Source organism: Yinghuangia sp. YIM S09857 (assembly GCF_051388915.1).
In the GTDB taxonomy this organism is placed as follows: Bacteria; Actinomycetota; Actinomycetes; order Streptomycetales; family Streptomycetaceae; genus Yinghuangia.
The window spans coordinates 59,084-114,941 of the sequence record NZ_JBPKBH010000021.1 but is presented as its reverse complement, the minus strand read 5'-3'; the positions used below and the strand labels follow the sequence as shown (position 1 = coordinate 114,941).

Genomic DNA, 55,858 nt, shown 5'->3' with positions numbered 1-55,858 from the left:
CGCAGGTACGCGCCCGGGGTCCCGTACGCGACCACGACGACCTCGGCGTCCTCGGTGAACTCCGCCTCGTGGCGCGGTGGTTCCTCGGCGACCATGCGCTCCATCACGGCGACGTGCCGGTGGTAGAACTCGGCGAGGTCGTAGCCCGCGTCGGCGCGTCCGGCGGCGTGGCGCTGCTTGGCGTCGCTGAGCGGTGAGATGAGCTTCGCGGCGCCGGTACCGCCGGAGCTGCCGTCCAACGCCCATTCTCTGGCGGGGAGTGCGGGGAACTTCGGGCGTCCGATGGCGACGGACTGGTGGGTGTGGGCGAGGTAGTAGTCGCCCATGACGAGCACCGGGCTGCGCCACTTCTCCGCCAAGTGGAAGGCGAGCTGCGTCAGTTCGACCGCCTCCGGGACGTCGCAGGGGGCCAGGACCAGGTGCCGGTAGTCCCCGTGCCCGCCGCCGCGTGTCGCCTGGAAGTAGTCGCCTTGCGCCCGAGCCATGTTGAGGACGACGAGCGGGAGCCGGGCGTACACGATCTCGGCCAGCGACTCCTGCATGAGCGAAAGCCCTTGACCCGTGGAGCCGGTGGCTGCCGGCGTGCCGGTGGCGGCGGCGCCCCACGCCATGCCGACGGCCTCCAGTTCGCTCTCCGCGTTGACGCAGACTCCGCCCGCTTCGGGCAGGCGGGCCGCCATCGTCTCCAGGACCTCGGTGAACGGGGTCATGGGGTATCCGGCGAAGAAGCGGCAGCCCGCGGCGATCATCGCCTCGGCGATGGCCGTCGAACCGGGCATGATGCGGGCGGCGTTCGGAATCGCGGCGGGCATGTTCTGTTCGCGTGTGCCCGCCGTCATGTGCCGCTCCCGTCGTCCGAGTCCTGCGGTTCGTCGTAGCGGTACACCTGGAACACGAAGTCGGGGCAGATGGCGGTGCACGCCTTGCAGGCGATGCAGCCGGGCAGCAACTGCGGGTAGCGGTAACCGCGTTCGTTGACGGTCTCGTCGGTCATGCGCAGCACGCGCGGCGGACATGCGTCGATGCAGAGTTCGCACCCTTTGCAGGCCTCGGTGTCGATGACGAGCGTGCCCAGACTGACGGTCACGGCGCGACCTCCTGCGGGACGGGAGGCGCAGCCCACGCGTCGAGCAGCGGCGCGGCGGCCGCATACCCGGCGCGCAGGGCGGCCTCGTTGGTGGCCAAGTGCCGGTGCCGGTACGGGGGGAGCACGTGCGGCAGGCGCGCGATCAGGGAATCGAGGGCCGCGATGCGGGTCGCGGCGGCGTACGCCCCGAGCGCCACCATCGTGACGGCGTTGGCGCTGCCGGACGCCGTGGCGAGCTCGGTTGCGGGGACGCCGACGACCGGGCCGGGGTGCCCGGCGCCGAGGCCGCCGTTGCCCGCGCCGTCGGCACCGGCACCGGCACTGCGGCTGCCGCTGCCGCACAGTGTCGTGTTGAGCACGAGTACGCCGTCCGGCCGCAACTTGCCGAGGGTGGCGGCCGCGTGGGCCGGGTGCAGCACCAGCGCGGACCAGGTGGAGCCGATCGTCGGCGGGGACCGGACCGGTTCGTCGCCGAGCACGAGCGTGGTGTCGGAGTTGCCGCCGCGCATCATGCCGCCATATGAGCCGAAGAACATCGCGTGGCGCCCTTCGGCGACGGCCGCCTCGGCGAGCAGTTCGGTGGCGAGCTGGATGCCCTGGCCGCCGATCCCGGTCCACAGGATTTCGCGTTGCACGGGCCGCGCCTCCCTTTCGGGAAGAGGGTGGGAACGACAGATGTACCTATGAGAACGTTGTTCTGGACAGTAGCGTGAGACGTTCCGGACCATCAAGAGCCCGACGACAAGTGGAGTGTCTTCAAAGTCCCGCCGGCCAGCCCGCGGGCCGTGGGTGCGTGCGCTCGCAAGGCGCGGCCCGCGGCTCGGCCTCCGTTTGGCCTGGGAGGGCTGTCAGGGCCCGGCGGCAAGGGTCGTAACGCGGCGACTCGGGAGGCCGTCAAGGCCCGGAGAGTGCCACTTGGGACGGCCGTCAAGGCCCGGCGTCGCGGGCCCGTCGGGCATTTGCAGACACGACTTAGGGGAGTGGGACGCATGACCGAGGACCAGACACCTCCCGCACCCGTGGGCCTCGTCCGCGAAGCAGTGCGGCGTCCGCTCGCGGCGCGCTGGGCGGTCTACACCGAGGAGGTCCAGCGCCTCGTCGACGCGACGTACCGCGTGGTCGAGCGCACCGGCAGCCTCGACCCCACCGTCCGCGAGATCCTGCGCGAGTCCGGGCTGTCCAACCAGGCGTTCTACCGGCACTTCCGGTCCAAGGACGAGTTGCTGGTCGCGCTGCTGGACGACGGCCGCCGCCGCATGGCCGAGTACCTGCGGCGCCGCATGGAGTCGGCCGAGGACACCTCCGGCCGGGTGCGTGGCTGGATCGAAGGGGTGCTGGCCCAGGCCGGCGACCCCGTCGCGGCCGCCCGCACCCGGCCGTTCCTCGCCCACCAGGACCGCCTGGCCGAGCTGTTCCCCGCCGAGCAGCGCAGTTCGGCCGAGGCGATGCTCGCTCCGCTGGAAGAGGTCCTTCGCTCGGAGTACGCGGAGCGCCGTCCGGATGAAGCGCGCGATTCCGCCGCCGACGCCCTCGTCGTCTACCGGCTCACCCTCGCCGCGCTGCACGACCACCTGCGCGCACGTACCGCACCGACACCGGACGAGACCGCGCATCTGGTGCGCTTCGTGTGCAACGGTCTGGGCATTTCGGTTGTCTGACGAACAGTCAGACTGTTGAATGAGGCCGCCCCCCGCCCCCGGCGGCGGAACGTTTTGTGAGGGGTATCCGTTGCCGGCGCGTGAGGTAGCTCACAGAACGGGCTCTATCGATGACAGTACGTCGCCGTTTCTGAGCCCACTGTGATTCAGTTTCCCTGGCAATCGGACGATATCTGTTCAGAAGACGCTCGCGATTGAGAGCAACCGACGAACGAGAACCACCCCAGAAGCACTGTCGCCGACGCTCGGGGAGACCGATGACCGCCGAGACGGAAACACACGTCCGGTTGGCGACCCTGCGCCTCCTCTACCGGGTCGTCGCGGACCTCAACGCCACCCGCGACCTGCGCGACACCCTCCAGGCCGTGGCGGACGGCGTCGTCTCCGGACTGGGCTTCGGCGCCGCGGCGGTCAACGTCGTCCGGCCGGACGGCGACCTGGAGGTCGCGGCCGTCGCGGGCAGCGACGAGCTCGCCGCGGCCATGGCCGGCCAGATCGGCCCGCGCTCCGACTGGGAGCGCCTGCTCGGCGTCGCCGAACGATGGGGTCCGCTCCGGTTTCTGAGCCATCGTCAGGGTCCCGCGGATCCCGGCCGGGTGCCCAGTTGGGTGCCGGACATCCCGGTGAGCGACCACCCGGACGCCTGGCACCCGTACGACGCCCTCCTCGCCCCGCTCACCACCCCCGAGGGCGAACTCGTCGGCGTGCTCTCGGTGGACCTCCCCGTCGACGGCCGCAGGCCGGGCCCGTGGCGCTGCGAAGTCCTCGGCATGTTCGCGGCGCAGGCCGCCATCGCCGTCGACAACGCCCGGCTGCGCAGCGAGATGGTGCGCGCGGTCGCCCGGCTGGAGGACGAGCAGCACGCGCTGCGGGCGAGCGAGGAGAGCTTTCGGCACGCCTTCGAGTACGCGCCCAGCGGCATGGTCATGACGGGCGTGCGCGGCACCGAGCGCGGCCGGCTGCTGCGCGCCAACGACGCGCTCTGCCGCATGCTCGGCTACCCCGCGCCGGTGCTGCGCCGTCTCGGCCTCGCCGCCGTGGTGCACCAGGACGACCGCGATCTCTTGGCCGGGCACCTGGGCGGCAGCACGCCGGTGGAGGGCTGCACGGAACTGCGGCTCGCGCGCAGCGACGGGACGTACCGCTGGGTCTCGCTGCGCACTTCGCATGTCGGGGACGGTGACGGCAAGTCCCGGTTTCTGCTCACCCACGTCGAGGACGTCGAGGACCGCCGCCTGCGCGAGCAGGCCCTTGTGCACCAGGCCAGCCACGACCCGCTGACCGGGCTGCCCAACGGGCGCGAGCTGCGGGCGCGGCTGGACGCGACGTTCACCCGCATGCCGCGCCTGGCCGAGATCCCGCCCGGAGTGCCGCACGCAGCCCCGGCGTCCGCCCCGACCTCCGCGCCCGCCGCAGGCACGCCGTTGACCGGAGTCGGCGCCGGCCACCCGCACGCGTCGCCCCCGGTCAACGGGATGCCCGCGGTGAACGGCGTCGGGGTCGCCGGAGTGCCGAACCCGGACGGCAAGGGCCTCGCCCTCCTCTTCTGCGACCTCGACGGCTTCAAGCGCATCAACGACGAGTTCGGCCACCACATCGGCGACGTCGTCCTGGTCGAGGTCGCCCGGCGGCTCACCGCCGCGGTCCGCGAGGGCGACACCGTGGCGCGGCTCGGTGGCGACGAATTCGTGGTGCTGGCCGACGGCATCGGGCGTGACGAAGCCCACGATTTGGCGGTACGCCTGCGCCGCGCGCTCTCCGTGCCGATTCGCGCCGAGGGCGAGACCGTTCCGCTGGACGGCGCGAGCTTCGGTATCGCATGGGCGGATTCCGCGGAAAAGCCGGAGGACCTGCTGCGTATCGCCGATGAGCGCATGTACCGGCAGAAGCGGGGCCGCGAGCGGGCGCACCGCCGGGCGGGCTGAACGGCACCGCCGAACGGTCCCGTCCCACCGGTCGGTTGCGCCCGTACGGCGCAATCCGCGGGTGGTGGTTTGTCGTCCGCGCGATGGACTGTGGCCATCCCGGCGCCCGTCGCCCGTTAGTGTGATGCACCAGCCTGTCGACTCGAATCGAATCGATGTGCCCGCCGCCAGCTTCGGACAGGCCGCGCGGCGCACACTGACTGACGCACAGGAAGGGCGAACCCGATGACGGTGGGTAACGAGGGAGAGCCGGACGACCCGTACGGCTACCTCTACCGCCCCGGCCCGGGTGACGCGCAGGGCGGCCAGGAAGCGCCCGCGGGATTCGGCTCGTCACCGTACGTCCAGGTCGGGCAGACGCGGTACGGCCAGCCCCAGCCGTACCAGCAGCCGGCCGCCGACCCCCAGGCGACGCAGCCCGTCCCCGGGATGGCCCAGCAGCCCGCCCCGGGCGGCCCGCCGCCGGGCCAGGTCCCGCCCCCGCGCCGCGACGGCGGCCACGGCGGCGGATCGCGCGGCTCGTCGCGCGGCGGCCGGGGCCCGGTGATCGGCGCGGTCGTCGCCATCGTCGTGGTGGTCGCGGTGATCGTGGCGGTCGTCGCGATGAACGGCGACGACGACGACAAGAAGAAGGACGCGGCGACCACGCCCCCGCCGCAGACGACCGCAACCGCCCAGTCCAGCGCCCCGCCGACGACGTCCGCGGCCCCGTCGTCCTCCGGACCGGAGAAGATCGGTGCTACTGAGGCCGAGGAGGCGACGCTTGCGGGCGGAGCGGCCAAGGCCAACGACGGCAAGGGCTACACCGGCAACGGATTCGTCGCCAACCTGGTGAACGGCTCGTCGATCAGTTGGACGGCCGAGGTCCCCAAGGAAGGCCAGTACTACCTGCGGGTCATCTACAGCAACCCGGAGAGCAGCAAGGGGGGAGACGGGCAACGGCAGTTCAAGCCACTGACCGTCTCGGTGAACGGCAAGGCCACATCGAGCCCCATAAAGCTCTACGGGCTCAATTCGGACACCTACGGCTTCACCTGGGGGATCGTCAACCTCAAGGAGGGCTCCAACAGCCTTGCCTTGACGTGTTCCGAGGCCGCAGGCTGCCCCGTGAAGGTCGACAACGTGTCGCTGTCGACGACGCAGCCTTCGAACGCCGACTGACCCGGGCAGTCGGAACGATCCTGACGCCCGATTAGTCCCGCATGTGCGGCTGGTTCGACCGGTCCGACTCAGTCGGGAACCCGAGCGGACCGGCCCGTGGAAGTTCGGTGCTGAGGCAGCGTCAGGCCGCCGCCAGGCACGTGGTGCGCAAATTGCAGGAGTCGCGCGGAGGCGGGGCGGACCGCGGTGTCCGCTCCGCTTTTCCGTGCCGCGTTCCGTGCCACGGGTGCGGGGTGCGCCGGGCCGGGCCGGGAGGGCCCCTGCCTCAGTAGGCGGCCGCGCGGGTCACCGATAGCTGGGCCTCGGCTGCCAGCCGCATCGTGGCCGCCGCGTTACCGCCGTTGACGGCGATGGCGAGGTGGTCGGTCGAGTCGACGACCGCGACGGGTTCGCCGAGCGGGACGTCAGCGAACGTGCGGCCGAAGACCGCGGTCCACGTGCCGTCGACCGTGCGCAGCGTCAGCGACCCGCCCGGCGCGGCGCCGATCGCCGTCAGCTCGGCCGGTGCCAGCGAGGTCTGGACGTTGCCGAAGCGGTCCACGGTCAGCACCTCGCCGTGCGCGGTGCCGTCCACGACGTACGCGACCGGGTCCGGGAGGCGGACCAGTGAGCCCGGGTCCAGCGTGGGACCGACCCGGTGCGCCGAGGTTCCGGTGGCGAGGTGCGCGGCCATCGGGGCGAAGACGTCGCGGCCGTGGAAGGTCGCGGAGACGCGCGGCAGCATCAGCTCGCGCGTGGTCAGCTCGTGCGCGGACAGCGCGCCGCCGACCGCGTCGGCCGCCCACATCAGCAGCCCGTTGTCCGGCCCCACCAGCAGGTGTTCGGCGGTACGCACCAGCACGCCGCGGCGCGCGGTGCCCACCCCGGGGTCGACCACCGCCACCGCGACGCCCGGCGGGAGGTACGGCAGCGTCTGCGCGAGTAGCACCGCACCGCGGCGGATGTCGCCCGGCGGGACCTCGTGCGAGACGTCCAGCACCCGCGCGCCCGGCGCGATCCGCATGATGACGCCGTGGCACGCGGCGACGAACCCGTCGGCGGTGCCGTAGTCAGTCAGGAACGAGATGTGCGCGTCCATGCCCCCACCGTACGGACCCCGAGGCCGTCAGGGACGCAGCTCGTACACCGTCGCGCCCGGCCCGGTCGCGGGTGCCGCGGACGGCGAACCGGTCGCGGTCGCGGCGGCGGTCGGCGTCACCGACGCGCCGTCCTGCCCCTCCGGCTCGCCCGGCGACAGGACGAGGTGGAACCGGCCGTCGCCGGCCCGCGGTCCGGAGACCCGGCCCACCGCCAAGTCCGCCTTCCAGCGCTGCTGCCCGGTCTTCGCGTCGATGCCGAACGCCGCGGCCGGTACACCGTCGCGGCTGGACACGCCCACGCACACCACGCCGTTCGCCACCTGAGGATCCGTCAGCTCGCCCGCGGAGTGGGTCGGGAAGTCCCACAGCCGCGTGCCGTTCTTGAGGTCGAATGCGTAGACGCGGCCCGTGGTGAGCGGCGGCTCGGGGACGGCCGTGGCGGTCGCCGTCGGCGTCGAGGTCGGCTTCGTGAAGCCCGACTGGAGGTCGGACGGCCACGTCGACACGTACAGCGTGGCGCCGTCCACGACGGCGTCCGAGATCATCAGGCCTTCCGGCTTCTCGTCCCAGCGCCGTCCGCCGGTCGTGGCGTCGTAGACCTGGATGCGCGCGTCGACCTTGTCCTTGCCCGCCTGGTCGTTGCCGTTGGTGAGGACGACGACGGTGGCGGTCGGGGTGTCCACCACCAGGCGCCGCATGTCGCCCGCGGGGAGGTTCGGGACGCGCCAGTCGGTCTCGCCGTTCTCCAGCCACACCGCGCACAGCGAGCGCTCGTCGGCGTAGCCGCTCGACGCCTGCGCCGAGCCCGAGCGCACGAACACCCGGCCCAGCGCGACCACCGGCGGGCCGGGGTTCTTCTCCTTGGTCGCGGACCACAGCACCTCGCCGGTGCCCGCCGCGAGGTCCACCTTGTAGAGCTTGGCGTAGTCGCCGTAGGAGTCGGCGATGCCCGAGACGAGGGCGGTACCGCCCTCCACCCATGGGGTGAGCAGCCATGGGGCGGAGGAGTCGGCGGTGTAGACCGGGGCGGGCGTGCCGTCGGGGCCGTTGGCGGCGTCGTACGCGAACACGTACGCCTTTTCGGTGTCCGACGTGTTGGGCGGCGACGTCACGACCACCACCTTGTCCTCGACCGCGTGGCCCAGGTGCACGCCGAGCGAGTCGTGCTCGGCCTGCCACACGATCGTGCCGGGCTCCTTGCGCGCGGCCTTGTCCTGCTCGGTGCCGAGCGAGAAGGCGTAGATGGTGCTGTGGTATTTGCTGGGCGCCGAGCTGTCCGAGATCTCCGCCCAGCAGTTGACGAACACCCGGTCCTTCGTCGCGACCGGCCGGTTGACGTTCGGGGCCGCGGTGCTGCGCGTCCAGACCTGCTTGCCCGAGCTCATGTCGAGGCACACCACGAGCCCGGCCGTCTGCGAGCCCTTCGTCTGCGCGCCCGAGCCCGCGATGACCAGGTACTTGCCGGAGACGACGGAGTACGTCCGGGCGGTGGGTCCGACCGGGGTGTTCCACGCCACGCGCCCGGAGCCGTCCGACCTGGTCAGCAGCCAGCCGGCCGCACCGCCGACCACGGCGACCCCGACCGCGCCGCCGCCGATGAGGAACGAGCGGCGGCTGAGCCCGCGCGGGCGACCGCTCGGCGCGGCCGCCGGGGCGGGCCCGTTCGCGACCTCGAAGACGTCGGTCGCGGCCATCGTCGCGGACGGCGGGCGCGGCGGCGGCAGCGGTGTGGTCAGCGCGGTCGGTCCCGGGCCGGGCGTCGCGGGCAGGACGTCGGTGACGCCTTCCGCACCGTTGTGCGCCCGGGTCGCGGGAAGCTCGTCGTTGTCCACCCCGAGACCCGCCCCGAGACCCGCCCCGAGCGCCGCCGCGCCGGGCGGGGGAGCCGGGACTGACGGCAGCGAGTCGGCGGGGTCCGCATTCTGACGTCGCATCAGCTCCGCGGCGAGGGCGGGCGGCAGCCAGGCGCCTCCGACCGCGGCCTCCGCGTCGTCGAGGCCGCCGACCGTGCGCCGCAGGATGTCGTCGAGCGTGGGGCGGGCGGCGGGGTCCTTCGCCAGGCACTCGGCGATCAGGCCGCGCAGGCTCTCCGGGACCCCGTCGAGCTTGGGCTCGCCGTGGATGATCTGGAACAGGAGCTGCATCGCGTTCTGCGGCGTGGCTCCGAAGGGGGTGCGCCCGGTCGCCGCGTACACCAGCACGCCGCCCAGCGCGAAGATGTCGGTGCGCTGGTCGACCTCCTCCTCACCGGCCGCCTGCTCGGGGGACATGTAACCGGGCGAGCCGATCGCGCCGCCCGGCGAGGTCAGCGCGTGGGTGGCGAAGTCGAGGGCGCGCGAGATGCCGAAGTCGATCACGCGGGGGCGGTCGCGCCCGAGGATGACGTTGGACGGCTTGAGGTCGCGGTGCACCAGGTCCGCTCGGTGGATGGCCATCAGGGCCTCGACGAGCTGCGCCGCCAGCACCCGCACCGCCTGCTCGGGCAGCGGGCCGTACGTCGCGACCGCGTCGGACAGGGGTATGCCGGTCAGGTACTCGGTGGCGAACCACGGCGGGTCGGAGTCCGCGTCGGCCGCCGCGATCGGTGCCGTCCACGCGCTGTCCACGCGCCGGGCGGCCGCCACCTCGCGCCGGAAGCGGTCCCGGAAGCCCGGGTCGAACGCGTACTCCGGACGCACGGTCTTGACCGCGGCGCGCAGCCCAGACGGAGACACGCCGAGGAACACCTCGCCCATGCCGCCCTCGCCGAGCCTGCCGCGCAGCCGGTACGGACCGAGCGTGCGCGGATCCTGCGGCCGCAGCGCCTCCATGACCACCCATCCCCGCGTCGACGGCACCCTCCGGCGCACACCGCGCGCCGGAGATCGACCGCCAGCGTAGTGGCCGCGGCCCGCGCCGGGAGCGCCGCACCGCACCCCGCGGACAACTCGGGGGGCTTCCCTCGGGCCCCGAGGGGAGGCCGCGCGGAATCCGTCCGGCGGGCTTCCGCCGACCCCCGGGAGGGGGCCGCACGGGACGCGCTCGGCGCCCCGGAGTTCACTCAGTCGCTTGTCTGATCCAAGGGGGTGTCGTCGGAGCCGATGGTGGGTCCGGACTGCGCGTGCCGCCGGGCCGGCTCGCGGCCGGGGGGCTGGCTCAGGCGCTCCAGCGGCACCGGGCGCGGGATCGGGCGGCTGGCCGGCCGGCCCTTCGTGATCACCACCTCCTCCTCGTCGTGCATCAGCTTCAGCATGTCGCCCTCGCGCAGCGAGTAGGTCGCCTCGGCGCGGGTGATCTCGGTGTGCAGCACGATGCCGCCGCGCAGCCGCATGGAGAACGCCACCCGGGTCAGTCCCGACGGCAGTCGGGGCCGGAACACCAGGTGGTCGTCGTGGTCGCGCAGCCCGCCGAAGCCCGCCACCAGCGCGATGCAGGCGCCCGCGAGCGACGCCATGTGCAGGCCGTCGCGCGTGTTGCCGCCCAGGTCGTGCAGGTCCATCAGGGCGGCCTCGGCGAGGTAGTCGTACGCGAGGTCCAGGTGCCCGACCTCGGCCGCCATGACCGCCTGCGTGCACGCCGACAGCGACGAGTCGCGGACCGTCAGCCGCTCGTAGTACGCGAAGTTGCGGGCCTTCTCCTCGGCGGTGAACGCGTCGCCGCGCACCTGCATGGCGAGCACCAGGTCCGCCTGCTTCACCACCTGCTTCCGGTACAGGTCGTAGTACGGGTAATGCAGCAGCAGCGGGTACTTCGCGGCCGGGGTGTTGTCGAAGTCCCACATCTCGTGGTTCGTGAAGCCGTCCGCCTGCGGGTGCACGCCCAGCTTCTCGTCGTACGGGACGTACATCGACGCGGCGGCGTCCCGCCACTGCGCCATCTCCTCGGTGTCCACGCCCAGCGCCGCCGCCTGGTGCAGGTGCCGCGTCGCCGCGTCGGCCGCCGCGCGCAGGTTCGCCTGCGCCATGAGGTTCGTGTAGACGTTGTTGTCCGCGATCGAGCTGTACTCGTCGGGCCCGGTCACGCCGTCGATGCGGAACCGGCCCTCGGCGTCGTGGTGCCCCAGCGAACGCCACATGCGCGCGGTCTCGACCAGTATCTCCATGCCGTAGTCGCGCTCGAAGTCGGCGTCGCCGGTGGCCCGCACGTAGCGCTCGACGGCACGGGCGATGTCCGCGCCGATGTGGAACGCGGCCGTGCCGGCCGGCCAGTAGCCCGAGCACTCCTCGCCGCGGATCGTCCGCCACGGGAACACCGCCCCCGCCAGGCCGAGTTGCACGGCCCGCTCGCGGGCGAGCGGCAGCGTCGAGTGCCGCCAGCGCAGGGCCTGGGCCACCGCGTTCGGCAGGCAGTACGTCAGCACCGGCAATACGAAGGTCTCGGTGTCCCAGAAGCAGTGCCCGTCGTACCCGGGGCCGGTCAGTCCCTTGGCCGGGATCGCCCGCTCCTCCGTGCGCGCGCCGGCCTGGAGCACGTGGAACAGCGCGAACCGCACCGCCTGCTGGAGCTCCATGTCGCCGTCGACCTCGATGTCCGACCGCTCCCAGAAGTCCTGGAGGTACGCCTTCTGCTCGGCCACCAGGCCGTCCCAGCCGGTGTAGCGGGCCGCGGTCAGCGCGGCGGCGACCTGGTCGCGGACGGCGGGCAGCGAGCGGGCGGCAGACCAGCCGTACGCGATGAACTTGACGATCCGCAGCTTCTGGCCCGGCTTCAGGACCGTCGTCACGCTGTAGCGCGCGTGGTCCTCCTCGGTCTCCGTCTCCGCCTGGTGCGGCCCGTCGCACTCCACGACGTGGTCCATCGTCGCGGCCACCCGCAGACCGCTGAACCGGGTCTGGTGCACCAGGACCGCCTTCGCGCCCTGGTGCGAGTGCTGCTCGGCGACCAGGGGCGCCTCCAGGACCGCGGCCGCGCGCGGATCACCGTTCGCGGACGGCAGCTGCTCGTTGGCGACCAGCTCGGACTGCACGACGATGCGGGCCGGCCCGTCCATCGGCTCGACCTCGTAGGAGATCGCCGCGACCGCCCGTTGGGTGAGCGAGACCAGACGGGTCGAGGTGACGCGCACGGTGCGCCCGGCGGGGGAGGTCCACACCGCGCGGCGCTTGAGCAGGCCGTCGCGGAAGTCCAGGCGCCGCTGGTGCTCCTTGAGGTCGCCGTACCGCAGGTCGAACGGCTCGTCGTCGACCAGCAGCCGGAGGATCTTGCCGTTGGTGACGTTGATGACGCTCTGCCCGGACTCCGGCTGGCCGTAGGCCGTTTCGGCGTACGGCAGCGGGCGCAGCTCGAACACCCCGTTCAGGTACGTGCCCGGCAGCCCGTGCGGCTCCCCCTCGTCGAGGTTGGCCCGCATCCCCACGTGCCCGTTGGACAGGGCGAACACCGACTCCGCCCGGGCCAGGACATCGAGGTCGAGGGACTGCTCGGTGAGCCCCCAGGGCTCGATGGTGTACGCGTCGTGCGCCGTCATGCCGTGTCTCGCTCCTCGTGCGCTTCGTCCGGCTCCGCCGGCCGCCCCGGTCCGGTCGGCTCGGCCGTCCGGCTCGGACCCGCGGCCGCGGGCGCCTCGTCCGTCGACAGGTCCGTCAACTGGGCCAGATCGGTGACGACCTGGTCCGCGCCGTGCCGCAGCAGGGCCTCGGCCTGGCCGACCCGGTCCACTCCGACAACGCGCCCGAAGCCTCCGGCGTGCCCGGCGGCGACGCCCGCGAGCGCGTCCTCGAACACCGCGGCGCTCTCCGGCCCGTACCCCAGCTTGCGGGCGGCGGCCACGAAGGTGTCGGGGGCGGGCTTGCCCGGCAGGCCCTCCTCGCGGGCCACGATGCCGTCCACGACGACCTCGAACAGGCCGTCGTACCCGGCCGCGTGGAGCACGTCGCGGCAGTTGGCGCTGGACGAGACGACGGCGCGGGGAACGTCCAGCTCGGCGAGCCTGCGGACGTACGCGAGGGAGCCCGCGTACGCCTCGACGCCCTGCTCCTTGATCATCCGGAGGACGGTCTCGTTCTTGAGGTTGCTGAGCCCCTGCACCGAACGGGATCCGGGGGCGTCGTCGGGATCGCCCTCGGGCAGCGCGATCCCGCGCGACTCCAGGAAGGCCCGGGTGCCGTCCAGGCGCGGTCTGCCGTCGACGTACGTGTCGTAGTCGGCCCCGGCGTCGAACGGCACGAAGGGCGTCCCGTCGCGCTCGGCCTCGGCGCGCAGGAAGGAGTCGAACATGTCCTTCCAGGCGGCGGCGTGCACCTTCGCGGTCTGCGTCAGCACGCCGTCGAGGTCGAACAGGAAAGCATGAATGGAATCCGGCAGTCCCAGCATGCGCCCACTTCTACCCTTCTCCGGGACGATCATCCCCCTTCCGGATCATCTCGGCGGCTTCGGCACACCCGCTACGTTGGTCCCCTGCCTCGGGGAAGGGGATGGTCGGCATGGCGGTCGTGGAGGTCACACTGTCGCTTCCGGGCGATCTTGTGGCCGCGGTGGGCGAGGCGTCGGGCGGGGACATCTCCGCCTACGTGGTGAAGGCGCTCCGCTCGGCGCTCCTGATGGACGCGATGCGCGAGGTCGCCGACGCGGGCCACCCCGCCCCTCCACCGGACGACGTCCTGCACGCGGCCGAGACGGATCTGCGATGAGGCGCGGCCAGGTCTGGCGCATCCCCACCGTCGGCCGGGAGCGCACGGTGCTGGTGGTCGGCGCCGACGAGGTCACCGCCTTGTACGGCCAGGCCCTGTGCGTCGTCGTCCACGAGCCGGGGACCTTCCCCGAGTCCCTGGTCACCGTCCCGCTCACCGAACCGGTCCAGGGCGTCGTCGGCGTCCCGGACGTCGCCGGCTTCCGCCAGGCGAGATTCGACCACGGCAAGCTCCTCGGCCGTGTGGACACGGACACGATGGAGCGCGTGGAGATAGCGCTCCGAGCGATTTTGGAGCTGTGAGCGGCGCCTGACGCCGGAGGCGAGGGCGGCCGCGTCGCCGAACGGCCGCGTCGCCGAACGGCCGCGTCGCCGAACGGCCGCGTCGCCGAACGGCCGCGTCGCGGAGCGGGCCCCGACGACCGGTATGTGGCGTGCCGCCGATCGCTCCTTCTCGTCGCCACATCCCATCCGGCCCCGAAGCGGCGCGCGGGTGCCGGAGCGGGCGGCCGGCCGCGGTGTGCGTGCTGAGGTAGTGGGGCGCCAACGGCCCGGAGCGTCGCAATATCCCGTGTGTGGCGGGGTGGGGCCTGGGCCGTTCGGGGCACGGGGGCCGACCATATGTCAGTGGATCTGCCGCGTGCTTGCGGTGCTACTCGCTCGGCTGGAGCGCGGGCCCTGCCACCACCGTCAGAAGGTGGCGTACTGCTTCTGCCATGGCTCGGCGGGCCTTTGTCAGATAGGGGCGGGGGTCTGACTGTTTGTCGTCCTGGGCCAAGTGGGTGCGTATTGCGGTGGTGTAGGCGAGGTTGAGGGCGGTGCCTATGTTGATCTTCGTCATGCCGTGGGCGGTCGCCGCGCGGAGTTCGGGGTCGGGTACGCCGGAGGAGCCGTGCAGCACCAGGGGCACGCCTATTTCCGCGCGGAGCGCGGCGATCAGGTCGTGGTCGAGGCGGGCGGTGCGCGTCGTCATCGCGTGGCTGCTGCCGACCGCGACGGCGAGTGCGTCCACGCCGGTCGCGGCGACGTAGGCGGCGGCCTCGTCGGGGTGGGTGCGTGCGCCGGGCGCGTGTGCGTCCAGTGCCGGTTCGCCTGCTTTGCCGCCCACTTGGCCGAGTTCCGCTTCGAGCCACAGTCCGCGCGCGTGCGCCCACACGGCGGCGGCGCGGGTGGCCGCGACGTTGTCGGCGTACGACAGCTTGGACGCGTCGAACATCACCGAGCTGACCGCCGTCCCCTCGACCGCGTGCAGCAGGGCCTCGGACACCACGTGGTCCAGGTGCAGCCCGACCGGGACGGCGGCCTCCTCGGCCAGTGCCGCGCAGCCCGCCGCGAGGGGCCGCAGGCGGCCGCCGTGGAAGCGCACCGCGTTCTCGCTGATCGCGAGGATCACCGGCAGTCCGGCGGCCTCCGCGCCGGTGACCACCGCCTCCGCGTGCTCCAGCGTGATCGCGTTGAAGGCGCCCGCGCCGCGCCCGTCCCGGCGGGCCGACGCGACGATGTCACCGGTGGCGATGAGTGGCACGGCCGTCTCCGATCAGGGCGTTCGGGTCCGAGGAGGACGGCGCCGAGGGCGGCGGCGGGGGTTCGACCGCGCCGACGATGACGTGCGCGCGGGCGGTGACATAGGTCGTGCGGTCGATGTCGCCCGCCTCTGGTGCCGCGACGGCCGACGCGGACCAGGCGACGGCCTCGGCGAGCCGGTCCGGCCAGGGGCGTCCGCCCAGCAGGCCCGCGATGAGTGCCGCGACCCCGGCGTCCCCGGCTCCCGTGGGGTTGCCGGTGATCGCGTACGGCAGCCTCGCCCGCCACCACCCCGACCCCGTCGCGGCGAGCAGGCCCCGCGGGCCGAGGGACGCCACGACCGCGCCGCCGCCCGCCGCGCGCAGTCGGTCCGCGATCGAGGCGACCGCGCGCGGCGGGTCGGACTCGCCGGTGGCTTCGAGTAGTTCGTCGGCGTTCGGCTTGACGATGTCAGGCCCCGCCGCGAGACCCGCGCGGAGGGCGGGGCCGGAGGAGTCGAGCAGCACCGGCACGCCGGCGTCACGGGCCGCCGCGACCAGGTCGGTGTACGCATCGTCCGGCAGGCCCTGCGGGAGGCTCCCGCACAGCGCGACCGCCCGTGCCCCGGGCAGGAGTTCGCGGTAGGCGTCGACGACCTGAGTCCATTCCTCGGCGGATATTCGCGGGCCCGCCTCGTTGAAGGCCGTCGCCTCGCCCGCCGCGTCCACGACGGTGGTCGTACGCCTGGTCTCGCCCGCCACGTGCGTGGTCGCGTCCTGCAGGCCGGCGGCGGCGAGACCCTCGCGGACCGCGTCGCCCGTACGTCCGCCGAGCGGCCCCAGCACGGTTGCCGGCATGCCGAGCGCCGCCAGCACGCGTGCCACGTTCACGCCCTTGCCTCCGGCGCGCGCCGCGACCCGGGCGACCCGGTTGCCGCCGCCCCACACCACCTCGCCGAGGTGGTACGTGACGTCCAGCGCCGGGTTGGGCGTTACGGTGAGGATCATCGCGCGGTCACGCCCCCGGCCGACCCGGTCCGCCGGACGGCGCGTCGCCCACCCAACTGCCGCCCCACAGCACGCCGGTGACCCGCAGGTCGGCGTCCAGGACGACGAGGTCGGCGCGCTTGCCGGCCTCGATCGACCCGACGCGGTCGGACATGCCCAGGGCGCGGGCGGGTGTCGTGGACAGCGCGCGCACGGCGTCGGTCATCGGCAGGCGGTTCTCGCGCACCGCGGTGCGCAGCGCGCGGTCCAGGGTGAGTGTGCTCCCGGCGATCGAGTCGCCGTCGACAAGGCGCGCTATCCCACCCTCCACCCGGGTGGTCATCGGGCCGAGCGGGTATGTGCCGTCCGGCATCCCGGCCGCGCTCATGGCGTCCGTGATGAACGCGACGCGGGACGAACCGGCTGCTTGGAAAGCCAGGTTGACGATGCCGGGGTGCAGGTGCACCCCGTCGTTGATCAGCTCCACGACGACGTCGCTGTCCTGGAGCAGCGCGGTGACGGGCCCCGGTTCGCGGTGGTGCACGCTCCGCATCGCGTTGAACAGGTGCGTGGCCACGGACGCCCCGGCGGCGAGCGCGGCCAGCGTCTCGCGGTGCGTTCCGTCGGTGTGGCCGACCGCGGCGAGGACGCCCGCGTCCACGAGGCGGCGCACGAGGTCGACGCCGCCGGTGAGTTCCGGGGCGAGGGTGACCATGCGGACGGTGCCGCGCCCGGCCTTGAGCAGGGCGTCGACCTCGGCGCGGTCGGGGTCGCGCAGCATGTCGGGGTCGTGCGCGCCACAGCGGGCGCGGCTGAGGTACGGCCCTTCCAAGTGCAGCCCGGCGAGCGCGCCGTCCTCCACGAGGCCGGACAACTCCGATACCGCGCGCAGCAGTTCGTCGTGCGGTGCGGTGACCAATGAGGCCATCGTGGTTGTCGTGCCGTGCGCGCGGTGGAACGCGGCGACGTGCAGGGCCTGTTCGGGATCGCCGGACATGTACGACGCGCCTCCGCCGCCGTGTACGTGCATGTCGACGAAGCCGGGTACGAGCCAGTGGCCGGTGAGGTCGAGGTCGGCTTCTTCGTGACGGCCGGTCAACTCGCCTGCTGTCTCCCCGGGCTGTGGGTCGCGTGTTGGCGAAGCGGTGCCGACGGCGGTGATCACCCCGTCGGCGAAGGCGACTTCGCCGGCGTCGAGAACGGCGTCGGGGAGGACGACACGGGCGCCGGTCAGCCGGGTCGTGCGCGTCACCGGGCCACCTCGACGGCGTCCCAGGCCAGCAGCGCGGCGCCGTGGCACCCGGCGTCGTCGCCGAGCGCGGCGGCCTCGATGTGCGGTACGTGCTGCACGGTCGCGCGTTCGAGCATGATGGTGCGCAGTGGCGCGATCAGCGTCTCGCCCGCGCGGGAGAGGCCGCCGCCGATCACGATGAGGTCGGTGTCGAGCAGCGCGAGGGCGATGAGGAGGCCGTCGGCGAGGACCGCGACGGCCTCGTGCCACACCTGCGTCGCGACCGGGTCGCCCGCGCCGACGCGGGCCACGACCTCGGCGGCGGTGGCGTGCGCGCCGGGCACGGCCTCGGCGTAGCGGCGGGCCACGGCCGGGCCGGACATTTCGGCCTCCAGGCAGCCGTGCGCGCCGCAGCCGCAGGGGGCGCCGCCGGGGCGCACGACGATGTGGCCGATCTCGCCGGCGCGGCCCTGGGCCCCGGCATACGGCCTCCCGTCGACGACGAACGCCCCCGCGACTCCGGTGCCGAGCGGCAGGAACAGGAAGTTGCCGCTGCCGCGCGCCGCGCCGATGCGGCCTTCGGCGAGGCCGCCCGCGCGGACGTCGTGGTCGAAGGCCACGGGTAGCCCGAGGCGTTCCGCCACGAGCGCACGCAGCGGCAGGTCGCGCCAGCGCAGGTTGGCCGACCACACGGCGACGCCCGCCCCGGCGTCCACGATGCCGGGCACCACGACACCGGCCGCGCGCGGGGTGAGGCCGAGCCCTTCGGCGGTCGCCCGCAGGTCGTCGGCGAACCCGACGATGCGCTCGGTGACGGCCTCGGGCCCGCCGTCCCGCCCGGTCGGTCGGCGCTCGGTGTGCAGGAAGTCCCCGCCGGGGCCGACCAGGCCGCCCTTGATGATGGTCCCGCCGACATCGAGCGCGATGACACACGTGGGCCCGGCCGCCGTGCCGCCTGTCCCGCCCCGCCCCGCCGCGGCGCCCGACGCGGACCGATGCGACCCGGGTGTCCCCGGCACCGGTGGTCCGCCGGGCTCCCGCAGGCGCGACGCGGCTTCGCGCGGTGCCACGTCGTTCACGAGCGGCTCGCGCGATGTGGCGTCGCCGCTCGTGGTCGCGCGCAACTCCGGTCTGCCCGAGGTGGGTTGGCTTGGATCGGGTTCACCGGAGATCGACGTGTCCGGGATCGACGCCGCCGTCGGTCGTGCGTCCGAGGCCCTTTCCTCCGCGACTCGCCAGTCTGCTGCCAGGGGTGGTTGTTCGGCTTGCCGATTCACGTTCTACTCCTGCTCCAGCACGACCGACCGCGTCAGGTGGCGCGGGTGGTCCGGGTCGAGGCCGCGGGCGTACGCGACGGCCGCCGCGAGGCGCTGTACGCGGACGAGTTCGGCCATCGGGTCGGCGCTCGTGGCGACCAGCCGTCCGCCGGTGGCCGCGACGTCGTCGGCGAGGCCGTCGGGAACCGGGCCGAGGACCCAGGTGACCCGGCCGGGGGCCGCGATGCTGATGGGCCCGTGCCGATACTCCATGGCCGGGTAGTTCTCCGTCCATGCCCCGGCGGCCTCGCGCATCTTGAGCGCGGCCTCCGCCGCCAGGCCGACCGTCCAGCCGGTGCCGAGGAACGTGAACTGCTCGGCCGCGACCAGTGTTTCGGGCAGCGGGTCGACGGCGGCCAGGGCGGCGTCGCGGATCGGCCTGTCGAGGTCCTCGCCGAGGTGCGCCCGCAGCAGGGCCAGGGTCGTGGTGGCGAAGCGGGTCTGGACGACCGAGACCTCGTCCGCGAAGTCGAGGAGCACCGTCTCGTCGGCGGCGTCGAACACCGGAGTGCCGGGCGAGCCGGTGACCGCCGTGCACGGGACGCTGCCCCGCAGGTCGGCGAGCAGGGCGAGGACTTCGGTGGTGGTGCCGGAGCGGGTCAGCGTGAGGACCCGGTCGTACGACCGCCCGGCCGGGAACTCGGAGGCGGCGAAGGCGTCCGTCCAGCCGTGCCCGGCCTGTTCGCGGAGCGCGGCGTAGGCCTGGGCGACGAACCAGGACGTGCCGCAGCCGACGACCGCGACGCGTTCGCCCGGGCGGGGGAGTCCGGCGACGGGGTCCCGCTTGTCGGTCGCGAGCGCCGCGGCGCGCGCCCACAGCTCGGGCTGCGACGCGATCTCGGCAAGCGTGTGTCCCGCACCGACGGCGGGGCCGTCCGTGCCGTGGCTCGGCGTCATGGGCGCTGCCTCCCGGGGGCGGATCGAGCCCCGTGGTGCTCGAATGTGCTCATTGAATAGCAGTTGAAAGCATAAAACTGCAAGAACGCCATACAGTGTGCTGTATGCAGGGCGCCGGTCGCCGGGCCCGCCGCGCACGCCGCCCGGCGCACCCGGGAGGATGGGCGCCGACACTGGGAGGTCTTGGTGAGCCGGTACGAGCGGTGGGGCGCGCTCCTGGAGCTGCTGGCCAAGGAGGGGCGCCTGGAGGTGGAGGAGGCCGCCGAGGCCCTCGACGTCTCCGCCGCGACCATCCGGCGCGACCTGGACCAGCTCGCGCAGCAGCAGATGCTCACCCGCACGCGCGGCGGCGCCGTGGCGCACTCGGTGTCCTACGACCTGCCGCTGCGCTACAAGACCGCCCGCCGCGCGCCCGAGAAGCAGCGCATCGCGGTGGCCGCGGCGGCGCTCGTCCAGCCCGGCCAGACCGTCGGCCTCAACGGCGGGACCACCATGACCGAGGTGGCGCGGGCCCTGGTGACGCGCGCCGACCTGCACGCGGACGGGGACGCGACGAGCCTGACCGTGGTGACGAACGCACTGAACATCGCGGGGGAGTTGGCGGTCCGCAGGCACGTCAAGATCGTGGTGACCGGCGGCGTGGCGCGACCGCAGTCGTACGAGCTGATCGGCCCGCTGGCCACCGGCATCCTGCGCGAGGTGGCCCTGGACGTGGCGATGCTCGGGGTGGACGCGGTCGACGTCGAGCACGGCGCGAGCGCCCACCACGAGGGCGAGGCGAGCATCAACCAGCTCATGGCGTCCGGCGCCGAGCGCGTCATCGTGGCGGCCGACTCCTCGAAGCTGGGCCGCCGGGCGTTCGCGCGCATCTGCCCGGTGGACGCGATCGACACTCTTGTCACGGACGCGGCCGCGTCGGATGCCCTGGTGGACCGGTTCACCGAGGCCGGGGTACGCGTCGTCCGCGTCTGACCCGGTATCTGACCCGGTTTCGGACCCGTTTCAGGTGTGTTTGAGGTCCGATTGAGGTCCGTTTCGGGGGCCGGTCGCGGCGTTGCGCGCGTACGGCATCACTTAATCGTTATCGATCGACAACTCTCGGGTTTGTCCGGTTGATTCGCTAACTACGCCAATTGTCGCCGGGAATCCCCGGGTGCTGAAACGTGTATCCCCGAGAATGCCGAAATTGGTGTAGACCTTTTGCCGCCAGGGGTGTTGACTGCGTACCAGCGGAGTTCCAAGATGCTCGTCACTGCTTGAAAGTTTGCGGGACAGGCAGTTTGCAAACACATATGAACAAGAGCAAGCAGGCCGGCTCCGCTTGTTCCGGAGCCGACGGCGACCAGTCGTGATCTCCGGTGAAAAGGTGGTTTCAGGGTGAAGCGTCACCTGATGGCAGCGGCTGCAATTGGACTCTCCGCCTCGCTGATGCTGACCGCGTGCGGTTCCGACGACGACAAGGACGACCCGTCCGGCAACGGCGCCTCCGGCGGCTCGGCCGGCGCGGGCGCACCGAAGGACGCCACGCTCAAACTCGCCGTCGCCGACTACGGCTCGGGCGACGGCAGCACGAAGGCGTACTGGGACGGCGTGATCAAGAACTTCAACGCCAAACACCCGGGGATCAAGATCGACCTCGAAGTCATCAGCTGGGATGACATCGACAAAAAGGTCGCCACGATGATCCAGAACAAGCAGCTCCCGGACATCCTGCAAACCGGCGGCTACGCCGACAAGGTCGCCGACGATCTGCTCTACCCGGTCAAGGACGTGATGTCCGACGCGACCCGCGCCGACCTCATCGAGTCCTTCCTGCCGTCGTCCTCGGTGGACGGCGAGCAGTACGGCATTCCGTTCACGTCCAGCGCGCGGCAGATGTTCTACAACAAGGACCTGTTCGCGAAGGCCAACATCACCGAGCCGCCCAAGACCTGGGACGAGTTGAAGGCCGCGGCCGAGAAGCTCAAGGCGGCGGGTGTGGCCACGCCGTACGGCCTGCCGATGGGCTCCGAGGAGCCGCAGGGCGAGTTCATGAACTGGTTCCTGGGCAACGGCGGCTCGTACAAGACCGGTGACAAGTACACGATCAACAGCCAGGCGAACGTCGACACGCTCAACTGGATCAACGACAACCTGGTCAAGACCGGTCTCACCGAGCCCAACCCGGGTACCAAGAAGCGCGCCGAGATCTGGACCGACTTCTACGGCGGCCAGGCCGGCATGGTCAACGGCCATCCGACGATGCTTCCGCAGCTCAAGAACAAGTACCCGAACATCAACTTCGGTACGGCGCCGATCCCGGGCAAGAACGGTCCGCTGACGGAGACGCTGGGCGTCGCCGACTACGTGATGGCGTTCAAGCAGAACGGCCACAAGGACCAGATCAAGGCGTTCCTGGACGTCGCGTACAACACCGAGAACCAGCTCAAGTTCCAGCAGGACAACTCGTTCGTGCCGGTGACCAAGTCGGTGATGGCCAAGATGGCCGCGGACCCGGCGAACGAGAAGCTCAAGCCGTTCATCGAGCTGATGCCGAACGCCAAGTTCTACCCGGTCAACGACACCGCGTGGGACGTCATCTCGCCCAAGATCAAGACCGAGCTGGGTGCGGCGGTCGGCGGCAAGTCGCCCAAGGAGGTCCTCGACCAGCTCCAGAAGGCGGCCGAGGAAGCGGTCAAGATGCAGTCGTGACGACCGCGGCCGGGCGGCTCGGGGGACCTTCGGGGAACTCCCGGGAACCTTAGGGGACTTCGGGAGACCTTTGGGAAACCTCCTGGGTCCTCCGGGACTTCGGGGAGACCTTCGGGGAACTCCGGGGAACGGGCCGCCCGGTCCGGCCGCGACACCGCCCGGGAGGGCCCGTACCGCCACCGCGGCCTCCGCCCGCCCGGCTTCCGCCCGGCCCGGACGGTGCCGCCCGGTCGTCCACCCGCGCCCGGGCGGCACCCGCCGGAGCCCGAACGACCCCTCGTGAGAGGGAGGAGCGAATCGTGCGCGCGTCACCACCGCCGTCCTCGCCGCAGGGCCCGACACCGGGGAGCCCGCGGGGGGACGCCCCGTCCGCCGGAGGGCCGCCGGGCAAGTCGGCTGCGGACAGCCGGACTTCGGACGTCTCGCCCGCGGGCAGCCCGCCCGCGGACAGCCCGCCCGCCGAGAGCCCACCTGCGGACACCCCGCCTTCCGGTGGGCCGCCGCGCGGCGCCCGGTTCCGGTCGGCGTCCCGGGGAAAACCGCCGAAGGACCGTCGCGGCCGCAGCCCCTGGCGGCGCTTCGAGCCGCTGCTGTGGCTCGGCCCGGCCATCCTGCTGATCGCCCTCGTCGTGTTGTGGCCGGTCGTCGAGATGGTGCGCAGCTCGTTCCTGCGCATCCGCAGGACCGGCGTGGTGAAGGGCTCCAACGGTTTCGACAACTACCAAAAGCTGTTCGACGAACCGGACTTCGGGCACGTACTGCGCAACACGCTGGTCTGGGTCATCTTCGTCGTGGCCATCACGCTGGTGCTGTCGCTCGGCCTCGCGCAGTTGTTCAACCAGCAGTTCCCCGGCCGCCGCGTGGCCCGCTGGGCGCTCATCATTCCGTGGGCGGCCTCGGTGTTCATGACGGCGGTGGTGTTCCGCTGGATGCTGCACCACAGCCGGGGCGTCATCAACACGCTGCTGGTCGATCTGCACGTCATCGACAAGGGCGAGGACTGGCTCGGCAAACCGGGGACCGCGTTCCCCTGGATGATCGCGGTCGCGGTGTTCGTGTCGCTGCCGTTCACGACGTACACGCTGCTCGCCGGGCTCCAGACGATCCCCGCCGACGTGTACGAGGCGGCGCGGATGGACGGCGCGTCCAAGTGGCGTACGTACCTGAGCGTGACGCTGCCGCTGCTGCGCCCCGCGATCCTGGTCGCGGTCGTGATCAACCTCATCAACGTCTTCAACTCGTTCCCCATCATCTGGGCGATGACGGGCGGCGGGCCGGGCTACCAGACGGACACCACGACGACGTTCATGTACAAGCTCAAGTCCACCGACATCGGCGAGAGCGCGGCCATGTCGGTCGTGAACTTCGGGCTGATCATCGTGCTCGTGCTGGTCTACCTGCGGGTGAGCCGGTGGAACAAGGAGACGGACTGACATGGCCGACCCGACCGCCGAGACGGCGGCTGACAAGGTGGCCGACCCCGGGACCGGGCAGGTGGCCGTGGACGTGACGGGCGGCGGTACGGGCGTAACGGCGCTCCCGGCCCCGGCCCCGCGTAAACGACCCACCGGAACCGGGCGCAAGCTCGCGATCGGCGCGGCCGCATGGGTCATCGCGATCCTGTTCGTGCTGCCGTACTTGGAGATGTTCGTCACCGCGCTGCGGCCGGCGGACCAGCTCACCGACGACAGCTACCTGCCGTCGGAGTTCCAGTGGTCGAACTTCATCGACGTGTGGAAGGACTCGACGCTCGGCGACAACCTCAAAGTGTCGCTGATCGTCTGCGCGCTGTCGACGCTGCTGGTGGTGATCGTGGCGCTGCCGGCGGCGTACTACACCGCGCGGCGCCGCTTCCGGGGGCGGGGGCTGTTCTTGCTGCTGGTGTTGGTGACGCAGATGTTCCAGCCGACGTCGCTGTTGGTGGGCCTGTACCGGGAGTTCTACGTTTTTGACCTGTTGGACTCCATGTGGGCGCTGGTGTTGGTGAACGGTGCGTTCAACCTGGCGTTCTCGGTGTGGATCCTGACGGCGTACTTCGGCTCGATCCCGGTGGAGTTGGAGGAGGCCGCGATGATCGACGGGGCGTCGCGGCTCGGTGCTTTGCGTCGCGTAACGCTGCCGCTGGCGATGCCGGGGATCGTGACCGCGGTGATCTTCACCTTCATCGCGGCGTGGAGTGAGTTCGTCGTCGCGCTCACCCTGATGACGACCCCGGAGAAGCAGCCGCTGACCGTCGGCATCAACAACTTCCTGGGTGCGTACGAGGTGCAGTGGCAGTACCTGTTCGCGGGTTCGGTGATCGCCATCGTCCCGGTGGTGGTCCTGTTCGCGTTTATTGAGAAGCACGTGGTGTCGGGCCTGACCGCCGGCTCGATCAAGTAGCCGGACGCCCCGAGCTGCGTCAAACCCACCGGGCAGGGCCCACCACCCCCAAAGCGCCCTGCCCGGTGCGGTTGACGCGGATCGGTGACGTAGGTCCTCAACGCCCCTATCGGGACGGGATCCGGTACGGCGAACGCACGCCGCTACGTTGCCCGTCCACGCTCCCAAAGCTCCTCCGCGTGCTCCGCGAACCGGTCGAACATGCCACCGTCCTGGGCGCGCTTCAGATGCATCATGGGTGAGTCGTGACCGACCAACCGGGCGAGGTGCGGGGTCACGAGCACGTCGGCGTCGAACCGGAAGACCGAGAGGCCGACATGGTTCGCGCCGTCCTCGACCGCAGAGAACCGAGACTCCACGCCTGCCACGCCGCCGAGCTTCGCGAGGTGTTCCAGAGTGATCCTGATCCGCGTGGAAACGGTCAATGCCACGTCCTCGACGGCTTCGCGCTGCTGAGTTGTCGGCGCGGCGGGATCGCCCAGAAGGAACCGGACCCGACAGCCCGCTTCGGCCTTTCGCCGCAAGGTCTGACACAGGGCAGGTTGTTCCAGCCACACGAAGTAGTTCGTGTACCCGGCGAAGAAGATCTCCGACTTCGCTTCGTCGATCAGCCGTGCCCATACGGAACTTGGGCACGCGGAACGGTAAGGGTAGGCCGCGACAAGTTCGCGATCGGGGCCGGTCTTGAGGACCCCCCGGACGGCCGACGGCCAGAGCATCAGTTCATCAACCCCTAGTGCGTCACTCACGTCCGCCCGGTTGCGCGGATGGGGGAGGAGCGCTTCGTCCGCCAGCCAACGCTCAACGGTCTTGGGCGTAACCCCCACGCGGCCGGCGAGCTGCCGTGCTGTCAGATTGGCGTCTGCCATACCTCGCCGAAGCGCTGAGTTCAACGCTATTCCCCCGGACGTCTAGGCGTTCTTCGACGGTAGTGCCGAGACGTCCTTCGTGTCCCCGCTTCTGGAGCTGGACCGCCCAACCGGGTGGCCATGCTCGACACATGGCAGGCGACGACGCACCCATGGCTCCCCCGCCGGTGGTTCCCGGGTACAGACCCGCGCACCCAAAGCCGGCCCCGCAAGGTTTCATGCGGCAACTCGCGCAACCCATGGCGCGGTTCGCTCCGCCACGCGTGATCCTCGTTGCCTGGGGCGACACCACCGTGAACGCCGTCGCCGCGATGGTCCGCGGCGGCAAGCTCGCCGAAGACTGCCGGTACAAGACCGTGGCCGCGGTCGCGAGCGTGGCCGGGGTGATGAGTCGGGCGCTTCTCTTCGACAACATCGCCGCCGGCTACGTGCGGCGCGAAGTCGATTTCCCTTACGCCGCATACCCGTTCGGCGACATGCCGCGAGTCGCGGACCACAGGACGGGGTTTGTACGCGTCCCGGCCACCCACATGGACAGGACCCGACCCGGCGCCACGTGTCGGCCGCGCGGGGCCGTCTGCCAGGTTCCAGATCCGGGGGGAGCGATGACCGAATACCGCGAGTACCTGGTCACACGCGAATCGGCCCTTCAGCGCGTCCAGGAAGCCCAAGAGCGATACGACGCCGACAGGGTGCGGCGCGGCCTTCCCGACCCGCCAAAGCTCCACGTGGAGCCGCCCCGAGTTGCCCTGACCAGCCGCGGCACCCACACCGAATGACGAGTTCCACGGCATGACCCGGTGCCGTCTCGACGGTGCGTACGCCGCCGTCCACGACGTCGACAGTGTCGCGCAACTCGTCCGGCAGTTGAGCCGCGCATGGACCCGCTTCCCGTGCCCGTCGGCCGGGAGCGCCATCAAAACCACAAGGGAGAGAGACCATGGGAAAGCACAAGGGCCCGCCCGTACCTGTCCAGCCGCCCCCGCCGCCGGTTCCGCCGCATCCGGACGGCCAGCAACCGCCTACGCGTCCGGGGCACGGTAAATGACCCTGAACCGCGCCGAGTTCATCCCTGACCGGGTGTGGCCCTTCGATCCGGAACGGGAGTCGTACGGGTCGGCTGTCGACCGGGCAGCCGACCCGGCCCGCTGGGCTGATCTCGCCAACGGCGACGTACCGCTTGTCACTCAGTGGGACGACGGCGAGCACGACGGTCCCGAACCGGGCACCGTGGCGACGTCGTCGGCATCCATGCCCCGAGTCGTGGATGCGATGCTCCGCGCACTCGACCCGCACCCGGGCGTGGGCGGCTCGTACCTCGACATCGGAACCGGCACCGGATACACGGCTGCGCGAATCGCCGAGATCGTCGGACCGTCCGGTTTCGTGACCACGATCGAAGTCGACGAAACCCTGGCCACTGTGGCCCGAGGCAACCTGAGTCGAGCCGGGATCCGCAACGTCGACGTGATCACCGGAGACGGCTTCAAGGGATGGCAACCGGCGGGCCCGTACAGCGGCGTGCATGTCACGTGCGGCATCCGGGAGATCTCCCACGCCTGGATCCGCCAGTGCCTCTCCGGCGCGAGCATCGTCATGCCCTGGGGCACCGACTACACACCACACGACTGGCTGTTGAAGCTGACCGTCAGCGCGCACGGAACGGCCACCGGCCGACTCGGGCAAGGGCTCTCGTTCATGAAAATGCGCGCCCAGCGGCGAACGTTCCCGGAGCACGGCGAATACGCGCCGGACGGATGGATGAACACGGCCCGTCACTCCGAATCGAAGCTGGGCGTCGCCGACGTCCTGGACGTCATCGGGGGAGACGGTGCGCTCGCCGTGAGCCTCCGCGTCCCGGGGTGCACCCAGAACGCGACGATCACCGACGACGGCGCGTCTGTCTGGGTCTACTCCCTCCGGGACAAGTCCGTTGCGGCTGCCGGGTTCGCGGACGGCATGACGCCGCAAGTCGTCCAGTCCGGCCCGCGCTCGCTGTGGGACGAAATCGAGAGCGCCCACAGATGGTGGAGCGCCAAGAGCAAACCTGAGCCGGAACGCTTTGGGTTGACGGTGACCACCACCAAAGTCACCGCCTGGCTGGACACCCCAAACGGCGAATCCTGGGCGTTGTGAGCCGCAGCCCGTGATCTGACAGCACCGTTCCCGAGTGCCCCGAGCGACACATGATGTTGCTCGGGGCGTCGACGCGACCAATCCGACGACATAGGACACGCATGCCGACCCGGGAGCCATGGGCAGCACTACCGCACTCGCTCAGGAGCGCCGTCGAAGACGCCGTAGGGGAGGTGCTGTCCGTCGACGAGCCCGCCATGGGGCGGTCGTCGGAGTTCTCGGCAATGCTCACCACGGTGCACAACGCGTTCTTCTGGAAGGGCGTACGCACCGATCGGTCGTACGCCTGGACGCACCGCAACGAAGCCGTCGTGGGGCCGTTGCCGCCCCCGGACATCGCGCCGATGCTGCTGTGGGAGATCGAACGAGACGGGTGGCTCATGCTGGGCTTCGAGCGGGCGCTCGGCGTTCACTCGTCCCTGTCGCGGGGCTCGCCCGACCTGGACGCCGTCCGCGAATTGGTCGTGCGGATCGGCGACGAGCTGACGCCGTGCCCCGCCGAAGCCCGGCGCCTGTCCGACCGTTGTGCGGACGCCCCCGGATGGGCAGCGCCTGTCGCAGCCGCCCGCCGACCTGGAACACGGGAGACGACTGGCCGACACGGCTCGACAATGGGCACGCCACAGGCTTGCGTAGCCCGATGGTCACGACCGCCCGTCCCACGCCGGGAGTTCGTCGGCATTGCCCGGCCAGGCCGCGAGCCACCGCGGCAAGTGCCCCCGGATCGTGGAAGGTCCGCCGGACGTCCGCGTGGCCGCCGATCCATTGGAAACGTTCGAGGACCGGGCCATGCGCGTGAGACACCATGATCGCGAGCCTGCGACGGACTGGTTGGCCAAACAGCCGAAGTCCAGATCACTGCTGTTGCCAAGCAACAAGCTTTCCTTCATGAGGAGGTGTCGGGGGAGACCTCGGGGGTGTTCGACTCGCCTGCGGGTTGGCAGGCCATCGCGACGTTGAACTGACGGGCATGTCTAGGCTGTTGATCATGAGTTTGACTTGGGAGCCCATTCAGGACTGGTCGACATTTCTGCGTAAGAGCGCGTTCTGGGTTTGGTACTACGGCAACCACGTCTATGTCGATGACGTCGATGCCGAAGAGGACCCCATCGAGGTGCTGCGGGAGCTCTTTGGCGAGGAGGACCCCGACGACCTGTACCGGTTGCTGGGGCCAGGTCTGGCGCGTGGCGACGGGACGCCGGGCAGTGCCCTGGAACTGCCGATGCCGGGCGGATTCACGTGGCGGCTCCAGTTCAAGGGCTGGCCGGCGGTGCATCACCACCTCGAACACCCGGAGTTCCCCGAGCCAGTGTGCCTCGGCTGGGACGACCCCCATCCGAAACTTCCGGAGCTGCCGTGGCGCGAGATCCGACCCCTGGTCGTCGACACGCTCGAACGACCGCAGCCTGCGCGGGTACCGGGGTATTTCGTCCTGCCGCTGCTGATCCCCATGGTGACCTGGCAACCCGACGAGGAAGACGAACTGCGCAGCCAACTCGGGGACGCATGGACCGGATCGGGAATCCTGACGCCGCATCAGGTGCAGGAGGTGACCATCCGACTCACCACGTTCCCGGATGATGCCCCCGCGCCAAGAGAGACCCCGACGGCTGTTCCCCCGCTGAGGGAACTGTTCGACGCGATCAGAACGCACCACCGGTAGGGGCCCCGGGAACGTACCGCCGCTCCGAACCGACTCTCCCCGGACGATTCGCTGACCGCCGCCATCGTCCGGCGTCGCTCGTTCGTCTCGAGCGTACGCTCGAACAAAGCGCCACCCGACCCCTCAAGCCCGTACGGGGGAGGCTGTCGTAGCGCTCTGGCACTCTGCCCGCCATGGACATCGGAGTGTTCTGGGCTGTGCTCGACGCCGCCAGGGACAGTGACCAGCCGCTCGATGTGGTCGTTGCCGAGCATCTGTCGGCCCTGCCCGCGGAAGAGATCCTCGCTTTCGAGTACCGCTTCGGCTGTTTGCGTGGTGCGGTCCACCGCTGGGACGTCTGGGCCGCTGCCCACCTCATCGGCGGGGGGTGGTGCGGCGACGACCGGTTCAGCGACTTCACAGCGGGGCTGGTGGCACTCGGACGCGAGTGGTTCGAACGGGCAGCGGCGTGTCCTGACGCACTCGCCGATCATCCTGTTGTGCGCGCTGCGGCGGTCGACGGCGACCAAGGCGTCATCTTCGATGAAAGCTTCAACTTCGTGGCGTCCACGGCTTATGAGCGACTGACCGGTGACGCGGAAGCGTTTTGGGAAGACTGGGATGTCTACACCGACATCCGCACCGCGACCGAATTGCCGGACAGCGCGGACATGGGCGAGGCGTTCGACTTCAGAGACGACCAGCAGATGCGCCGCCGCCTGCCGCGGCTGGCGGCACTCCATCTCGGCCCTGGTCCGGACTGATGCGCGGCGGAGCTCCAGGTTCCGGAAACCTCGCGCGACGTGCGCCGCATCAGGGGTGTCTCAACCAGGAAACGGCCGAACACGGCACGGGGAGTCGCGGCTCATCAGGCGCCATGCGCTCACAGCGCATTCCAGAGGCTCGGCCGAGGTTGAGAACTCAAGCTGACGGGTCTCATGCGGACCCGGGGTTCGGCGCTGGTGCGCTACGCGTTCCCGGCGGTTAGGACCGCCCGTCCCACGTCGGGAGTTCGACGGCCACCGCCGCGCCGAGCAGGAAACCCCGAGACTGCGATGCCGCAGACGGCTGTGACACCGTCGTCCCGGAACGGCCCGGCAAGGCCGCGAACCACTGCGGCAAGTGCCCCCGGGATCGCGGAAGGTCCGCCGGACGTCCGCGTGGCCGCCGGTCCATTGGAAACGCGCACTCGCCGGGAGGGCGAGTGCGCGGTCTCCGGGGCTAGTAGTTGATGACGTAAGCCTTGCGCAGGGTTTCGTGGACGGTCCAGCGGGTCTTGGCGCCCTCCGCCAGGACGCAGGCGTCGCCGGGGCCGACCTCGACCGTCTCGCCGCCTTCGACCTCGATCGTGGCGCGACCGCTCACGACTACGAACATCTCGTTGGCCTCGGTGTCGGTGACGACGCCGGGCGTGATCTGCCACAAGCCTCGGATGATCTTGCCGTCCTCGGACTCCCACAGCACCTTGCCGGAGACCTCGGGCGAACCGGAGACGATTTGCGACGGGTCGAGCGGGTCCGGTTCGAGCTCGGCGTCGGGGATGTGTACGGCAAAAGTCGACATGCGCGGAGCTTAGTGCCCGAATGGTCCGGCTCCGTCCCTGGGGGAGGGGGTCGGGATGCGCACGAGGGGGGTGAGTCGCGGAGCGTACCGCGCCCGACGGCTCAGTCGGGTGAATCGTGCGGTTTTCCGGTTCGCGCGGTGGTGCCGGTGCAGGGTGGCGTCGGTGCCGACGGGCAGAATGGCGGCACGGGACGAGAGCCCGCGCACGACGCACGGCGACGGAGGGGCGGACGAGGCGATGAGCGAGCCGGACACGGACAGCTACGAGGCGACCGCCCGGATACCGGGACTCGACGACCTCGCGGTCTTCCCGCAGCGCGCCCCCGAGGCCGAGAGTCCGGCCGTGCCGACCTCCGGCGGGTCCGGCGGCACCGACGGGTCGGACGGCGCGCCGCAGGGCGGCCTCACGGCGCGCGACGTCGAAATACTGGACTTCGAGCGCCAGTGGTGGCGGCACGCGGGCGCCAAGGAGCGCGCGGTACGCGACCGCTTCGGCTGCTCGCCGACGCGGTATTACCAGGCGCTGAACGCCCTGCTCGACCGCCCCGAGGCACTGGAGCACGACCCGATGCTGGTCCAGCGCCTGCGCCGGCTGCGCGCCGCCCGCCAAACGGCCCGCTCCGCGACAACGGTCCGCCGACACCGCATCTGAGCCGAGGCGGGGGCGCGGGTGCGCTGCCGCGCGGTGGGCCGGGACAGAGCGGAGCGACGGGCAAGCCTGCCTTTGTACCGCCGCGTGTTCGCCTCACCCTGCTATTTCGGAGTTAACGCTGATGTCCCCCAGCCGTTTCCGCCGCCCCCGCCACCCTCAGTACCCCCGCGACCTCACCGACACCGGCGACACCTTCGCGGGCTTCGGCCGCGACCCCGGCGTGTGGCGGCGCCCCGACCACCTCGACGAGCTGGACGGCGATCCCGCCCCGGACCCGTTGGACCGCCTCGGCCCCATCGGCTCGTCCGCGGTCGCCGTGGTGGCGGTCGCCGCGCTGGTCGGCGGGCTCGTCGCGGGCTTCGGCCACACCACGGACGGCAACTCGGCCGCCGCCCCGGACCGGTCCGCCCCGCAGGCGTCCCCCGCCGCGGCAGCCGTCCCCGCGCCCGCGGCTCCGGTCGACGCCGCGCCGCCCGCTCCGAACGCACCACGCGCGCTCGGCGACGTGGTCGTCCTCGACCAGGCCAAAACCCCCGCCGCCGCCCGCACCCTGACCGCGAAGCTGACGGCCGCGGGCTGGCGGGTCACCGGAACCGGGGCTTGGCACGGCCGCGTTCCCGCGACGACCGTCTACCACCCGTCCGGTCAGGAGGCCGCCGCCAAGCGCCTCGCCGCGGCGTTCCCGGAGGTGCGCCGGATCAAGCCCACCTTCCCCGGCATCTCCCAGTCCCGCCTGGTGGTCATCGTGGTCGACGCCCCGAACCCCCCGCTCGTCGCCAAGGTTCTGGGCACCGAGTCCCCGAACCCACCGGCCGGGGCACCGCCGCGCTGACGGGCATTGACGGGACGGGCGGCGCGTTCCGCGGTTGATGTGTCGGCGGCGATGCCCCTGATACCCAACCCCGGGGGCCACCCGACGCACCCGCCGGAGTGCCGCCGTGTTGGGAAGCTGTGGTTGGCACGTGGGCTGCATGGAGGGCACGATGCGCCGGTTGCGCGCCTGGCCGAACGAGTGCGACGAGCGGTCCGAGCCGCGTGCCGCGTCGCCTGCTCTGATGCGCCCGTGACACGGCCGCTCACGTGCCGCGGCGTCGGGGTGGGACACGACGGCACGCCCTACCGCCCCCGTGCCGGATCGCGGTCGCTCCTCCGTCCCCGGGTAGGTTGTTGCCCATGGACCTGCCGCACCCGACGACGACCGCGGGGAAGGCCGGGCTCTCGGCTCTCCTCGACGCCCCCGCCCGCGCCGTGGTCGCGCTCGACTTCGACGGCACGCTCGCGCCGATCGTCGACGACCCGCGTGCCGCGCGTGCCGATGCCGACGCGGTGGCCGCTCTCGCCCGTCTCGCCCCGCACCTCGCCGCGGTCGTGGTGATCACCGGGCGCCCCGCCGCGGTTGCCGTCGAGTACGGGGGCTTCGCGGGCGTACCGGGCCTCGACGGCCTCGTCGTGCTCGGCCACTACGGCCTGGAGCGCTGGGACGCGGCGACCGGGCGGGTCACCGCGCCCGACGTCCCGGAAGGCGTCGATGCCGTACGCCGCCAACTCCCGGGCCTGCTCGACTCGTTGGGCATGGCGGACACAACCTGGCTGGAGGACAAGGGCAGTGCCGTCGCGGTGCACACCCGCCGCGCGCCCGACCCGCAGGCCGCCCTGGACGCTCTCCGCACCCCGCTCGCCGAGTTGGCCGCCGCCAACGGACTCGCCGTCGAACCCGGGCGCTACGTACTGGAGTTGCGTCCCACCGGAATGGACAAGGGGCAGGCCCTGACCGCGTTCGCCGCCGAACGCTCGGCCACCGGAGTGTTGTTCGCCGGAGACGACCTCGGCGACCTCGCCGCCTTCGAAGCCGTCCAACGCCTGCGCGGCGAAGGCGTCGCGGGCCTCACTGTGTGCAGCGCCTCCGCCGAGGTGCGCGAGCTGGCCGAACGCGCCGACCTGGTCGTGCCCGGCCCGCCCGGTGTCGCGGCCCTGCTGGCGGCGTTGGCCGATCACCTGGACGCCGAAGCCTGACCGCCACCGTCTGATCGATCAAGCCTGACCGCCGCCGTCCGGTCGACCAAGCCCAGTGACCCAACCAACTCCCGCTACAACGCGTCCAGTTGGTCCAGAAACCACTGCTGCGGACTGAGCGCGGTTGCCGCCGCGGCAAGCCGCTTCGTGCGCTCTGCCCGCTCGTCGTACTCCATCGACAGTGCCTCGTGCAGCGCATCGGTGGTGGCGCTCACGTCGAACGGATTGACCACGATCGCGTCCGGCCCCAACTCCTCGTACGCGCCCGCCTCGCGCGACAGGACCAGGGCGCAGCCGTCCTCCGAGACCACCGGAATCTCCTTGGCCACCAAGTTCATTCCGTCACGGATCGGGTTCACCAGCGCGACGTCGGCGAGCCGGTACGCGGCCAGCGACCTCGGGAAGTCGTCGTTCACGTGCAGGATCAGCGGCTGCCATGTCCCGTCGCCGAACTCGTCGTCGATCTCCTTCGCGATGCGCTGCACCGCCGCCGTGTACTCGCGGTACTCCGGCAGATCGTGCCGTGACGGGTAAGCGAACGCGATGTGCACGACCCGGCCCAGCCATTCGGGACGCGTGCGCAACAGGTCCCGGTACGCGAGCAGTCCGCGCACGATGTTCTTGGACAGCTCGGTCCGGTCGACACGCACGATCACCTTGCGCTCGCCGATCACCTCCCGCAGCGCGGCCAACCGGGCCTCGACGTCCGGCCGCGAGGCCCGCTCGCGCAGGAAGTCCGCGTCCGCGCCCAGCCCGTGCACGCCGATCGCGGTGGTGCGTCCCCCGTGCGTCACGGTCATCGCCGTACGGTCGACCTCGGCCCCCAGCACCTCTTCGCAGCAGTCCAGGAATGCCCCGGCCCAGCGCCGGGTCAGGAACGCCGCCCGGTCGGCGCCGAGCACGCCTTCCAGGACGGCCCGCGCGATGTCGTCCGGCAGCAGCCGGAAGTAGTCCGGCGGTGCCCACGGCGTGTGGGAGAAGTGGCCGATCCGCAGGTCGGGGCGAAGTTGCCGCAGCAGTACGGGAGTCAGCGTGAGGTGGTAGTCCTGCACGAGGACCTGCGCGCCCTCCGCAGCCTCGTCCGCGAGCGCCTGCGCGAACGCCGAGTTGTACGCCTCGTACGACGCCCACTCCTTGCGGAAACGCCCGTCGAACACCGGCTTGGTGGCGGTGTCGTAGAGCAGGTGGTGGATGAACCACAGCGTCGAGTTCGCTATGGCGTTGTACGCCCGCGCGAACGTCCCCGGGTCGATGTCCAGCATGTGCACGGCGAGGTCGCCGGTGTCGTGCCCCGCGAGGTCGAGGCGTCCGGACGGGGCCTCCCGGGCCGCGGTGCGGTCCGCCTCGGACAGCGCCGCACACACCCACACCGCGCCGGTCCCCTGGCCCGCCGCCGACAGCCCGGAGACCAGTCCGCCGCCGCCGCGGTGCACGGAGAGCGATCCGTCGTCCTCGGTCCGGAAGGAGACCGGACCGCGGTTGGAGGCGACGAGGACCCGGGCGGCTGCGGTGTCAGGGCTCATGACTCCAACCGTAGCCACCCATCCGGTATGGCAAACCCGCCGTGCCGCGGACGCCCCCGGGGCGGCCCCTCCGGCCCGCGGCACGACGGCCGGGCCGATGCGCTCCCTCACTCCGTCCGCGTCCAGGCGACCGTGATCCGCATGTCGTCGAAGCGCCAGCCCGCGTCCGTGCGCACCGCCGTGCAGTCCGTCCGCAGACCGCTCTCCTGATGCGGCGGCTCGCCCTCGCGCCAGAAGTACACGAGTTGGCTCGCGGTGGCCGTGGCGCGGTCGCCGTCGACGCGCACCAGCACGTCGGCGTTCACGTGCTGGGTCGCCACGCCCTCGACCACGCTCTGCCGGAGGAACGCGACGAGCTCGTCGATCCCGCGCAGTTCGCCCGCCCGGCCCAGTACCACGGCGTCGTGGGCGAAGACTTCGTGGGCGTCGTCGTGGGCCTGGTCATCCAGCACCTTGGACAGGCGGGCGAAGAGGTCGGCTATTTCGAGGCGGTCGGAGACGGTCGAGACGGTCAAGGCGTCGGTGGACAGCATGGGACGGCTCCTTCATTGGTGTGACCAACATTGGGTGAGCCAACACTACGTCGAAATGTTGGTCTGGCCAACACTCAATTAAGGTGGCCGCCATGGACGAGATCCCCCGGCGCCTGACCGCGAAGCCGAGCTGGCTCATCAACCAGCTCTCCGTGCACTCCCGCCGCCTCGTGAACGACGGCTTCGTCGCGGCCGGGGCGCGCGGGCACCACTACCGGCTGCTCGCCGCGCTGCGGGAGTTCGGGCCCGCGAGCCAGGCGGAGTTGGGCCGCCGCTGCCGCGTCGACCGCAGCGACGTCGTCACCGCGCTCAACGGACTCGTCGCGCAGGGCAGCGTCGAGCGCACCCCGGATCCCGACCACGGGCGCCGCAACCGGATCATGCTCACCGCCGAAGGGGCCCGCAGGCTACGGGAGATGGACGCCGTCCTCGACCGCGTACAGGACGACCTCCTCGCCCCGCTCTCCCCGGACGACCGGCAGACCCTCACCCGACTGCTCCGCCGAGCCCTCGACCACCACGAAGGCCGGCCCGAGTCGCGTTCGTCGGACCACCACGAAGGCCGGCCCGGGACCCGTCCGTCAGACCACCACGAAAGCTAACCCGAACCCCGCGCCGAACCCCGCCCCGCGGCCCACCGCCGGGACCACGCCCACCACGAACACCCCTGAAAACCCCGCCCGTTCGCACCCCCGGGGGCAGCCCGCTCAGCCCGCCAGCGCCGTGCGGTTCCGGTACTCCGGGATCGTGATCATCGGCGGCCGCTCGTGCGCGGCCACGTCGTGGCTGCTCACCCGGAAGCCCTTCTCGTCCCGCTCGAACTGCGCGAACACCGTGTTCAGCCCGCCCGCCCCCGTGCGGACCCGCCCGTCCCGGTGCAGGCGCTCCAGCACCGCCTGCCAGATCTCCCCGGCCATCCGCCCGAGCCCCGCCTCGTCCTGGTGGCTGTGCCGGCGTACGCCCACGTCCACCTGCGCCATCGCGTCCAGCCCCACCGATTGCAGCGCGTCCACCAGCATCGCCGTCTCGACGCCGTAGCCGCAGGGGAACGGCAGGCGTTCGAGCAGGCCCCGCCGCACCGCGTACTCGCCGCCGAGCGGCTGCACGAACCCGGCCAGTTCGGGCCAGTACATGTTGAGCAGCGGTCGCGCGACCAGCTCGGTGACCCGGCCGCCGCCCGCCGGCACGACGGTGTCGCCGATCTCCAGCGGGCGGTCGTACATCGCCTTGACCAGCTGCACCGAGGGGTCGGTCAGCAGCGGTCCGAGGATGCCCGATACGAAATCGGCTGAAAAATCACGCAGATCGGCGTCCACGAAGCACACGATGTCGCCACTCGTGACCAGCAGTGAACGCCACAGCACCTCGCCCTTGCCGCGCAGCGCGGGGATGCGCGGCAGGATGTCGTCGCGGTGCACGACGCGCGCACCCGCCCGCGCGGCCACCTCGCCGGTGCGGTCCGTGGACCCGGAGTCGACCACCACCAGCTCGTCGACCAGCGGATACCGCTCCATCAGCTCGGTGCGGACGGTACGGACGATGTCGCCCACGGTCGGCTCTTCGTCCAGCGCCGGGAGGACGACGCTGACCCGGTTCGCCCGGCCGGCCCGCTTGGCCTCCAGGAGCCTGGGCACCGGCCAGTCGGCGGCGGTCGAGGACCGTCGTTCCAGCCAGTGGATCACCTCGGGCAGCACTGTCGCGTTCCCCTGTCGTTGCTTGTCGTGCGCGGGACATCGTCTCGCGGGTCGGACGCGGATGATCGGCCGGCATCCGGTTCGGTTACAGTCTTGGTCACGAGATACGACGATCGCACGTCGGCTCGGACAAACGCGGAGCGGCCGCGCGGTTACCCCCTGGGGGTGGCCGACGGCACATCGCACCGCCATAGAGCTCATCCAGAGGGGCAGAGGGAACGGCCCGTTGAAGCCCCGGCAACCATCCGATTCGGTACACCCATGTGCGCGTCGCACGCGGGGCCCCCGGCGGACTGGTGCCAAGTCCGGCCTGCGGGGACCCCCGTGGGGAAGATGAGGAGAGAGGCCCCATCGCCATGGCTGTGATCGCACAAACCCTGACCCTCGCGCCCGGCTCGTTCGGGTCCGCCGTCGCGCTCTCCTGCCGCGAGTGCGGCGAGCGCTACGAACTTGGTCCCAAGTTCGCGTGCGAGTTCTGTTTCGGGCCGCTGGAGGTCGCGTACGACTTCTCCGGCGGCGTGACCCGCGAGCGCATCGCGGCCGGTCCGAACAACATCTGGCGCTACGCCCCGCTGCTCCCGGTGCCCGCCGACGTCGCGGAGCACCCCAATCTGAACCCCGGCTTCACCAAGCTGGTCGAGGCCCGCAACCTCGGTCGCGAGCTGGGCATCAAGAGCCTTTTCGTCAAGGACGACTCCGGCAACCCGACGCACTCCTTCAAGGACCGCGTCGTGGCCATCGCCGTCGAGGCGGCCCGCAACTTCGGCTTCACCACCCTCTCCTGCTCCTCGACCGGCAACCTGGCCGGCGCGGTGGCCGCGGCGGCCGCCCGTGCCGGGCTGCGGTCCTGCGTGTTCATCCCGTCCGACCTGGAGGCCGGGAAGGTGCTGACCGCCGCGGCGTACGGCGGCGACCTGGTGGCCATCGAGGGCAACTACGACGAGGTCAACCGCTTCTGCTCGGAGCTGATCGGCGACACGGCGGGCGAGGGCTGGGGCTTCGTCAACGTCAATCTGCGGCCGTACTACGGCGAGGGCTCGAAGACGCTGGCGTACGAGATCGCCGAGCAGCTGGGCTGGCGCCTGCCAGAGCAGATCGTGGTGCCGATCGCGTCGGGCTCGCAGCTCACCAAGATCGACAAGGGCTTCCGCGAGCTGGTCAAGCTCGGGCTGGTCGAGGACACGCCGTACAAGGTCTTCGGCGCCCAGGCCGAGGGCTGCTCGCCGGTCTCCACGGCGTGGAAGGCCGGGCACGACGTGATCCGGCCGGTCAAGCCGGACACCATCGCCAAGTCGCTGGCCATCGGCAACCCGGCGGACGGGCCGTACGTGCTGGACGTGTGCAAGCGCACCGGGGGCGCGGTCGAGGACGTCGACGACACCCGCGTGGTCGAGGCGATCAAGCTGCTGGCCCGCACCGAGGGCATCTTCGGCGAGACCGCCGGCGGGGTCACGGTCGGCTGCCTGAAGAAGCTGGTGGAGACCGGGCAACTGGACCCGGAGGCCACCACGGTCGTCCTCAACACGGGCGACGGTTTGAAGACCCTGGACGCGATCGAGTCGACCACCGGCGCGACCGCGACCATCCGTCCCTCCCTTGAGTCCTTCCGAGAGGCTGGCCTGGCATGAGCGTTTCCGTGCGAATCCCGACGATCCTGCGTACCTACACCGGCGGCGCGGCCGAGGTGACGGCCGAGGGGGCCACGCTGGCCGAGGTGATCGAGTCGCTGGAGAAGTCCTACCCGGGCATCGCCGCCCGCGTGCTGGACGACCAGGGCAAGCTGCGGCGCTTCGTGAACGTGTACGTGAACGACGACGACGTGCGCTTCGCCGAGGGCCTTCAGACGGCCACCCCGGACGGTGCGAACGTCTCGGTCATCCCGGCGGTCGCGGGCGGCTGCTGACGGCGGCCGCCGAGGTCCGCCGGGCGCCCCCGGGTGATCCGCTTCGCGCAAGTCCGCCGTACGGTCTCGGCCGTGCGGCGGACTTTTGCGTGGGGCCGCGGCGAGCAATCCATGATCAATGCAGCGGGGCGCGGCATTCGGAACGAAGTGTTCCGTGCGGCAATCCCGCGTGTGCATCGGCGAATCCGGGGAAGCGGGGTGCGGACAACCGCATTTTCCGGAGATTTCGCGGCAACCGCCCGACAATCCCGTGGCCGGGATCACATCCGAAATGCTCCGTTTGTCGCTTTTGATACGGAGTGAAATACGGTCTTCATCCGGAGTTAATCAAAGACATCCGTTTTGTTCCTCCCGGATTTCTCGTCCGTTTGACCTGTTGCGTCGGGCACCCATCCGGATACATTCAGCCGCGGTCGGACGGTTCCACGTACTGGATCTGGTGCGCGGCAACAACTCGCGAACCTGCTTGCCCTGTGCTGACTTCACTCAGTCGGTCAAGAAGTAAGCGAACGACCCGGAGCTGCGGCGCGCAGTTTCCGTGAAAGGGCCAGTAACAGGGGAGTTAGGAATGGCTCAGGGCACCGTCAAGTGGTTCAACGCGGAGAAGGGGTACGGCTTCATCGCGGTCGACGGTGGTGCGGACGTCTTCGTCCACTACAGCGCGATCCAGATGGACGGGTACCGGACGCTTGAGGAAGGACAGCGGGTCGAGTTCGAGATCTCGCAGGGGCAGAAGGGCCCGCAGGCGGACATGGTCCGAGTGACCGGCTGAGCCTGTTCACTGCTCTTCTTGTACTGCTCTTCTTCAGACGTGGCCGAGGCCCGGCCCCCCATTGGCGGGGGCCGGGCCTCGTGCCGTTTGCGGCGCGGTGCCCGAGCGGATCCCGCCGAGGCGGCCGCCGAACACCCGTCCCACCTTCCGGACATCTGTTCGAGTGGGCCCGCGCGAGCGCTTGTGCGAGCGACCGGTACCGGGGGTCCGCTTGCACTCGACCTACCCGAGTGCTAATCATTGGCGTTAGCACTCTGGATGTGAGAGTGACAAAAGGACCGGGCAGACGAGGTCCGGAGGCCGTGGGGGAAGGATCCCCGCGGAGCCGGGTCGTCCGTCGCGGGCGTCGGCCCAGGTCCTCAGCATCCACCCCGTTCTGGGAGGACCTCACCACATGGCCAAGATCATCGCGTTCGACGAGGAAGCGCGTCGCGGCCTCGAGCGCGGGATGAACCAGCTCGCCGACGCCGTCAAGGTCACGCTCGGCCCCAAGGGCCGCAACGTCGTGCTCGAGAAGAAGTGGGGCGCCCCCACCATCACCAACGATGGTGTGAGCATCGCCAAGGAGATCGAGCTCGAGGACCCGTACGAGAAGATCGGCGCCGAGCTGGTCAAGGAGGTCGCGAAGAAGACGGACGACGTCGCCGGTGACGGCACGACGACCGCGACCGTCCTGGCCCAGGCGCTCGTACGTGAGGGTCTTCGGAACGTCGCCGCCGGCGCCAACCCGATGGCCCTCAAGCGCGGCATCGAGAAGGCCGTCGAGGCCGTCTCGGAGCAGCTTCTGAACCTCGCGAAGGACGTGGAGACCAAGGAGCAGATCGCTTCGACGGCCTCCATCTCCGCCGCCGACCCGCAGATCGGCGAGATGATCGCCGAGGCGATGGACAAGGTCGGCAAGGAAGGCGTCATCACCGTCGAGGAGAGCAACACCTTCGGCCTGGAGCTTGAGCTCACCGAGGGCATGCGCTTCGACAAGGGCTACATCTCGCCCTACTTCTCCACCGACCCGGAGCGTATGGAGGCCGTCCTCGACGACCCGTACATCCTGATCGTCAACAGCAAGATCGCCTCGGTGAAGGACCTGCTCCCGCTGCTGGAGAAGGTCATGCAGGGCGGCAAGCCGCTCGCGATCATCGCCGAGGACGTCGAGGGCGAGGCCCTGGCCACGCTCGTCGTCAACAAGATCCGCGGCACCTTCAAGTCCGTCGCGGTCAAGGCCCCCGGCTTCGGCGACCGCCGCAAGGCCATGCTGGGCGACATCGCCATCCTCACCGGTGGCCAGGTCATCAGCGAGGAGGTCGGTCTCAAGCTGGACTCCGCCGGTCTGGAGCTGCTCGGTCGCGCCCGCAAGGTCGTCGTCACCAAGGACGAGACGACCATCGTGGACGGTGCCGGCGACTCGGACCAGGTCCAGGGCCGCGTCAACCAGATCCGCGCCGAGATCGAGCAGTCGGACTCCGACTACGACCGCGAGAAGCTCCAGGAGCGCCTGGCGAAGCTCGCGGGCGGCGTCGCGGTCATCAAGGCCGGTGCCGCGACCGAGGTCGAGCTCAAGGAGCGCAAGCACCGCATCGAGGACGCGGTGCGCAACGCCAAGGCCGCCGTCGAGGAGGGCATCGTCGCCGGTGGCGGCGTGGCCCTGCTCCAGGCGTCCCAGGCCGCGTTCGAGAAGTTCGAGCTGGACGGCGACGAGGCCACCGGTGCCGCGATCGTGAAGCTGGCCGTCGAGGCCCCGCTGAAGCAGATCGCGGTCAACGCCGGCCTCGAAGGCGGCGTCGTGGTGGAGAAGGTGCGCAACCTGACCCCCGGCCACGGCCTCAACGCCGCGACCGGCGAGTACGTCGACCTGGTCGCCGAGGGCATCATCGACCCGGCCAAGGTGACGCGCTCCGCGCTCCAGAACGCGGCCTCCATCGCCGCGCTCTTCCTCACCACCGAGGCCGTCATCGCCGACAAGCCGGAGAAGGCCGGTGCCCCGGCCGGCGGCGCGCCGGACATGGGCGGCATGGACTTCTGATCCGGTGACGGACCAGTAGTCATGCGGTGATGCCGCGGGCCGGTGCGTCCTGCAATCGGCCACGGCACGAGCCGCGAGACACACGCGAAGGGCGGCACCCCCTGCACGGGGGGTGCCCCCCTTCGGCGTTCCCGATCGGAGAAAACCTGTGGCCTGCCGCCCGGCGTGGCTCCTAGCATCGTGAACGTGCCTGCGGGAACTACGAGTTCCTCCAGTCTTTGGCAGACAATCGCGCCCTTAACGCGAAACGCCGGGTTCGAATCCCAAAACGGGACCCGTGACCTGCCCGCAGGCACCCTTGTTCCGCGCCCGGGGAACTGCGCGTCCGTACTGTGTCTCCACGCAATGGGGGCGTCCTTTGAGATAGGAAGCCAACGGACCCGCGACCTTCCCCGGGCGCTCTCTTGGAGCCGCCTGATGACCACTCAATCTCTGGATCTCGCAACGCGCGACGCCGCCCGCGTCGTCGCCCGCTTCCTCGACACCGCGACGAGCGCGACCGGCCGCGCGACGTTCTACAACACCGCCGACGAGCAGTCCGTGCTGGAGCGTTCCGCGCACGCCGACATGGCCGCGCTCGACCGGCGCCTGTACGCGGGCCTGGTCGCGTCGCCGTACGTCCTGGACCGTGCCCGGCAGACCGGCGTGGCGTGCCTGCTTTCCGACGGCGTCCCCACCGAGGACGAGGCCGCGGCGGTTCGCGGAGCGGTGGCGCGCCTGACCGTGCCGCGCATGCTCAACCTGTATGCGATGCTCGCAGCCGAGCGCGTCAACAACGCCCGCGCGCGCAAGCTGATCCTGCGTACCCTCCTGGGCGGCCCCGCACTGGAGTCGTGGGCCGTGCGCTACCGGCGCAAGCTCGCCGCCGCGCTGCGGCACGCGTGGGGCGCGCGTACCGCCGGCATCGTGCGCGCCATCCTGGTGCGCGAGCTCGCGGGCGAGGAACTGGACGCCAAGGAACGCCGCATCGTCGCCGCCGAGCTCGACCGCTGGGCGGCGGGGCGGGACCGGGCCGTCGTCCACGAGTGCGTCGCGTTCGTGTTGGGCGCCACCGGGCCGTTCACGCGGCCTCAGTTGCGTGCGTACGCCGACGCGCGGAGTGACCTCGACGCGGGGCGGACTCTGCCGTACGAGACCCTCGAAGGTCTGCGGGGCCGCTTCCACCCGGACGAACCCGCTTCGCGCGTGCTGGAGTTGACGAAGGGTCGGCTCACGGCGGGACAGCGGCTGGCCAAGCAGGCGCAGGCGGAGCGCGCGGGCGTGGAGGTCGAGGTCGACTTCACGCGCCACGACGCGGTGCGGCTGTACCTGTACGCGTACGAGCGCGGCATGACCGACGAGGTCGCGGACGCGCTGGCCGCACGGGCCCGCCGTACCGCAGCCGGACTCGGCTTCGCGGACCGGCGCGTCGCGCTCGTCCTCGACGGCTCGGGCTCGATGGCCGGGTCGGACGAGCAGGCGCTGCGCCCGATCGCGGTGGCCCTGGCGCTGCGGGACGCGGTGCGCGAGGCGGCGGGCGAGTTCCGCGAGGTGTGGTTCGGCGGAAGGCGCACGGACGACGGGCTTGTGCACCCCTCCGGCGATACGGCACCGGCCTACGCGCTGTTGGAGGCGCTGTCGTGGGACGCCGACCTGGTGGTCGTCGTCGGCGACGGTTACGAGAACGCCCCCGCCGGCCGGTTCGCCGAAGTCCTGGCCGCCGCACGCGAACTCGGCATCCGCACGCCCGTGGTGCAGCTGAGCCCGGTGCTCGCGGCCGATGCCGGTGGTGTGCGGGCGCTCGCGCCGGAGGTCCCGGTAGCCGGTGTGCAGCGGCTCGAAGGGCTCGAACTGACCGCGTGCAGACTCCTGTTGGAGGTCGAACCGGCGGTCGCCGTACGCACGCTGCACGTGCTCGCCGGGCTCGCCGCACCCGAACTTGGCTCTGGAGAAAGGATGTTGGGCGTCGGTGGGTCGGCCGCGGAGTCGGCGACCGGCGAACCTTCCGAAAACACAAGGGAGTCCGACGCGCCGAACAGTGACGTCGTACCTGATCAGACGACCGTTGCCGAGGAGGTGACGACATGAGGAACCCGCTGAAGCGCTTCCAGCGCGCGGCCGCCGAGTCGGCGACCGTCGGCGAACTGCTCTCCGGCGTCCGCCCCGGGCGGGTGCAGAGCGCCGGCCGCATGCAGGTGCTGCCGCTGCTCGCGGGCGATGCACCGACCGCCGAACTCGGCGACCCGGCAAGGCTCGTCATCGCCACCGGCGATTACGGCACGCTGGACTTCCGCAACGAGGGCGCCGGGCCCGCCCTGGTACCGAGCCACCTCGCGGTGATGGTGTCGCAGGCCGCGCAGGACCACGCGATGCCGCGCGCGGCGCTGGTGGCGGCCGGCGCGCAGCTTTCGTACCGCTTCGCGATGTGCATCCAGCAGTCGCAGGGCGGCCTGATCAGCTCCGGCTCGCACCGGCTGGCCGTGCTGCCCCCGGCGCTGCGGGAGGCGGCGTCGCTGCTGCCCGCCGAGCCCGGGTACAACCGGCTCTGGCCCGCCGTTTCGAGCTTCAAGGCGTCGGCGGGGCTGCCGGGTGCGGCGGACCTGGTCCGGTTCATGAAGCACTTCGCCACCGAACTCGACCGGTTCACAGCCGAGTTCGAGTGCGTCGAGGACCAGATCGGGGCCGTCGTGCTGATGGACGGCGCGGTCGTCGGTGTGGAGCGCGCCCCCTCGCACGTCTACTGGCGTTCGATGTGGGAGCCGCTGATCCGGTTCTGCTACGGCGCGGAGGCGGTGCGCCGCGGCGTGGCGGGGGACGGCCCGGCGGTTCTGTCGACGCGTGTTCCGCTGACGCCGCCGACCGCTCCGGCCGCGGCGTCGGGCGAGGGGCACGCGACCGGCCGTGCCGTCTCCGGCGGCGACGGTGCCGACGTCTTCGCCCTGCTGGCGGAGGCGGTCCGCGACGCCGACGCGCGGGAGCAGCGGGCGGTAGAGGTGGTCGCGGACGCGGCTTCGGACGAATCGCTCGTCGTCGGCGTCGACGAGGCCATCGGCCGCATCGCGGTCGGGACGGTGGTCGGGGACGGGCTGATGGGGGCGTACGCCCTCGACGGCGACACACCCGTCTACGCGTCGCTCACCGTGCGCGGCACGCTGGGGGACTGACGTGGGGCGGGGACGACCCGGCCGAGGACTCGGGCTTTGCGGCCCGGGTCCTCGGCCGGGTTTTCCCGTTTCCACTCCCGACGTAGTTCGCCGTACGAATTATCCGGATTTCCCGGTGTTAGTCTGAGTGGATGGCTAAGCATGTCGAGGGGCCCATCGGGATCGTGCCCGCCCTGGTGCGTTCCACGTTTCTGGTGAACGGTGCGTATGCGGACGCGGCCCGCGAGCGCGGGCTCACCCCGCAGCAGGGGCAGTTGCTCTGTGTCCTGATGCCGCAGCCGTTTGGAATGGGCGAGTTGAGCGCGATGCTCGGGCTGGCCAAGTCCAGTCTGACGGGCCTGGTGGACCGTACCGAGCGCAACGGGCTGGTCCGGCGTGCGCAGGACGCCCGCGACACGCGCGCGGTTCGGGTCGCGCTCACGCACGAAGGAGCGGTTCTGGCCGAGGAGTTCTACGCGGACGCGTGCCGCCGGATCGACGAACTCGCCGGCGGCCTCGATGCCGCCGAGCGCGAGACCCTGGCCGCGTTGCTGGGGCGGGTCGTGGCCGACAACGAGGCGCCTGTGGTGTTCCGCGAGCCGGCCGAAGGGGCCGTGGTGGGCGAGGGCTGAGACAACGCCACGGAAGCCGGGGTTGTAGTTCGTACTACGAACTAATATAGTTCGCAGTACGAACTTGCCCGTGCTTCCCGTGGGAGTGAAAAATCATGCGCCGTACTGTCGTGATCGTCGGTGGAGGCTACGGAGGCGCCGCGGTCGCCAAGGCCCTGGAGGCCGAAGCGCCGGAAACGGACGTCGTCCTGGTCGACCCCCGCGACGCCTTCGTCAACGCCGCCGCGTCGCTGCGTGCCCTGACGCGCCCCGAGTGGGCCAACAACATGTTCTTCCCGTACGAGACCCTGCTCGGACGCGGCACGCATCTCCGCGACCGCGCGGTCTCGGTGGACCCCGGCGGCGTCACCCTGGCGTCGGGCGGCCGTGTCGAGGCCGACTACGTGGTCCTCGCCACCGGATCCGGCTACGCCTACCCGGCCAAGCCCGTGTCCGACTCGATCGCAGAGGCGCTGGACGACCTGCGTCGCACGCACAAGGAACTCCGCGCTTCAGAAAGGGTGTTGATCCTCGGCGCAGGGCCGGTGGGCCTGGAGCTGGCCGGGGAGATCAAGGAGGTCTGGCCGGACAAGCACGTGACCTTGGTGGCCCCGTCCGGCGAACTGCTCCCCGGCTTCGCCGCCGAGATGGTCGCGGACCTGCGGGCACAGCTCGACGCGCTGGGCGTCGAGGTACGCCTCGGCGCCACACTGGGGGACAGGCCGCCCACCGAACCGGGACACACCGGCGCCTTCACCGTCACCACCACCGACGGCGACGAACTGGGCGCCGACATCTGGTTCCAGGCGCACGGCACGACCACCAACAGCAGCTTCCTCGCCGACGGCAGGCTCACCGGCCTCACGCCGGAAGGACGCGTACCGGTGACCGGCCGCCTCAACGTAGCCGGGCACGAACACATCTATGCCGTAGGCGACATCACCGACGTTGCCGAGGCCAAGATGGCCGGCTACGCGATGCAGCACGCCGAGGTCGTCGTACAGAACATCACCGCCCAGCTGAACGGCGAGGCGCCGACGGCCACTTACCAGCCCCTGGCTTTCCCGATGATCCTGCTGCCGCTCGGCACGAGCGGCGGCGTCGGCCAACTGCCGTCCCCCGAAGGACCGTTCGTCGCACCGGCCGAGACCGTCGCCGAGTACAAGGGCGCGGATCTGTTCACCGGCCGCTTCGTCGGGCAGTTCGGCCCCACCGCCTGAAAGGGTTCGACACCGTGGAATACACCCGTCTGGGCCGCAGCGGCCTCACCGTCTCCCGACTGGTGCTCGGCACCATGAATTTCGGGCCGCACACGTCCGAAGCCGACAGTCACACGATCATGGACCGCGCGCACGAGCACGGCATCAACTTCTTCGACACCGCCAACGTGTACGGCGCGCGGCCCGCGGGCGGCGTCACCGAGGAGATCATCGGCCGCTGGTTCGCCACCGGCGGAGGGCGGCGCGAGAAGACCGTGCTCGCCACCAAGGTCTACCTGCCGATGGGCGACCGGCCGAACGAAAGCCGCCTGTCCGCGCTGCACATTCGGCGCGCCGCCGAGGCGTCGCTCAGGCGCCTGGGCACCGACCACATCGATCTCTACCAAATGCACCACGTGGACCGTGACACACCGTGGGACGAGATCTGGGAGGCGTTCGACGTCCTGCGGCAACAGGGGAAGGTTCTGTACTTCGGGTCGTCCAACTTCGCGGGCTGGCATATCGCCCAAGCCCAGGAGGCCGCACGCACCCGGCACTTCCTGGGGCTGGTCGCCGAACAGTCCATCTACAACCTGATGAACCGGTGGGTCGAGCTGGAAGTGCTGCCCGCGGCGCGGGCGTACGGAGTCGGCGTCATACCGTGGTCCCCGCTCAACGGCGGCGTGCTCGGCGGAGTCCTGCGCAAGTCAAGGAACGGTGAGGCGTCCCGGGGCAGTTCCGGACGCGGCGCGGAGACCCTGGCCGAACACCGGGAGACCGTCGAGGCGTACGAAGCACTTTGCGCCGAACTCGGCGAGGACCCCGCGCACGTGGGACTGGCATGGCTGCTCGCGCAGGACGGCGTGACCGGCCCGATCATCGGTCCGCGTACCTCCGAGCAGCTCGACGGGTCTCTGCGCGCGTTGCGGATCACGCTCGACGAGGCGGTCCTCGCCGCGCTGGACAAGCTGTTCCCGGCTCCGGGCGTCAACCCGGGCCGCCCGGCGCCGGAGGCGTATGCGTGGTAGAGGCGCCGCCGGTCACGCGTCCGCGGCGAAGCCCTCGGTCCACACCAGGGCCCCCAGGTCCGCGACCCGGACCGCGTCCTTCTCGCAGACCCAGACGGGATCCGGCCCGAGCTCCGGCTCGATGTACAGCTGGTGCGCGTCCGCGGTCCCGTCGTGCCGGGGGCACCAGGGCCAGCGCACCCCGGCCTCCTCCAGGGCCTCCTGCACGTCCTGCGCGACGAGGCCGGGCGCGTAGGCCGCACCGTCCGGCCACTCCCGGCACCACCAGCGCCGCCCGGCCACCGCGTCCTCGACCACGGACACCACGGTCGGGTCCGCGGCGCCGCAGGCGGCCAGGTCCTTGAGCACCAGGGCCCGCGCGGTGTGCAGGGCGCTTTCGACGACGTCGTCTCCCATGCCGTCCATTGTCCGCACTCGCCCCGCGGCACGGCTGTCCGGCGCGCGGCCGTGTCGCGGTGCGGGCGCGCGACGAGCCGTGGGGCCTGTCGCGCGAGCGATCAGGCAGGATCGAGGATGTGACAGTACTCATCGACCGCCCCACCTGGCCCGGACGCGGGCGCCTGTGGTCCCACCTGGTCAGCGACGCCTCGTACGACGAACTCCACGAGTTCGCCCGCCGCCTCGGCGTCCCCGAGCGAGCCTTCGACCGCGACCACTACGACGTCCCGGCCGAACTGTACGACCAGGCCGTGGCGCTGGGCGCCGAGCCGGTGGGCGGCAAGGAGCTGGTCGGGCGCCTCATCGCCTCCGGCCTGCGCCGCCGCAAGCGCCGCACGTAGCTGCCGTTTCAGCCCCCGAAGGGGTCCTCAAGCATCGGGACGCAGGGCGACAGCAGCGCGTCCGGATACTCGGCCACCTGCCCGCGCGCCATCCTGAGCACGCGGAACTCGTTCTCGTGGCCGGGGTCCTCGTCGTCGCGCACGTGCAGCAGGCCGTACGACCCCGGCGCCCGCGCGCCGACGTCGCCGAAGAACGCGACGATCTCCTCGTCCCGGTGGTTCGGGCAGCCGCCGAGGTGCACGAACAACTCGCCGTTCATCCAGCGCAGGTCTAGCAGGTACGGGCTGTCGATCTCGCGGATGCGCTCCCGGAGACCTTCGGCGACCGCGCGGAGGCGGTCGCCGTCGTGGTCCGCGTCCTCGATGCCGGGACTCTCCTGGACGTTGATCCACCCGTGGTACTCGAACATGCGCGGGACCTTACAGGCGCGGGGCCTCACCGCCGCCCGGCCGCAGACTTCGCCACGGCCTCCGCCACGGCCTCCCCGGCGGCCGAGCCCGGCCGTCGGCGCGTCTCCGCCGCCCCTCAGCCCTGTTGCCGGGGGATGCCGCCCTCCAGGCGCTCCAGCTCCGTGCGCAGGTTGTGCCGGGCGGCCTCCTCGTAGCGGGCGTGGCCGAGCGGCGTGTGGAACAGCCGCGGCAGCGCGAGGAGATCCCGCAGGACGGCCGCCCGGGCACCGCGGAAGGCCTCCTCGGGGACGAACGCGTACTCCTCGCGCACCGCCGCGGCGTACGCGTCGTATCGGTCGCGGTCGGTCGCGAGGATCGCGAGGTCCGCGTCGCACAGCACGGCCGCGTTGCGGTCGCCCTCGGACGGTGCGTGCTCCGCCGTCACGCGCACGAGGCGGGCGGTCTCCGCGACGAGCGGGGCCGGGACGCCGGCCTCCCCGAGGGCGCGTTCGGCGAGGCGCGCGCTGCGCTCCTCGTTGTCGGCGCGGGCCGGGTCGTACACCGCGTCGTGGAACCACGCCGCGAGGCGTACGGCATCGGGGTCGTCGGCGTCCTGCGCGAGCTCGTCGACCAGTTCGAGTACGGCGAGAAGGTGCCCGGTGGCGTGGTAGCGCCGGTGCGGCTGCGAGTACCGGCCGATCAGATCCTCGCCGACGGCCGTGGCCGTGTCGCCGGAGTCCCCGACGAGCCGGGCCCAGCGTTCCTGCAACGTCATGGTGGCGGTCTCCTGGATGCGTTCCACGCCCTCAGCATGCCAGCAGCCCCCGCCAAAACCCGGCATGACGTGCCGTCCGACGGTGGCGTCCCCCGGACGAATCCGCCGCCCCGACCCCCCGACCGCAACCTCCGGACCGCGTCCTAGGCTCCGTCCGTGATCCGCTTCCAACTGGCCTCCCGCGTCGAGGCGGAGCCGCAACGCGTGTTCGACGCCTCGCTGGACGTCGGGCTCCACACCGCGTCGATGTCCGGTGCCCGCGAGGAGGTCGTCGCGGGCGTCACGGACCGCGTCCTGGTACTCGGTGACACCGTGACCTGGCGGGCCCGGCATTTCGGGGTGTGGTGGCGAATGACCGCGGAGATCACCACATGTGAGCCGCCTGGGTACTTCGTCGACGAGCAGCGCCGCGGCCCGTTCCGGTACTGGCGGCACGAGCACCGCTTCGTCGCGGAAGGCGAGGGCACGGTGATGTACGACAGCGTCGAGTTCGCCGCGCCGTTCGGGCCGGTGGGGCGGCTGGCCGAAGTACTGGTGCTGCGGCGGTATTTGGCCCGGCTGATCGGCGAGCGCAACCGGTATCTGCAACGGATTCTGGACGGTCGTCCGTCCGATGGGCGCTAGCGGGCGCGTGGTTCGGCCGGGGCGCACAGGGCAGGAGACGGGGGTGGCGGCATGGGGTGTTTGTCGCGCGTACGGGTAATCCGTCTGTGCTGGCACGGGAGTTGTGGCTAGGCTGCGCGCGCTGCCACGGGGACGGATTCGTCAAGCGAGGACAGGGGTCGGGGCAATGCGCGGTTGGTCGGTGCGGGCGAGGGTCGGAGCGGTGGTCGCGGCGGTCGTCGTCGCGGTGGGGGCGGCGGGGTGCGGTTCGGAGACGACCTCCGGAGGAGGCGGCGGCGACGTCGCCGGCACGGTGCTCTCGCAGGCGAAGCAGCAGCTCCAGGACTCCAGCACCGCGCGCATCAGCCTGCACGTCGGGGACGCCACGGCCATGGGCGTTCCCGGGGCGATGACCGCCGACGGCGTCATGGACCTGGCCGCCATCAAGGGGCGTCTCACCTACCACTACGAGTCGCTCGGCAAGTCCGTCGAGATGCTGATCCTGCCGGATGCCGTGTACGCGAAGCTGCCCGAGCCCAAGGACGGCAAGACCTGGACGCGGTTCGAGGGCATGTCCGGCAAGTCCGTGTTCAACGGCCTGGACCGCGACTCGGTGAGCGAGGCGCTGGACAGCCTCGGCTCGGCGATCTCGGACGCCGGCAAGGACGACGGATCCACGGAGCGCTCCTTCTCCGAGACCATCACGCTCGACGAGCTGCGCGACCAGATGGGCGCCTCCGACGACGCGCCGCTCATCCGGACGCTGGAGTCCATGGACGTGAAGTCGATGACGGTCGAGTTCGGTATGACGGCGGACAACAAGCTGACGCGCATGTCGGTGTCGTACGGCGACGCGATGTCGGTGAAGTTCACCGACTTCGGTACGCCGATGGGCGACCTGACGCCGCCGTCCGCCGACGACGTCGCGACGCAGTCGCCGCCGCGCTTCTGACGAACGGCCGCCGGGGGTTGCGTCACCGGGCCCGGATCACGCCGCCGCGGCCAACTCGGCGGGCAGCGGGAGGCTGTGGACGACCGCGAGGGTGGACACCGCCCGGGTGAGGACGACGTACAGCCGCCGCAGACCCTGGGGTTCGGCCGCCACGATCTCGGCGGGTTCGACGACGGCGACGTGGTCGAATTCGAGGCCCTTGGCGAGGCTCGCGGGGACCAGGCTGAGCCGGGTTGCGGGGCCGTCGTCGTGGCCGTCGTCGGGGGCGGTGCCGAGGACGCGGTGGCCGAGCCCGGCGGCGGTCAGCGCCGCGGTGAGGGCGGGGACGTGCCGGTCGGCGGCGATCACGCCGACGGAGCCTTCGAGCGCGAGCAACGAGCGGGCCTCCGCCGCGGCGACGTTGTCCACAGCCTGTGGACCGGCGAGCTGTGGAGCAGGGCCCTGTGGGCCGGCGGGCTGCGGATCTGGGCCCTGTGGACCGACTGGATCCCCAGGCTGTGGATCATCACCCTGTGCACGGCCACTCTGCGGACCGTCACCCTGTGGACCGACACCGCGAAGGATCAGCGAGCCCGCCGCCTCCCGCACGGAGCTCGCCGGCGCCAGGCCCGGCGCGATGTGCGGGAGCAGACGGCTCGCGTAGTCCAGGATCTCGCGCGGCACCCGGAACCCCCGCGTCAGTTCCTCCAACCGCGCGTCCGTGCGCCCGAGATGCCGCAGCGTCGACGGCCAGTCGGCGGCCGCCCACGGCGTGGTGCCCTGCGCGATGTCGCCCAGCACCGTCGCGGAGCCGGTCGAGCACCTCCGGCCGACCGCGCGGCACTGCATCGCGGACAGGTCCTGCGCTTCGTCCACAACCACATGGCCCAAGCTGGGGGTACGCGCGACCAGGTCCGCCGCCTCGTCCACAAGCACCGCGTCCGCCGCCGTCCACTTGGCCGAGCCGACGCCGCGCGCCGGCTTCGCCCATCGGATCAGCGCCTGTTCCTCCGCGGTCAGCACACCGTCCGCGCACGCCGCCAGGAATTCCGCGTCGGACAGGAGGCGCAGCACCAGCTTGACCGGGTCGACGGCCGGCCACACCGCGTTGACCAGGTCGCGGACCGGGCGCGAGCGGGCCACCGCGTCCTGCACGCGGTCGTCGGGCGACTCGCCGGCGCGCTCCATCTGCACGAGCACCGCGTGTGCGAGGCGCTGGTGCAGCATCTCGCGCGCCGCGCCGTACCGGACATCGCGTGAGCGCAGGCCCGCGACGACCTCCTCGACCTCGTACGACGGCACCCGCCAGCGCCGCGAGCCGCGCACCACGAGCAGCGCCTCGGACGGCGTGTCGACGACGCCCGACCAGACCGCGCGCCGCAGCACCTCGGCCATGCGCGCGTCGCCCTTGAGCCGTCCGGCCTCGGCGCTGTCGGCGGCCTTGACCGGGACGTGCGCCACCAGGTCCTCGACCGTGGTCTGCCCGACCTCGACCTCGCCGAGCGCGGGCAGGACCTGCTGGATGTAGTCGAGGAACGAGCGGTTCGGGCCCACGACCAGGGTGCCGCTGCGGTGCAGGCGCTCGCGGTGCGCGTACAGCAGCCAGGCGACGCGGTGCAGACCGACGGCGGTCTTGCCGGTGCCGGGGGCGCCCTGCACGCAGACGGTCTCGCCGAGGTCGGCGCGCACGATCTCGTCCTGCTCGGGCTGGATGGTCGCGACGATGTCGCGCATCGGGCCGACGCGCGGCCGCTCGATCTCGGCGGCGAGGATCGCGCTTTTGGCGTCGTGCTCGGCGGAGTCGGCCAGGTGCTCGTCCTCGAACGCGGTGAGGGTGCCGCCTGTCCAGCCGAAGCGGCGGCGCAGTTCGACGCCCAGCGGGTCGAGGCGGGTGGCACGGTAGAACGAGCGCGACACGGGCGCCCGCCAGTCCACCACCATGGGGTCGCCGTGTTCGTCGTGCACGTGGCGTCGGCCGATCCAGAAGCGTTCCAGCGGGCGGGACGGGTCCGCGGCGATCTCGACCGGCGCGGTGCCGGTGGCGACCGCGGGGGCGTCCGCGAACCGGCCGTCGACGCGGCCGAAGAAGAGCGGGGTGTCGGCGAGGTCCGCGAGGGCGGCGATGCGGTCCTGGATCAGGCCGTGGACGATCTTGTTGGAGACCTCGTTGCCGCCGACGTCGGTGAGGTCGAGGGCCTCGGTCTCCTCGCGCATGCGGCGCAGGGCGGCGCGCGAGGCGTTCAGGTGGGTGCGTTCGGCGGCCAGCGCGGGATCGGGGGCGGCGGTGCGGTCGTCGGACGGGTCGGCGGCGTGCGCGGACATGGGACTCCGGGATCCGTGGGCGGCTTCCTGCGGGAGGAACCGCGGCAGGAAGAGGACGCCGACCGATTCCGACCGGTCGGCGTGGCCGGCGCCCAACCCCGGACTCGGAAGGCCCTGGGGCAGTGCGGTTACGCGGCAGCGGAATCGGCCACCTTAGACCCGCACACGCCCCCTGTCCAACCCGAATTCCTCCCCGAGCACCCTCCGACGCGACCCGCGACCCGCGACCCGCGACCTGCGACCCGCGACCTGCGACCCGCGACCGCGCCCCCCCGGTCCACCGGCGCACAGCCCGCCCCGCGTGGCCTCTGTGCGCGGGAGCCGACTGCCCGCAGTGTCTCCCCGCTCCGCCCCCGCCTCAGCGTTTGCGGGCGGTGACCACCAAGTACTCCCACGTCAGCGTTGGCGGGCCGCCGTCGAGCCAGAACGTTCTCGGCAGTTCGGCCAGCGCCTGGTCCAGTGCCTCGACCTTCGCCGCGTCGTCGGCGATGTTGCGGTACACGGCGATCGTCGGGCCGTAGTTCGCCTTGAAGAAGTCGCGGAACTCCTCCGCGCTCCCGAACCGCCGGACGGACAACTGCCGCCGCTGGGCGTCGAAGCCCGTCACCCGGTCGCCGAACAGCGCCCGCACGTGCTCCGGGTCGCCCCACAGCGGCGGCGGCTGCGCGCCCGGCGGCGGAGGCGCGGCGTAAGGCTTCATCACGGCGAACATCCGGCCGATGAACCCCTCGGGCGTCCAGTTGACCAGCGCGATGCGGCCGCCCGGCTTGCAGACGCGCAGCAGCTCGTCCGCGGTGGCCTGGTGGTGCGGCGCGAACATGACGCCGACGCAGGACATCACGGCATCGAACTCCGCGTCCCCGAAGGGTAGTTCCTCCGCGTCCGCCTGCTGCCAGGAGAGTTTGGCCCCGGCCGTTTCGGCGTACCGCTGTCCCGCCTCCATCAGTTCGGGTGTCAGGTCGGACGCGGTGACGTCCGCGCCCGCGAGGGCCGCGGCGATCGCGGCGTTCCCGGATCCGGCGGCGACGTCGAGGATCCGTGCGCCCGGTGCCGCCCCGGCCGCCGCGGCCAGTTCGGGGCCGAGCTCGGCGATCACCTCGGCGGCGACGGCCGGGTAGTCGCCCAGTGCCCACATGGCGCGGTGCTTGGCTTTGAGGGCGCGATCGGCGCCCGAAATGTCGGTTTCACTCATGGCAGTTTCCTTCCCCCCTGGGAACGTGTGACTCCTCGCCGCGGACCGCCGGTCCCACAAGGGCCCATGGGCTCCACAGGCCCGACGGGTCTCATCCGACCCGCCGGCCCCACCCGCCCCCGGACCCGGCCGCCGTACTCTCGTCACGACCCGGCCCGCTTCGGTGCTCCACGGCAACTGGGCTTCCCCCAACGGAGGTTCGCCAGGGGAGGCATGTCTTCGAGAGTAAGAGCCACGGCATGGGCCGCCTAGTACAGGATCTGTACCGCAAACCCCGGGCGCGGCGGCCGCCCGCCCCCTACCCTCGCCACTATGGGCGCTTCGTACCACCAGTTCTGCCCCGTCGCGAAGGCCATGGAGCTGCTCGACGAACGCTGGACGCTGCTCATCGTGCGCGAACTGTGTGCCGGGAGCGAGCGGTTCAACGACGTGCGCCGCGGAGTGCCGCGCATGTCACCGACGTTGCTCTCGAAACGTCTCACCCACCTCACCCGGGCGGGCATCGTCGAACGCGTGGCCGACGGCACCGACGTGCGCTACATCCTCACCCCGGCGGGCCGCGAACTCCGCCCGGTGGTCGAGGCGCTGAGCGTCTGGGGAGTGCGTTGGACCGGCGAGTTGGGGGACGCCGACCTCGATCCCAAGCTCCTGCTCTGGGACATGCGCCGCAGCGTCGACGGCGACGCCGTCCCCGCCGGGCGCCGAACCGTCGTCCGCTTCCGGTTCCCGGACGCCCCGCTGCGCGCCCGCGACTGGTGGCTCGTCATCAGCGCGGGCGGCCCCGGCACCGCCGAAGCCGACCTGTGCGACACCGACCCCGGCTACCAGGTCGACGTCACCGTGACGTCCCGCCTGCGCCGCCTGATCCAGATCTGGCGCGGCGACCTGCCCTGGGCGGACGCGCTGCGCTCGGGCGACGTCGACGTCCGCGGCCCCGAGGACCTGCGCCGCGCGCTGCCCGGCTGGTTCACCCTCCCGGGGTTCGCCGCGGTACCGCGCCCGACGTGACCCCGGTCCGAAGACCGCGCAGCCCGACAGGCACCGTCGACCCCGCCTACGACCG

The 55,858-nt window shown here is 71.5% G+C and carries 53 protein-coding genes and 1 riboswitch (2 of these 54 cut by a window edge); of the genes, 30 read left to right on the top strand and 23 right to left on the bottom strand.

The genetic code is table 11. The annotated features are described in order from the left end of the window. The 3 genes in view from ACRX5S_RS33065 to ACRX5S_RS33055 are tightly spaced (each overlapping or abutting the next) and all read right to left on the bottom strand, a layout consistent with a single transcriptional unit that may run on beyond the window. A protein-coding gene (locus tag ACRX5S_RS33065) for a hypothetical protein (protein ID WP_436776875.1) crosses the window boundary here: on the bottom strand, window positions 1–839 show its 5' portion. The gene continues 337 nt to the left of window position 1, outside the view; the window shows 839 of its 1,176 coding nt (coding positions 1–839); it begins with the start codon at window positions 837–839; its stop codon lies off the left edge, out of view. Continuing rightward, a complete protein-coding gene (locus ACRX5S_RS33060) occupies window positions 836–1,087 on the bottom strand; it encodes a 4Fe-4S dicluster domain-containing protein (protein ID WP_436776874.1) in 252 nt (83 codons plus the stop codon). The genes ACRX5S_RS33065 and ACRX5S_RS33060 overlap by 4 nt, the downstream gene beginning before the upstream one ends. Continuing rightward, the gene (locus ACRX5S_RS33055; RefSeq protein WP_436776873.1) at window positions 1,084–1,722 is read right to left on the bottom strand and encodes a 2-oxoacid:acceptor oxidoreductase family protein; all 639 of its coding nucleotides are present in this window, start codon (window positions 1,720–1,722) and stop codon (window positions 1,084–1,086) included. Before ACRX5S_RS33055 ends, ACRX5S_RS33060 begins: the two co-directional genes overlap by 4 nt. Window positions 1,723–2,076: 354 nt before the next feature. On the opposite strand from ACRX5S_RS33055, the gene ACRX5S_RS33050 reads away from it, so the two are divergent. The 3 genes from ACRX5S_RS33050 (at window position 2,077) to ACRX5S_RS33040 (ending at window position 5,831) form a co-directional block, all read left to right on the top strand. Continuing rightward, window positions 2,077–2,745, top strand: coding sequence for a TetR/AcrR family transcriptional regulator (locus tag ACRX5S_RS33050; protein WP_436776872.1), 669 nt, complete (start codon window positions 2,077–2,079; stop codon window positions 2,743–2,745). Between the two features lie 257 nt (window positions 2,746–3,002). Then, complete coding sequence (locus ACRX5S_RS33045; RefSeq protein WP_436776871.1) at window positions 3,003–4,670, top strand: diguanylate cyclase domain-containing protein; 1,668 nt, start codon at window positions 3,003–3,005, stop codon at window positions 4,668–4,670. 225 nt (window positions 4,671–4,895) lie between these two features. After that, window positions 4,896–5,831, top strand: a complete 936-nt coding sequence (locus ACRX5S_RS33040) for a CBM35 domain-containing protein (protein ID WP_436776870.1) — start codon at window positions 4,896–4,898, stop codon at window positions 5,829–5,831. Window positions 5,832–6,096: 265 nt separating this feature from the next. Here ACRX5S_RS33040 and ACRX5S_RS33035 read toward each other — a convergent pair whose 3' ends face one another. The 4 genes from ACRX5S_RS33035 to ACRX5S_RS33020 form a co-directional block, all read right to left on the bottom strand. Then, a complete protein-coding gene (locus ACRX5S_RS33035) occupies window positions 6,097–6,909 on the bottom strand; it encodes an SAM hydrolase/SAM-dependent halogenase family protein (protein WP_436776869.1) in 813 nt (270 codons plus the stop codon). Window positions 6,910–6,936: 27 nt separating this feature from the next. Beyond that, window positions 6,937–9,720, bottom strand: a complete 2,784-nt coding sequence (locus tag ACRX5S_RS33030; RefSeq protein WP_436776868.1) for a protein kinase domain-containing protein — start codon at window positions 9,718–9,720, stop codon at window positions 6,937–6,939. Between the two features lie 230 nt (window positions 9,721–9,950). Beyond that, a complete protein-coding gene (locus tag ACRX5S_RS33025) occupies window positions 9,951–12,356 on the bottom strand; it encodes a glycoside hydrolase family 65 protein (protein ID WP_436776867.1) in 2,406 nt (801 codons plus the stop codon). Next, a complete protein-coding gene (locus ACRX5S_RS33020; protein ID WP_436776866.1) occupies window positions 12,353–13,201 on the bottom strand; it encodes a beta-phosphoglucomutase family hydrolase in 849 nt (282 codons plus the stop codon). The genes ACRX5S_RS33025 and ACRX5S_RS33020 overlap by 4 nt, the downstream gene beginning before the upstream one ends. 110 nt (window positions 13,202–13,311) lie before the next feature. On the opposite strand from ACRX5S_RS33020, the gene ACRX5S_RS33015 reads away from it, so the two are divergent. Together ACRX5S_RS33015 and ACRX5S_RS33010 are read left to right on the top strand one after the other, a co-directional pair. Then, window positions 13,312–13,518, top strand: coding sequence for a hypothetical protein (locus ACRX5S_RS33015; RefSeq protein WP_358362956.1), 207 nt, complete (start codon window positions 13,312–13,314; stop codon window positions 13,516–13,518). Then, window positions 13,515–13,820: a hypothetical protein gene (locus ACRX5S_RS33010; protein ID WP_436776865.1), complete on the top strand. Its 306-nt coding sequence runs from the start codon at window positions 13,515–13,517 to the stop codon at window positions 13,818–13,820. The genes ACRX5S_RS33015 and ACRX5S_RS33010 overlap by 4 nt, the downstream gene beginning before the upstream one ends. Before the next feature lie 349 nt (window positions 13,821–14,169). Here ACRX5S_RS33010 and ACRX5S_RS33005 read toward each other — a convergent pair whose 3' ends face one another. Genes ACRX5S_RS33005 through ACRX5S_RS32985 form a run of 5 tightly spaced genes read right to left on the bottom strand, consistent with a single transcriptional unit; the run spans window position 14,170 to window position 19,450 of the window. Continuing rightward, a complete protein-coding gene (locus ACRX5S_RS33005) occupies window positions 14,170–15,042 on the bottom strand; it encodes a class II fructose-bisphosphate aldolase (RefSeq protein WP_436776864.1) in 873 nt (290 codons plus the stop codon). Continuing rightward, window positions 15,020–16,027 carry a 1-phosphofructokinase family hexose kinase gene (locus ACRX5S_RS33000; protein WP_436776863.1) on the bottom strand — a complete coding sequence of 336 codons (1,008 nt, stop codon included), beginning with the start codon at window positions 16,025–16,027 and terminating at the stop codon, window positions 15,020–15,022. Before ACRX5S_RS33000 ends, ACRX5S_RS33005 begins: the two co-directional genes overlap by 23 nt. 7 nt (window positions 16,028–16,034) lie before the next feature. Continuing rightward, a complete protein-coding gene (gene nagA, locus ACRX5S_RS32995; protein ID WP_436776862.1) occupies window positions 16,035–17,258 on the bottom strand; it encodes an N-acetylglucosamine-6-phosphate deacetylase in 1,224 nt (407 codons plus the stop codon). Then, window positions 17,255–18,514, bottom strand: a complete 1,260-nt coding sequence (locus tag ACRX5S_RS32990) for an ROK family protein (protein ID WP_436776861.1) — start codon at window positions 18,512–18,514, stop codon at window positions 17,255–17,257. The genes nagA and ACRX5S_RS32990 overlap by 4 nt, the downstream gene beginning before the upstream one ends. Before the next feature lie 3 nt (window positions 18,515–18,517). Beyond that, window positions 18,518–19,450 (bottom strand): SIS domain-containing protein, encoded by a 933-nt coding sequence (locus ACRX5S_RS32985; RefSeq protein ID WP_436776860.1) that lies wholly within the window; start codon window positions 19,448–19,450, stop codon window positions 18,518–18,520. 186 nt (window positions 19,451–19,636) lie between these two features. Between ACRX5S_RS32985 and ACRX5S_RS32980 the strand changes: the two genes are divergently transcribed. The 4 genes from ACRX5S_RS32980 (at window position 19,637) to ACRX5S_RS32965 (ending at window position 24,523) form a co-directional block, all read left to right on the top strand. Then, window positions 19,637–20,422 carry a DeoR/GlpR family DNA-binding transcription regulator gene (locus ACRX5S_RS32980; protein WP_436776859.1) on the top strand — a complete coding sequence of 262 codons (786 nt, stop codon included), beginning with the start codon at window positions 19,637–19,639 and terminating at the stop codon, window positions 20,420–20,422. A gap of 405 nt (window positions 20,423–20,827) precedes the next feature. Beyond that, window positions 20,828–22,141: an extracellular solute-binding protein gene (locus tag ACRX5S_RS32975; protein WP_436776858.1), complete on the top strand. Its 1,314-nt coding sequence runs from the start codon at window positions 20,828–20,830 to the stop codon at window positions 22,139–22,141. Window positions 22,142–22,440: 299 nt separating this feature from the next. Next, window positions 22,441–23,574 carry an ABC transporter permease subunit gene (locus ACRX5S_RS32970; protein ID WP_436776857.1) on the top strand — a complete coding sequence of 378 codons (1,134 nt, stop codon included), beginning with the start codon at window positions 22,441–22,443 and terminating at the stop codon, window positions 23,572–23,574. Window position 23,575: 1 nt separating this feature from the next. Next, entirely contained in the window at window positions 23,576–24,523 is a 948-nt protein-coding gene (locus ACRX5S_RS32965; protein ID WP_436776856.1) for a carbohydrate ABC transporter permease, read from the top strand. A 143-nt stretch (window positions 24,524–24,666) separates the two neighbouring features. On the opposite strand, the gene ACRX5S_RS32960 is transcribed toward ACRX5S_RS32965, so the two are convergent. Next, entirely contained in the window at window positions 24,667–25,392 is a 726-nt protein-coding gene (locus tag ACRX5S_RS32960; RefSeq protein WP_436776855.1) for an XRE family transcriptional regulator, read from the bottom strand. Between the two features lie 263 nt (window positions 25,393–25,655). Between ACRX5S_RS32960 and ACRX5S_RS32955 the strand changes: the two genes are divergently transcribed. The 4 genes from ACRX5S_RS32955 to ACRX5S_RS32940 all read left to right on the top strand — a co-directional run bounded on the left by ACRX5S_RS32955 (window position 25,656) and on the right by ACRX5S_RS32940 (window position 29,934). Further along, the gene (locus tag ACRX5S_RS32955) at window positions 25,656–26,171 is read left to right on the top strand and encodes a hypothetical protein (protein WP_436776854.1); all 516 of its coding nucleotides are present in this window, start codon (window positions 25,656–25,658) and stop codon (window positions 26,169–26,171) included. 265 nt (window positions 26,172–26,436) lie between these two features. Next, window positions 26,437–27,528, top strand: coding sequence for a methyltransferase domain-containing protein (locus ACRX5S_RS32950; RefSeq protein WP_436776853.1), 1,092 nt, complete (start codon window positions 26,437–26,439; stop codon window positions 27,526–27,528). 988 nt (window positions 27,529–28,516) lie between these two features. Then, window positions 28,517–29,191: a hypothetical protein gene (locus tag ACRX5S_RS32945; protein ID WP_436776852.1), complete on the top strand. Its 675-nt coding sequence runs from the start codon at window positions 28,517–28,519 to the stop codon at window positions 29,189–29,191. Between the two features lie 173 nt (window positions 29,192–29,364). Continuing rightward, complete coding sequence (locus tag ACRX5S_RS32940) at window positions 29,365–29,934, top strand: DUF4240 domain-containing protein (RefSeq protein ID WP_436776851.1); 570 nt, start codon at window positions 29,365–29,367, stop codon at window positions 29,932–29,934. Between the two features lie 457 nt (window positions 29,935–30,391). On the opposite strand, the gene ACRX5S_RS32935 is transcribed toward ACRX5S_RS32940, so the two are convergent. Continuing rightward, window positions 30,392–30,733, bottom strand: coding sequence for a cupin domain-containing protein (locus ACRX5S_RS32935; RefSeq protein ID WP_436776850.1), 342 nt, complete (start codon window positions 30,731–30,733; stop codon window positions 30,392–30,394). 163 nt (window positions 30,734–30,896) lie between these two features. Between ACRX5S_RS32935 and ACRX5S_RS32930 the strand changes: the two genes are divergently transcribed. The 3 genes from ACRX5S_RS32930 to otsB all read left to right on the top strand — a co-directional run bounded on the left by ACRX5S_RS32930 (window position 30,897) and on the right by otsB (window position 33,398). After that, a complete protein-coding gene (locus ACRX5S_RS32930; RefSeq protein ID WP_436776849.1) occupies window positions 30,897–31,385 on the top strand; it encodes a DUF3263 domain-containing protein in 489 nt (162 codons plus the stop codon). A 121-nt stretch (window positions 31,386–31,506) separates the two neighbouring features. Then, window positions 31,507–32,217, top strand: coding sequence for a LytR C-terminal domain-containing protein (locus ACRX5S_RS32925; protein ID WP_436776848.1), 711 nt, complete (start codon window positions 31,507–31,509; stop codon window positions 32,215–32,217). A gap of 341 nt (window positions 32,218–32,558) precedes the next feature. Then, on the top strand, window positions 32,559–33,398 hold the full coding sequence (gene otsB, locus ACRX5S_RS32920) for a trehalose-phosphatase (RefSeq protein WP_436776847.1): 840 nt from the start codon (window positions 32,559–32,561) through the stop codon (window positions 33,396–33,398). A gap of 74 nt (window positions 33,399–33,472) precedes the next feature. Here otsB and ACRX5S_RS32915 read toward each other — a convergent pair whose 3' ends face one another. Beyond that, complete coding sequence (locus ACRX5S_RS32915) at window positions 33,473–34,921, bottom strand: alpha,alpha-trehalose-phosphate synthase (UDP-forming) (protein WP_436776846.1); 1,449 nt, start codon at window positions 34,919–34,921, stop codon at window positions 33,473–33,475. A gap of 107 nt (window positions 34,922–35,028) precedes the next feature. Next, window positions 35,029–35,454 (bottom strand): nuclear transport factor 2 family protein, encoded by a 426-nt coding sequence (locus ACRX5S_RS32910; RefSeq protein ID WP_436776845.1) that lies wholly within the window; start codon window positions 35,452–35,454, stop codon window positions 35,029–35,031. A gap of 92 nt (window positions 35,455–35,546) precedes the next feature. Here ACRX5S_RS32910 and ACRX5S_RS32905 point away from each other — a divergent pair, with 92 nt between their 5' ends. Next, a complete protein-coding gene (locus ACRX5S_RS32905; protein WP_436776844.1) occupies window positions 35,547–36,056 on the top strand; it encodes a MarR family winged helix-turn-helix transcriptional regulator in 510 nt (169 codons plus the stop codon). A gap of 105 nt (window positions 36,057–36,161) precedes the next feature. Here ACRX5S_RS32905 and ACRX5S_RS32900 read toward each other — a convergent pair whose 3' ends face one another. Next, window positions 36,162–37,148 (bottom strand): glucosyl-3-phosphoglycerate synthase, encoded by a 987-nt coding sequence (locus ACRX5S_RS32900; RefSeq protein ID WP_436776843.1) that lies wholly within the window; start codon window positions 37,146–37,148, stop codon window positions 36,162–36,164. Between the two features lie 194 nt (window positions 37,149–37,342). Further along, window positions 37,343–37,488, top strand: a riboswitch (SAM riboswitch). A gap of 16 nt (window positions 37,489–37,504) precedes the next feature. Here ACRX5S_RS32900 and thrC point away from each other — a divergent pair. The 9 genes from thrC (at window position 37,505) to ACRX5S_RS32855 (ending at window position 47,803) form a co-directional block, all read left to right on the top strand. After that, a complete protein-coding gene (gene thrC / locus ACRX5S_RS32895) occupies window positions 37,505–38,776 on the top strand; it encodes a threonine synthase (protein ID WP_436776842.1) in 1,272 nt (423 codons plus the stop codon). Beyond that, window positions 38,773–39,051: a ubiquitin-like small modifier protein 1 gene (locus ACRX5S_RS32890; protein WP_436776841.1), complete on the top strand. Its 279-nt coding sequence runs from the start codon at window positions 38,773–38,775 to the stop codon at window positions 39,049–39,051. Before thrC ends, ACRX5S_RS32890 begins: the two co-directional genes overlap by 4 nt. 568 nt (window positions 39,052–39,619) lie before the next feature. Beyond that, the gene (locus ACRX5S_RS32885; RefSeq protein WP_018386095.1) at window positions 39,620–39,823 is read left to right on the top strand and encodes a cold-shock protein; all 204 of its coding nucleotides are present in this window, start codon (window positions 39,620–39,622) and stop codon (window positions 39,821–39,823) included. A gap of 394 nt (window positions 39,824–40,217) precedes the next feature. Continuing rightward, window positions 40,218–41,843, top strand: a complete 1,626-nt coding sequence (gene groL, locus ACRX5S_RS32880; RefSeq protein ID WP_436776840.1) for a chaperonin GroEL — start codon at window positions 40,218–40,220, stop codon at window positions 41,841–41,843. 417 nt (window positions 41,844–42,260) lie between these two features. Continuing rightward, window positions 42,261–43,910 (top strand): hypothetical protein, encoded by a 1,650-nt coding sequence (locus ACRX5S_RS32875; RefSeq protein WP_436776839.1) that lies wholly within the window; start codon window positions 42,261–42,263, stop codon window positions 43,908–43,910. After that, the gene (locus tag ACRX5S_RS32870; protein ID WP_436776838.1) at window positions 43,907–44,986 is read left to right on the top strand and encodes an ARPP-1 family domain-containing protein; all 1,080 of its coding nucleotides are present in this window, start codon (window positions 43,907–43,909) and stop codon (window positions 44,984–44,986) included. Before ACRX5S_RS32875 ends, ACRX5S_RS32870 begins: the two co-directional genes overlap by 4 nt. A 131-nt stretch (window positions 44,987–45,117) precedes the next feature. After that, window positions 45,118–45,597, top strand: a complete 480-nt coding sequence (locus ACRX5S_RS32865; RefSeq protein ID WP_436776837.1) for a MarR family winged helix-turn-helix transcriptional regulator — start codon at window positions 45,118–45,120, stop codon at window positions 45,595–45,597. Between the two features lie 95 nt (window positions 45,598–45,692). Beyond that, a complete protein-coding gene (locus ACRX5S_RS32860) occupies window positions 45,693–46,796 on the top strand; it encodes an NAD(P)/FAD-dependent oxidoreductase (protein WP_436776836.1) in 1,104 nt (367 codons plus the stop codon). 14 nt (window positions 46,797–46,810) lie between these two features. Next, window positions 46,811–47,803, top strand: coding sequence for an aldo/keto reductase (locus tag ACRX5S_RS32855; protein WP_436776835.1), 993 nt, complete (start codon window positions 46,811–46,813; stop codon window positions 47,801–47,803). A gap of 12 nt (window positions 47,804–47,815) precedes the next feature. Here ACRX5S_RS32855 and ACRX5S_RS32850 read toward each other — a convergent pair whose 3' ends face one another. After that, window positions 47,816–48,199 (bottom strand): hypothetical protein, encoded by a 384-nt coding sequence (locus ACRX5S_RS32850; protein WP_436776834.1) that lies wholly within the window; start codon window positions 48,197–48,199, stop codon window positions 47,816–47,818. Window positions 48,200–48,318: 119 nt separating this feature from the next. Here ACRX5S_RS32850 and ACRX5S_RS32845 point away from each other — a divergent pair, with 119 nt between their 5' ends. Next, a complete protein-coding gene (locus ACRX5S_RS32845; protein WP_436776833.1) occupies window positions 48,319–48,582 on the top strand; it encodes a DUF4031 domain-containing protein in 264 nt (87 codons plus the stop codon). A gap of 8 nt (window positions 48,583–48,590) precedes the next feature. Here ACRX5S_RS32845 and ACRX5S_RS32840 read toward each other — a convergent pair whose 3' ends face one another. Together ACRX5S_RS32840 and ACRX5S_RS32835 are read right to left on the bottom strand one after the other, a co-directional pair. Further along, the gene (locus tag ACRX5S_RS32840) at window positions 48,591–48,992 is read right to left on the bottom strand and encodes an Imm7 family immunity protein (protein WP_436776832.1); all 402 of its coding nucleotides are present in this window, start codon (window positions 48,990–48,992) and stop codon (window positions 48,591–48,593) included. Window positions 48,993–49,108: 116 nt separating this feature from the next. Continuing rightward, window positions 49,109–49,747, bottom strand: a complete 639-nt coding sequence (locus tag ACRX5S_RS32835) for an HD domain-containing protein (protein ID WP_436776931.1) — start codon at window positions 49,745–49,747, stop codon at window positions 49,109–49,111. Between the two features lie 156 nt (window positions 49,748–49,903). Here ACRX5S_RS32835 and ACRX5S_RS32830 point away from each other — a divergent pair, with 156 nt between their 5' ends. Next, window positions 49,904–50,371, top strand: a complete 468-nt coding sequence (locus tag ACRX5S_RS32830; protein ID WP_436776831.1) for an SRPBCC family protein — start codon at window positions 49,904–49,906, stop codon at window positions 50,369–50,371. A gap of 166 nt (window positions 50,372–50,537) precedes the next feature. Beyond that, window positions 50,538–51,302, top strand: a complete 765-nt coding sequence (locus ACRX5S_RS32825) for a hypothetical protein (RefSeq protein WP_436776830.1) — start codon at window positions 50,538–50,540, stop codon at window positions 51,300–51,302. Between the two features lie 36 nt (window positions 51,303–51,338). Here ACRX5S_RS32825 and ACRX5S_RS32820 read toward each other — a convergent pair whose 3' ends face one another. Beyond that, window positions 51,339–53,603 (bottom strand): AAA family ATPase, encoded by a 2,265-nt coding sequence (locus ACRX5S_RS32820; protein WP_436776829.1) that lies wholly within the window; start codon window positions 53,601–53,603, stop codon window positions 51,339–51,341. A gap of 358 nt (window positions 53,604–53,961) precedes the next feature. Beyond that, a complete protein-coding gene (locus tag ACRX5S_RS32815) occupies window positions 53,962–54,795 on the bottom strand; it encodes a class I SAM-dependent methyltransferase (protein ID WP_436776828.1) in 834 nt (277 codons plus the stop codon). A 312-nt stretch (window positions 54,796–55,107) separates the two neighbouring features. Between ACRX5S_RS32815 and ACRX5S_RS32810 the strand changes: the two genes are divergently transcribed. Then, on the top strand, window positions 55,108–55,803 hold the full coding sequence (locus ACRX5S_RS32810; RefSeq protein ID WP_436776827.1) for a winged helix-turn-helix transcriptional regulator: 696 nt from the start codon (window positions 55,108–55,110) through the stop codon (window positions 55,801–55,803). 46 nt (window positions 55,804–55,849) lie between these two features. On the opposite strand, the gene ACRX5S_RS32805 is transcribed toward ACRX5S_RS32810, so the two are convergent. Continuing rightward, window positions 55,850–55,858, bottom strand: the 3' portion of a protein-coding gene (locus tag ACRX5S_RS32805) for a DNA repair helicase XPB (protein WP_436776826.1). Its footprint extends 1,641 nt past the window's final position; the window shows 9 of its 1,650 coding nt (coding positions 1,642–1,650); its start codon lies beyond the right edge, outside the window; its stop codon occupies window positions 55,850–55,852.

Coding starts and splice junctions, on each gene's coding strand:
- ACRX5S_RS33045 (WP_436776871.1), top strand. CDS start 3,003: ATGACCGCCGAGACGGAAACACACGTCCGGTTGGCGACCCTGCGCCTC.
- ACRX5S_RS32825 (WP_436776830.1), top strand. CDS start 50,538: ATGCGCGGTTGGTCGGTGCGGGCGAGGGTCGGAGCGGTGGTCGCGGCG.
- ACRX5S_RS32850 (WP_436776834.1), bottom strand. CDS start 48,199: ATGGGAGACGACGTCGTCGAAAGCGCCCTGCACACCGCGCGGGCCCTG.
- ACRX5S_RS32985 (WP_436776860.1), bottom strand. CDS start 19,450: ATGACGCCGAGCCACGGCACGGACGGCCCCGCCGTCGGTGCGGGACAC.
- ACRX5S_RS32950 (WP_436776853.1), top strand. CDS start 26,437: ATGACCCTGAACCGCGCCGAGTTCATCCCTGACCGGGTGTGGCCCTTC.
- ACRX5S_RS32940 (WP_436776851.1), top strand. CDS start 29,365: ATGGACATCGGAGTGTTCTGGGCTGTGCTCGACGCCGCCAGGGACAGT.
- ACRX5S_RS32915 (WP_436776846.1), bottom strand. CDS start 34,921: ATGAGCCCTGACACCGCAGCCGCCCGGGTCCTCGTCGCCTCCAACCGC.
- ACRX5S_RS33050 (WP_436776872.1), top strand. CDS start 2,077: ATGACCGAGGACCAGACACCTCCCGCACCCGTGGGCCTCGTCCGCGAA.
- ACRX5S_RS33010 (WP_436776865.1), top strand. CDS start 13,515: ATGAGGCGCGGCCAGGTCTGGCGCATCCCCACCGTCGGCCGGGAGCGC.
- ACRX5S_RS32945 (WP_436776852.1), top strand. CDS start 28,517: ATGAGTTTGACTTGGGAGCCCATTCAGGACTGGTCGACATTTCTGCGT.
- ACRX5S_RS32910 (WP_436776845.1), bottom strand. CDS start 35,454: ATGCTGTCCACCGACGCCTTGACCGTCTCGACCGTCTCCGACCGCCTC.
- ACRX5S_RS33020 (WP_436776866.1), bottom strand. CDS start 13,201: ATGCTGGGACTGCCGGATTCCATTCATGCTTTCCTGTTCGACCTCGAC.
- ACRX5S_RS32890 (WP_436776841.1), top strand. CDS start 38,773: ATGAGCGTTTCCGTGCGAATCCCGACGATCCTGCGTACCTACACCGGC.
- ACRX5S_RS32870 (WP_436776838.1), top strand. CDS start 43,907: ATGAGGAACCCGCTGAAGCGCTTCCAGCGCGCGGCCGCCGAGTCGGCG.
- ACRX5S_RS33025 (WP_436776867.1), bottom strand. CDS start 12,356: ATGACGGCGCACGACGCGTACACCATCGAGCCCTGGGGGCTCACCGAG.
- ACRX5S_RS32860 (WP_436776836.1), top strand. CDS start 45,693: ATGCGCCGTACTGTCGTGATCGTCGGTGGAGGCTACGGAGGCGCCGCG.
- ACRX5S_RS32875 (WP_436776839.1), top strand. CDS start 42,261: ATGACCACTCAATCTCTGGATCTCGCAACGCGCGACGCCGCCCGCGTC.
- ACRX5S_RS32810 (WP_436776827.1), top strand. CDS start 55,108: ATGGGCGCTTCGTACCACCAGTTCTGCCCCGTCGCGAAGGCCATGGAG.
- ACRX5S_RS32865 (WP_436776837.1), top strand. CDS start 45,118: ATGGCTAAGCATGTCGAGGGGCCCATCGGGATCGTGCCCGCCCTGGTG.
- ACRX5S_RS32935 (WP_436776850.1), bottom strand. CDS start 30,733: ATGTCGACTTTTGCCGTACACATCCCCGACGCCGAGCTCGAACCGGAC.
- thrC (WP_436776842.1), top strand. CDS start 37,505: ATGGCTGTGATCGCACAAACCCTGACCCTCGCGCCCGGCTCGTTCGGG.
- ACRX5S_RS32905 (WP_436776844.1), top strand. CDS start 35,547: ATGGACGAGATCCCCCGGCGCCTGACCGCGAAGCCGAGCTGGCTCATC.
- ACRX5S_RS32835 (WP_436776931.1), bottom strand. CDS start 49,747: ATGACGTTGCAGGAACGCTGGGCCCGGCTCGTCGGGGACTCCGGCGAC.
- ACRX5S_RS33000 (WP_436776863.1), bottom strand. CDS start 16,027: ATGATCCTCACCGTAACGCCCAACCCGGCGCTGGACGTCACGTACCAC.
- groL (WP_436776840.1), top strand. CDS start 40,218: ATGGCCAAGATCATCGCGTTCGACGAGGAAGCGCGTCGCGGCCTCGAG.
- ACRX5S_RS32820 (WP_436776829.1), bottom strand. CDS start 53,603: ATGTCCGCGCACGCCGCCGACCCGTCCGACGACCGCACCGCCGCCCCC.
- ACRX5S_RS33040 (WP_436776870.1), top strand. CDS start 4,896: ATGACGGTGGGTAACGAGGGAGAGCCGGACGACCCGTACGGCTACCTC.
- ACRX5S_RS32815 (WP_436776828.1), bottom strand. CDS start 54,795: ATGAGTGAAACCGACATTTCGGGCGCCGATCGCGCCCTCAAAGCCAAG.
- ACRX5S_RS33030 (WP_436776868.1), bottom strand. CDS start 9,720: ATGGAGGCGCTGCGGCCGCAGGATCCGCGCACGCTCGGTCCGTACCGG.
- ACRX5S_RS33035 (WP_436776869.1), bottom strand. CDS start 6,909: ATGGACGCGCACATCTCGTTCCTGACTGACTACGGCACCGCCGACGGG.
- ACRX5S_RS32960 (WP_436776855.1), bottom strand. CDS start 25,392: ATGGCAGACGCCAATCTGACAGCACGGCAGCTCGCCGGCCGCGTGGGG.
- ACRX5S_RS32840 (WP_436776832.1), bottom strand. CDS start 48,992: ATGTTCGAGTACCACGGGTGGATCAACGTCCAGGAGAGTCCCGGCATC.
- ACRX5S_RS32925 (WP_436776848.1), top strand. CDS start 31,507: ATGTCCCCCAGCCGTTTCCGCCGCCCCCGCCACCCTCAGTACCCCCGC.
- ACRX5S_RS32965 (WP_436776856.1), top strand. CDS start 23,576: ATGGCCGACCCGACCGCCGAGACGGCGGCTGACAAGGTGGCCGACCCC.
- ACRX5S_RS32885 (WP_018386095.1), top strand. CDS start 39,620: ATGGCTCAGGGCACCGTCAAGTGGTTCAACGCGGAGAAGGGGTACGGC.
- otsB (WP_436776847.1), top strand. CDS start 32,559: ATGGACCTGCCGCACCCGACGACGACCGCGGGGAAGGCCGGGCTCTCG.
- ACRX5S_RS33015 (WP_358362956.1), top strand. CDS start 13,312: ATGGCGGTCGTGGAGGTCACACTGTCGCTTCCGGGCGATCTTGTGGCC.